Annotated in this window: 58 protein-coding genes and 1 pseudogene (1 of these 59 running past the window's edge); 41 read left to right on the top strand and 18 right to left on the bottom strand. The window is 33.4% G+C overall.

Going from position 1 to position 57,671, the window contains the following annotated elements; all coding sequences use genetic code 11:
- Both B2R82_RS01570 and B2R82_RS01565 read left to right on the top strand, forming a co-directional pair.
- On the top strand, window positions 1–619 hold the 3' portion of the coding sequence (locus tag B2R82_RS01570; protein ID WP_286923203.1) for a protein kinase domain-containing protein. The gene continues 323 nt to the left of window position 1, outside the view; 619 of the gene's 942 nt are visible here — the last part of the coding sequence; the start codon falls outside the window, past its left edge; its stop codon occupies window positions 617–619.
- On the top strand, window positions 619–1,824 hold the full coding sequence (locus B2R82_RS01565; RefSeq protein ID WP_286923202.1) for a hypothetical protein: 1,206 nt from the start codon (window positions 619–621) through the stop codon (window positions 1,822–1,824). The genes B2R82_RS01570 and B2R82_RS01565 overlap by 1 nt, the downstream gene beginning before the upstream one ends.
- A 47-nt stretch (window positions 1,825–1,871) precedes the next feature.
- On the opposite strand, the gene B2R82_RS01560 is transcribed toward B2R82_RS01565, so the two are convergent.
- Both B2R82_RS01560 and B2R82_RS01555 read right to left on the bottom strand, forming a co-directional pair.
- A complete protein-coding gene (locus tag B2R82_RS01560; protein WP_286923201.1) occupies window positions 1,872–2,552 on the bottom strand; it encodes a hypothetical protein in 681 nt (226 codons plus the stop codon).
- A gap of 467 nt (window positions 2,553–3,019) precedes the next feature.
- Window positions 3,020–3,244 carry a helix-turn-helix domain-containing protein gene (locus tag B2R82_RS01555; protein ID WP_286923200.1) on the bottom strand — a complete coding sequence of 75 codons (225 nt, stop codon included), beginning with the start codon at window positions 3,242–3,244 and terminating at the stop codon, window positions 3,020–3,022.
- Between the two features lie 160 nt (window positions 3,245–3,404).
- Between B2R82_RS01555 and B2R82_RS01550 the strand changes: the two genes are divergently transcribed.
- The 10 genes and pseudogenes from B2R82_RS01550 to B2R82_RS01505 all read left to right on the top strand — a co-directional run bounded on the left by B2R82_RS01550 (window position 3,405) and on the right by B2R82_RS01505 (window position 12,693).
- The gene (locus B2R82_RS01550) at window positions 3,405–3,803 is read left to right on the top strand and encodes a hypothetical protein (protein ID WP_286923199.1); all 399 of its coding nucleotides are present in this window, start codon (window positions 3,405–3,407) and stop codon (window positions 3,801–3,803) included.
- Window positions 3,804–3,951: 148 nt separating this feature from the next.
- Entirely contained in the window at window positions 3,952–4,119 is a 168-nt protein-coding gene (locus tag B2R82_RS01545; protein WP_205445382.1) for a hypothetical protein, read from the top strand.
- An 880-nt stretch (window positions 4,120–4,999) separates the two neighbouring features.
- Entirely contained in the window at window positions 5,000–5,872 is an 873-nt protein-coding gene (locus B2R82_RS01540) for a rolling circle replication-associated protein (RefSeq protein WP_286923198.1), read from the top strand.
- A 278-nt stretch (window positions 5,873–6,150) separates the two neighbouring features.
- Complete coding sequence (locus B2R82_RS01535) at window positions 6,151–6,927, top strand: recombinase family protein (protein ID WP_286923197.1); 777 nt, start codon at window positions 6,151–6,153, stop codon at window positions 6,925–6,927.
- 28 nt (window positions 6,928–6,955) lie between these two features.
- On the top strand, window positions 6,956–7,081 hold the full coding sequence (locus B2R82_RS01530) for a hypothetical protein (RefSeq protein ID WP_286923196.1): 126 nt from the start codon (window positions 6,956–6,958) through the stop codon (window positions 7,079–7,081).
- Between the two features lie 15 nt (window positions 7,082–7,096).
- Entirely contained in the window at window positions 7,097–8,659 is a 1,563-nt protein-coding gene (locus B2R82_RS01525; RefSeq protein ID WP_286923195.1) for a recombinase family protein, read from the top strand.
- 526 nt (window positions 8,660–9,185) lie between these two features.
- On the top strand, window positions 9,186–9,983 hold the full coding sequence (locus B2R82_RS01520) for a hypothetical protein (RefSeq protein WP_286923194.1): 798 nt from the start codon (window positions 9,186–9,188) through the stop codon (window positions 9,981–9,983).
- Between the two features lie 172 nt (window positions 9,984–10,155).
- Window positions 10,156–10,344: pseudogene (locus B2R82_RS01515) on the top strand (JAB domain-containing protein); the annotation flags it as partial.
- Window positions 10,345–10,427: 83 nt separating this feature from the next.
- Window positions 10,428–10,574: a hypothetical protein gene (locus B2R82_RS01510; RefSeq protein ID WP_286923193.1), complete on the top strand. Its 147-nt coding sequence runs from the start codon at window positions 10,428–10,430 to the stop codon at window positions 10,572–10,574.
- A gap of 910 nt (window positions 10,575–11,484) precedes the next feature.
- The gene (locus B2R82_RS01505) at window positions 11,485–12,693 is read left to right on the top strand and encodes an acyltransferase family protein (RefSeq protein WP_286923192.1); all 1,209 of its coding nucleotides are present in this window, start codon (window positions 11,485–11,487) and stop codon (window positions 12,691–12,693) included.
- A 98-nt stretch (window positions 12,694–12,791) separates the two neighbouring features.
- Here the strand turns inward: B2R82_RS01505 and B2R82_RS01500 are convergent, their stop codons facing one another.
- From B2R82_RS01500 to B2R82_RS01490, 3 genes are all read right to left on the bottom strand, one after another.
- The gene (locus B2R82_RS01500; RefSeq protein ID WP_283870034.1) at window positions 12,792–13,370 is read right to left on the bottom strand and encodes a TetR/AcrR family transcriptional regulator; all 579 of its coding nucleotides are present in this window, start codon (window positions 13,368–13,370) and stop codon (window positions 12,792–12,794) included.
- Between the two features lie 538 nt (window positions 13,371–13,908).
- Complete coding sequence (locus B2R82_RS01495) at window positions 13,909–14,364, bottom strand: hypothetical protein (protein WP_286923191.1); 456 nt, start codon at window positions 14,362–14,364, stop codon at window positions 13,909–13,911.
- Between the two features lie 545 nt (window positions 14,365–14,909).
- Window positions 14,910–15,395, bottom strand: a complete 486-nt coding sequence (locus tag B2R82_RS01490; RefSeq protein ID WP_286923190.1) for a hypothetical protein — start codon at window positions 15,393–15,395, stop codon at window positions 14,910–14,912.
- Between the two features lie 448 nt (window positions 15,396–15,843).
- On the opposite strand from B2R82_RS01490, the gene B2R82_RS01485 reads away from it, so the two are divergent.
- From B2R82_RS01485 to B2R82_RS01445, 9 genes are all read left to right on the top strand, one after another.
- Entirely contained in the window at window positions 15,844–16,863 is a 1,020-nt protein-coding gene (locus tag B2R82_RS01485) for an alpha/beta fold hydrolase (RefSeq protein ID WP_376781225.1), read from the top strand.
- 574 nt (window positions 16,864–17,437) lie between these two features.
- Entirely contained in the window at window positions 17,438–17,926 is a 489-nt protein-coding gene (locus B2R82_RS01480) for a nitrous oxide reductase accessory protein NosL (protein ID WP_283870176.1), read from the top strand.
- A 38-nt stretch (window positions 17,927–17,964) separates the two neighbouring features.
- On the top strand, window positions 17,965–19,371 hold the full coding sequence (locus B2R82_RS01475; RefSeq protein ID WP_286923188.1) for a nitrous oxide reductase accessory protein NosL: 1,407 nt from the start codon (window positions 17,965–17,967) through the stop codon (window positions 19,369–19,371).
- 883 nt (window positions 19,372–20,254) lie between these two features.
- Window positions 20,255–21,082, top strand: coding sequence for a helix-turn-helix transcriptional regulator (locus tag B2R82_RS01470; RefSeq protein ID WP_286923187.1), 828 nt, complete (start codon window positions 20,255–20,257; stop codon window positions 21,080–21,082).
- Window positions 21,083–21,168: 86 nt separating this feature from the next.
- Window positions 21,169–22,137 (top strand): iron-siderophore ABC transporter substrate-binding protein, encoded by a 969-nt coding sequence (locus tag B2R82_RS01465; protein WP_286923186.1) that lies wholly within the window; start codon window positions 21,169–21,171, stop codon window positions 22,135–22,137.
- 46 nt (window positions 22,138–22,183) lie between these two features.
- Complete coding sequence (locus tag B2R82_RS01460; protein WP_286923185.1) at window positions 22,184–22,522, top strand: cupin domain-containing protein; 339 nt, start codon at window positions 22,184–22,186, stop codon at window positions 22,520–22,522.
- Window positions 22,523–22,920: 398 nt separating this feature from the next.
- Window positions 22,921–24,171, top strand: coding sequence for a vWA domain-containing protein (locus tag B2R82_RS01455; protein ID WP_286923184.1), 1,251 nt, complete (start codon window positions 22,921–22,923; stop codon window positions 24,169–24,171).
- A gap of 100 nt (window positions 24,172–24,271) precedes the next feature.
- Window positions 24,272–26,140 carry a leucine-rich repeat domain-containing protein gene (locus B2R82_RS01450; RefSeq protein ID WP_286923183.1) on the top strand — a complete coding sequence of 623 codons (1,869 nt, stop codon included), beginning with the start codon at window positions 24,272–24,274 and terminating at the stop codon, window positions 26,138–26,140.
- A 288-nt stretch (window positions 26,141–26,428) separates the two neighbouring features.
- On the top strand, window positions 26,429–26,620 hold the full coding sequence (locus tag B2R82_RS01445; RefSeq protein WP_286923182.1) for a hypothetical protein: 192 nt from the start codon (window positions 26,429–26,431) through the stop codon (window positions 26,618–26,620).
- A gap of 84 nt (window positions 26,621–26,704) precedes the next feature.
- Here B2R82_RS01445 and B2R82_RS01440 read toward each other — a convergent pair whose 3' ends face one another.
- Window positions 26,705–28,276 (bottom strand): hypothetical protein, encoded by a 1,572-nt coding sequence (locus tag B2R82_RS01440; RefSeq protein ID WP_286923181.1) that lies wholly within the window; start codon window positions 28,274–28,276, stop codon window positions 26,705–26,707.
- Complete coding sequence (locus B2R82_RS01435; RefSeq protein ID WP_286923180.1) at window positions 28,269–28,823, bottom strand: sigma-70 family RNA polymerase sigma factor; 555 nt, start codon at window positions 28,821–28,823, stop codon at window positions 28,269–28,271. The genes B2R82_RS01440 and B2R82_RS01435 overlap by 8 nt, the downstream gene beginning before the upstream one ends.
- Before the next feature lie 161 nt (window positions 28,824–28,984).
- On the opposite strand from B2R82_RS01435, the gene B2R82_RS01430 reads away from it, so the two are divergent.
- The 3 genes from B2R82_RS01430 (at window position 28,985) to B2R82_RS01420 (ending at window position 30,520) form a co-directional block, all read left to right on the top strand.
- Window positions 28,985–29,479 (top strand): RNA polymerase sigma factor, encoded by a 495-nt coding sequence (locus tag B2R82_RS01430; RefSeq protein ID WP_286923179.1) that lies wholly within the window; start codon window positions 28,985–28,987, stop codon window positions 29,477–29,479.
- Window positions 29,466–30,131: a zf-HC2 domain-containing protein gene (locus B2R82_RS01425; protein ID WP_286923178.1), complete on the top strand. Its 666-nt coding sequence runs from the start codon at window positions 29,466–29,468 to the stop codon at window positions 30,129–30,131. Before B2R82_RS01430 ends, B2R82_RS01425 begins: the two co-directional genes overlap by 14 nt.
- Before the next feature lie 110 nt (window positions 30,132–30,241).
- On the top strand, window positions 30,242–30,520 hold the full coding sequence (locus B2R82_RS01420; protein ID WP_283870165.1) for a hypothetical protein: 279 nt from the start codon (window positions 30,242–30,244) through the stop codon (window positions 30,518–30,520).
- An 84-nt stretch (window positions 30,521–30,604) separates the two neighbouring features.
- On the opposite strand, the gene B2R82_RS01415 is transcribed toward B2R82_RS01420, so the two are convergent.
- Window positions 30,605–31,096: a hypothetical protein gene (locus tag B2R82_RS01415; RefSeq protein ID WP_286923176.1), complete on the bottom strand. Its 492-nt coding sequence runs from the start codon at window positions 31,094–31,096 to the stop codon at window positions 30,605–30,607.
- 143 nt (window positions 31,097–31,239) lie between these two features.
- Between B2R82_RS01415 and B2R82_RS01410 the strand changes: the two genes are divergently transcribed.
- From B2R82_RS01410 to B2R82_RS01400, 3 genes are all read left to right on the top strand, one after another.
- On the top strand, window positions 31,240–31,392 hold the full coding sequence (locus tag B2R82_RS01410; RefSeq protein WP_286923175.1) for a hypothetical protein: 153 nt from the start codon (window positions 31,240–31,242) through the stop codon (window positions 31,390–31,392).
- A 448-nt stretch (window positions 31,393–31,840) separates the two neighbouring features.
- Complete coding sequence (locus B2R82_RS01405) at window positions 31,841–33,322, top strand: malate:quinone oxidoreductase (RefSeq protein ID WP_283870163.1); 1,482 nt, start codon at window positions 31,841–31,843, stop codon at window positions 33,320–33,322.
- A gap of 203 nt (window positions 33,323–33,525) precedes the next feature.
- The gene (locus tag B2R82_RS01400) at window positions 33,526–34,104 is read left to right on the top strand and encodes a Crp/Fnr family transcriptional regulator (RefSeq protein ID WP_286923174.1); all 579 of its coding nucleotides are present in this window, start codon (window positions 33,526–33,528) and stop codon (window positions 34,102–34,104) included.
- Here the strand turns inward: B2R82_RS01400 and B2R82_RS01395 are convergent.
- On the bottom strand, window positions 34,101–34,817 hold the full coding sequence (locus tag B2R82_RS01395; protein ID WP_286923173.1) for a DUF4386 domain-containing protein: 717 nt from the start codon (window positions 34,815–34,817) through the stop codon (window positions 34,101–34,103). The two genes, B2R82_RS01400 and B2R82_RS01395, sit on opposite strands and share 4 nt — an antisense overlap.
- 189 nt (window positions 34,818–35,006) lie before the next feature.
- On the opposite strand from B2R82_RS01395, the gene B2R82_RS01390 reads away from it, so the two are divergent.
- The gene (locus tag B2R82_RS01390) at window positions 35,007–36,083 is read left to right on the top strand and encodes an ankyrin repeat domain-containing protein (protein WP_286923172.1); all 1,077 of its coding nucleotides are present in this window, start codon (window positions 35,007–35,009) and stop codon (window positions 36,081–36,083) included.
- Window positions 36,084–36,142: 59 nt separating this feature from the next.
- On the opposite strand, the gene B2R82_RS01385 is transcribed toward B2R82_RS01390, so the two are convergent.
- A complete protein-coding gene (locus B2R82_RS01385; protein ID WP_286923171.1) occupies window positions 36,143–36,424 on the bottom strand; it encodes a hypothetical protein in 282 nt (93 codons plus the stop codon).
- On the bottom strand, window positions 36,421–37,080 hold the full coding sequence (locus tag B2R82_RS01380; protein ID WP_286923170.1) for a hypothetical protein: 660 nt from the start codon (window positions 37,078–37,080) through the stop codon (window positions 36,421–36,423). Before B2R82_RS01380 ends, B2R82_RS01385 begins: the two co-directional genes overlap by 4 nt.
- A gap of 321 nt (window positions 37,081–37,401) precedes the next feature.
- Between B2R82_RS01380 and B2R82_RS01375 the strand changes: the two genes are divergently transcribed.
- From B2R82_RS01375 to B2R82_RS01350, 6 genes are all read left to right on the top strand, one after another.
- Window positions 37,402–37,860, top strand: coding sequence for a VOC family protein (locus B2R82_RS01375; RefSeq protein WP_286923169.1), 459 nt, complete (start codon window positions 37,402–37,404; stop codon window positions 37,858–37,860).
- A gap of 30 nt (window positions 37,861–37,890) precedes the next feature.
- Window positions 37,891–38,643, top strand: coding sequence for an SDR family NAD(P)-dependent oxidoreductase (locus B2R82_RS01370; RefSeq protein ID WP_286923168.1), 753 nt, complete (start codon window positions 37,891–37,893; stop codon window positions 38,641–38,643).
- A gap of 44 nt (window positions 38,644–38,687) precedes the next feature.
- Window positions 38,688–39,446 carry an SDR family NAD(P)-dependent oxidoreductase gene (locus tag B2R82_RS01365; protein WP_286923167.1) on the top strand — a complete coding sequence of 253 codons (759 nt, stop codon included), beginning with the start codon at window positions 38,688–38,690 and terminating at the stop codon, window positions 39,444–39,446.
- Between the two features lie 69 nt (window positions 39,447–39,515).
- Window positions 39,516–40,565 (top strand): TRAP transporter substrate-binding protein, encoded by a 1,050-nt coding sequence (locus tag B2R82_RS01360; RefSeq protein WP_286923166.1) that lies wholly within the window; start codon window positions 39,516–39,518, stop codon window positions 40,563–40,565.
- An 83-nt stretch (window positions 40,566–40,648) separates the two neighbouring features.
- Entirely contained in the window at window positions 40,649–41,131 is a 483-nt protein-coding gene (locus B2R82_RS01355) for a TRAP transporter small permease (RefSeq protein WP_286923165.1), read from the top strand.
- A complete protein-coding gene (locus B2R82_RS01350; protein ID WP_286923163.1) occupies window positions 41,131–42,423 on the top strand; it encodes a TRAP transporter large permease in 1,293 nt (430 codons plus the stop codon). Before B2R82_RS01355 ends, B2R82_RS01350 begins: the two co-directional genes overlap by 1 nt.
- Window positions 42,424–42,553: 130 nt before the next feature.
- On the opposite strand, the gene B2R82_RS01345 is transcribed toward B2R82_RS01350, so the two are convergent.
- Window positions 42,554–44,215, bottom strand: coding sequence for a sigma-54 interaction domain-containing protein (locus tag B2R82_RS01345; protein WP_286923162.1), 1,662 nt, complete (start codon window positions 44,213–44,215; stop codon window positions 42,554–42,556).
- Window positions 44,216–44,382: 167 nt separating this feature from the next.
- Here B2R82_RS01345 and B2R82_RS01340 point away from each other — a divergent pair, with 167 nt between their 5' ends.
- Genes B2R82_RS01340 through aroE form a run of 7 tightly spaced genes read left to right on the top strand, consistent with a single transcriptional unit; the run spans window position 44,383 to window position 52,067 of the window.
- Window positions 44,383–45,372 carry a thiamine pyrophosphate-dependent dehydrogenase E1 component subunit alpha gene (locus B2R82_RS01340; protein WP_376781224.1) on the top strand — a complete coding sequence of 330 codons (990 nt, stop codon included), beginning with the start codon at window positions 44,383–44,385 and terminating at the stop codon, window positions 45,370–45,372.
- A gap of 19 nt (window positions 45,373–45,391) precedes the next feature.
- A complete protein-coding gene (locus B2R82_RS01335) occupies window positions 45,392–46,372 on the top strand; it encodes an alpha-ketoacid dehydrogenase subunit beta (RefSeq protein WP_286923161.1) in 981 nt (326 codons plus the stop codon).
- 12 nt (window positions 46,373–46,384) lie between these two features.
- Entirely contained in the window at window positions 46,385–47,671 is a 1,287-nt protein-coding gene (locus B2R82_RS01330; protein WP_286923160.1) for a dihydrolipoamide acetyltransferase family protein, read from the top strand.
- Between the two features lie 14 nt (window positions 47,672–47,685).
- Complete coding sequence (lpdA, locus tag B2R82_RS01325; RefSeq protein ID WP_286923159.1) at window positions 47,686–49,065, top strand: dihydrolipoyl dehydrogenase; 1,380 nt, start codon at window positions 47,686–47,688, stop codon at window positions 49,063–49,065.
- A gap of 1 nt (window position 49,066) precedes the next feature.
- The gene (locus B2R82_RS01320; RefSeq protein WP_286923157.1) at window positions 49,067–49,819 is read left to right on the top strand and encodes an SDR family NAD(P)-dependent oxidoreductase; all 753 of its coding nucleotides are present in this window, start codon (window positions 49,067–49,069) and stop codon (window positions 49,817–49,819) included.
- Window positions 49,816–51,234 (top strand): aldehyde dehydrogenase family protein, encoded by a 1,419-nt coding sequence (locus B2R82_RS01315; protein ID WP_286923156.1) that lies wholly within the window; start codon window positions 49,816–49,818, stop codon window positions 51,232–51,234. The genes B2R82_RS01320 and B2R82_RS01315 overlap by 4 nt, the downstream gene beginning before the upstream one ends.
- An 11-nt stretch (window positions 51,235–51,245) precedes the next feature.
- A complete protein-coding gene (gene aroE / locus B2R82_RS01310; protein ID WP_286923155.1) occupies window positions 51,246–52,067 on the top strand; it encodes a shikimate dehydrogenase in 822 nt (273 codons plus the stop codon).
- A 79-nt stretch (window positions 52,068–52,146) separates the two neighbouring features.
- Here aroE and rpoN read toward each other — a convergent pair whose 3' ends face one another.
- From rpoN to B2R82_RS01280, 6 genes are all read right to left on the bottom strand, one after another.
- Window positions 52,147–53,394 carry an RNA polymerase factor sigma-54 gene (gene rpoN / locus B2R82_RS01305; RefSeq protein WP_286923154.1) on the bottom strand — a complete coding sequence of 416 codons (1,248 nt, stop codon included), beginning with the start codon at window positions 53,392–53,394 and terminating at the stop codon, window positions 52,147–52,149.
- 237 nt (window positions 53,395–53,631) lie between these two features.
- The gene (locus tag B2R82_RS01300; protein ID WP_286923153.1) at window positions 53,632–54,045 is read right to left on the bottom strand and encodes a MarR family winged helix-turn-helix transcriptional regulator; all 414 of its coding nucleotides are present in this window, start codon (window positions 54,043–54,045) and stop codon (window positions 53,632–53,634) included.
- 639 nt (window positions 54,046–54,684) lie between these two features.
- Window positions 54,685–55,344, bottom strand: coding sequence for a hypothetical protein (locus B2R82_RS01295; protein ID WP_286923152.1), 660 nt, complete (start codon window positions 55,342–55,344; stop codon window positions 54,685–54,687).
- A 2-nt stretch (window positions 55,345–55,346) separates the two neighbouring features.
- A complete protein-coding gene (locus B2R82_RS01290; protein WP_286923151.1) occupies window positions 55,347–55,754 on the bottom strand; it encodes a permease prefix domain 1-containing protein in 408 nt (135 codons plus the stop codon).
- Window positions 55,751–56,080 carry a PadR family transcriptional regulator gene (locus tag B2R82_RS01285; protein WP_054771633.1) on the bottom strand — a complete coding sequence of 110 codons (330 nt, stop codon included), beginning with the start codon at window positions 56,078–56,080 and terminating at the stop codon, window positions 55,751–55,753. The genes B2R82_RS01290 and B2R82_RS01285 overlap by 4 nt, the downstream gene beginning before the upstream one ends.
- A 176-nt stretch (window positions 56,081–56,256) precedes the next feature.
- Window positions 56,257–57,447 (bottom strand): M14 family metallopeptidase, encoded by a 1,191-nt coding sequence (locus B2R82_RS01280; protein ID WP_286923150.1) that lies wholly within the window; start codon window positions 57,445–57,447, stop codon window positions 56,257–56,259.
- Between the last annotated feature and the right edge of the window lie 224 nt (window positions 57,448–57,671).

Genomic DNA, 57,671 nt, shown 5'->3' with positions numbered 1-57,671 from the left:
AGAACATCAAATGTTAATAAGGGAGGATTACCGTTTTATTTATTATTTTGAAACAAGATTTGAGGGAGATACATTAAATAGTAGTGAGTTATATCGTAGTTCCCAAAATATTGATGCAGTTATTACATTTTTATTCCAAATGGTTAATCAAGTTAAAGTAATGCATGATAGTGGATACGTACACAGGGATTTAACTCCAAGGAATATTATATATTATAAAGGTAATTTTAAAATAATAGATGCTGGATTGGTAAAATCAAATGAAGAGGAGAAGCTTACTGGTACAAGAATGGCAATAGGAACCCCTTATTATATGGCTCCTGAGCAGGAAAAAAGAACTTCCAATTATACTTGGGACTTTAGAACAGATTTATTTCCATTGGGATTAATTGCAATAGAAATATTTCTACCAGAAACTCGGTCGATGGGGATAAACCAAATTAGAGACATGTATCACATATTCCAGCTATGGAAAGATAAAGATTCTAGTTCTAGGTCTTTAATGCTATTTAGTAAAGTAATATCTAGATTGGCAACACCACAAAGGCATCGAAGATGGTCAAATTTAGATGAATTATTATGTCAATTAGAAAATCTAATGGGTCAGGAGGAAGAATAATGATTTTTGCACAACATGGTCCTGCTTGGAAGCCAAAGATAGATAGATTTTATGCTAACAAGTTAATAGACGGAGTAATTTGGGATCCAAGAGAGGAAACTATAAGTCGAATTAAGGATGTAAGGGAAGATAATGAAGCATATTCTTCTGGTAAAAATATAGTAGATTTAAAAGTGTATTATAAACAATTTTCTGGATCGATACCAAAAAAATTGAATGACCTTCCTTACTTTCCTGAGCAAGATATAGATAGAAATTTTTTAAGAAACACAAGCAATATCGAAAATTTAGTAGAGAGTTCAATTGATTTTCAATTAGATTTTAATGTAAATGCATTAATGGCTCCGTCTCTATATTTATATAGTTTTAATGATCGAATAGTTGATAAACTTTTCGATATGTGGGAGATTTTTAGCGAGGAAGTATCTGACAGAGGAATAGAAGCTGAGAAATACGTTTCAATTATTTTTAGCGAAAGTGCTCTTGAAAATAAGTCATATATTGCTGACTTTTTAGACGATTTTAGTGATATATCTCATAAATTCCATGGTATATATATTACTATTGATCGGGAGAATAATAATAAACATAGGCATGATTTTAATCCAACTCGACTACAAAATATGCTTCAATTTATCTATGATTTAAAAAATCTTGGTTTAAAGGTTATCATTGGTTATGTGGGGATAGAGAGTATCCTATATTTTGCAGTTGGAGCTGAGGCAATTGGTACAGGCTGGTTTTACTCATTAAGAAACTTTAATAAGGAACAAAAAGGTTTAGAACCAGTTGACGGTATGGGAAGGCAAAAGAAAAGATATACTTCTATGAAGATGCTTTTTGAATTAGCAATAGAGGACGAAATATTTAGTATTCCTGAGAAATATAAAGAGGAAATGTATGGTAGGATTCTGTGTGATTGTGAGTTAGATGACAAAATTAACTCAGGAAATATTGAAAGTATAAACTTAAATGAAATTTATCAACAATATTTTGAGGCTTTGAAGAAAGTGGTTGAAGAAATTGTAGAAAAAGGAAGTATAGATGAAAAGTTAAGGATAGTGAATGAAATAGTTGATAAAGCAGATTCTAATATAAAACGATACAATGAACTGAATCCATTACAAAAGATTAATGGTAGGCATATAGAGAATTATAAAAATGCCTTAAATGGGTTTCAAGAAGATAACTTTATTTTTTTATAAACAGTACAAACAATAAAGAAGCTATTCCAGTTAGTAATAGCTTCTTTTTATTGAGCTGAAATAGAAAAGGTAGAAGTTTCTATTTGATACTTAGCAATACTAGAAATTAACGAAGGATTAATTGTAAATTTCAAAGTTTCTTTTTTAGGATTGAATAGGTATTCAATTTTATTATCAGAAACACCAATCAGGCCAACATTATAGGTTTGAAAATAATTTATTTTATTTTGTTTTAATTTGTATGCTAATTCAATTGGTAATACAACATAAGAATAAGATGAGAATTTTTTATTAATGGAAGCTTGAAGTATAGCTTTTTTCCATTTTTGTAATTTTGCTTCATAAGATATGAATTGTAGCATAGGGAATTCAAATTCTTCTGAGATAATGTACCGATTTGAATTAATTTCTGTAACAATGTTTGCTTTAATTAACTTAGATAATATAGAGCTTAACGTTTTCTCTCCATAATCCGTACATTTTTGTAGATAGGTGAAGGTACGAATTGCTTTTTTATGTAAAAAGGCTAATACCTTAGCAAATTGGTATGTTGAAAGTAAATTGGCTTGATCATAACTGAGTAAGTTAGAATCGTTAATAAATACCTGAACCATATCTACATTTCCGAATCGCGCATTAAACTCTGTTAGGATTTTTTCATTTTTGTTTAATTCGGCTTCTTTTAGTTGTATAAATTTATTTTGTAAGCATAATTCGCTTGTAAACATTTAAAACACCTCTCATTAATCTTATATCATATTTTATAATTATGTGTAACTATATTTGATTTAATAAAAGGAAATTTATTGAATATTTATCGGTGTTTAAATACACCCATTGATATTTAATTGCTCATAAATTAAAATCATTTTATTTTAAGTATATGATTGTTAAAGATATTCCATGCAATTCTTCAAACTATAAACAAATTAGAGGATTATTAAAATGATAGCAATCTAATGATTAAGAAAGTATTGGAGAAAGTTATGAGTAGAGAGAGCCTTTCAATAAAAAATATAAACGTAAATAACTTTTTGTTTTGAATGACATCTTGCTACAGTTAGGAAGTAAAAAAAGGGCAATTGAGGTCTAAAATAAAATCTTACATTGTAATACTTGAAGAAAAAATACAAGGAGTAAATAATTTAAACATTAGAGTATATTAAAAAAAGTCGCCCTATGTATGGAGCGACTTTTACTTGTCTTTGACTTCTATCAGGTCAATGATGTCTCTAATATCATCTAACTCTAAAGTATCTGCGATTTTTTCTATATGACTAAAGTTTATATTTTGCCTTTTTTGATTAGCTAGTTCGCTTAAAGCAGCATGGCGTATATCAGTTAATCGAGATAATTCCCTTAATGAAATTCCTCTTTGATTGACTAGTTCATGAATCTTCACTTTGACTTTTCTTGTCATAGCTCTCCCTACAATCGATTGATATTGACTATTAAGGAAAACTTACCATATACTAAATAATATAGTGGTACGCTTAAGCGTACCGATTTTTATATGTTTTTTTATAAAGAAAGACGAATAATCAAAAAGTAGGAGGAATATATTAATTAGTGAGCTAAAAATGGATGATGTATTGGTAAAGAGGAAGCCTATATGGAAAAGTAAGGTTATATGGGCTCTCGGAATTATCGTAGTATTATTTTTAGCCTATTATTTAGGTAGCTCTCCAAATGTACCAGAAGGTATTGGAGAAAATTATTATAGTAATGCTCTATGGGCATTCCATGAACTAAACGTAGCGTTTGAAAACGGTGAATTTCCGAGTAATGAGGTTATAAAATCTATCTCTGATAATGCAAGAGAAGTAGAAACTAATTCGGCCAATTACACCGATAAGGAAAAATATGTAAGTGAGCAATTTATAAAAATGGTTCTAGGAGTAGGTGAAGGTTTGGAAGAGCAAGTATATGAAGCTCGTTCTAATCTCGCTAACATGTTGGAAATAGAAGAAACGTATTAGAAATAGGTGGGGGCTTATTTTAATAATATATAGAGAGTTCTCTCGATAAAAAATATATACAGCTCTCGAAATCTTTAATAACTAAGAAACTTATTTATTAGCGAGGAGAAAAAAAGTCTCATAAATACGATAGAAAGAAGTGGAAAATATGAAGAACGCTTATGACGAACTATCTAACGAACGAGAAGGATATGTGATGAAAAATGAAGAGAGCGGTGTGGAGATAACTTGTACTGAAAAATTTGTGAAGGCATGGGAAGAAAGAGGTTTTGTGATTATTAAAAAAGGTCTTGTTAAATTAGTTAATGAAAAATAAGCAAATTTCCAATGGCTATAAAGCCCCTTAGGTGATAACTGGTTGCTAAACTTCCAGAAACCATCTAAGGGGCTTTTGACGTAATAATTATGGTAGTTTAGCTGGGGAAGATATAAAATGGCAAATGCCTTGTTTAAAAAGCCTTTAACCATTTGAAACTAGGGATTGAGTTTGTTTTTAAATTACCAGGTTCCTTCGAAAGGAAAAAGATAGATAACGGCACTTAGTAGTTAAAGATTTTTATGTGCATTTTTATGTGTGATCGTGCTGTTAAGGATTCCTGTATTTCCCACACCTCGTTCTAAATCTATGTGGAAATATGAAACTATATGTCGCTTTAAGGTGATAAAGCCCCACACGCCCACTTGTGTACTTTAGCGCTTTAACGCTTTAGATAAAATATAGGTGGATATTAAGAAGTAGAATGAAATTTACATCTGAATACTCCTACTGAAATTTGAATGAACAGAAAAAAGCTAGAGCATATAAATGGATATAAAGAAACAGAGACACAGAAAATTGAAAAGGATTTAGTTGAAAGAAAGTGAAAAAATAGCACTTCAGCGAAGCTGAAGTTTCTACTTCTTAATATTTATGGGTGATTCATGCCCTCATTGAAGGGACGTTTTCCATAATGAAATAATCAAGAGATAAACTAATCTCACTCCTCGCTATGCTCGGAGGACTTCGCTTCGCTCCGTCCCCTGTTTATTTCCGCTCCTACTCCTTATAATCCGATGATAGATACACCATCCCGTTCCTTGAATGTGAAAAAACCGCCGTATGCATTTAACTTTTGTTTCCATGAGAATTTGCGGAGTACATTTCATCTCTCTTGGTTTATTTATGTTGAACCCCAAAAAAACGGGGGGACTATGGGTTGAGAGGATGGGATAATATGGAATATTATGATAGTGAAATGAAACGTATAGGTGATTATATCAAAGTGAAGCGTTATGGAAAAAAGATTAGGAAGAGAGATACCTCTAAGAAAACAAAGGCTGAACGACAAGTAGAAATTATGAAGGTAGAGAGGGATTCTGGACTTTCCACCATTGAGAAAATGATAAAAATAGCTATTTTGAAAAATAACGGTATTAAAGAAAGGAAATATAGTAAGAAAGAGAAAAGAGAGCCTAAAGCTCGGAAACTTACTATGAAGGAAAAGGAAACTTTCGGTGATTTAATGGATATGAACTTTAAGCTAGGCGATAAATATGTGACTCTGACTTATGCAAAGGAAAATGTGTCGCTAGAGCAAGCCAGCCGGGATTTTGACAATTGGATAAAACGTATGCGTGATAAGTATTCTGATTTTAAATATCTAGCTGTGCGTTCCTTTCAAAACCGTGGTACAGTTCATTTCCATGTGCTGATTAATTTACCTGATATACCTACAGGAGAATTAAGAACTGGTGTATTTCAAGATATATGGGGGCATGGAATAGTCAATGTAAAGAATATTTATTCCCCTCAAATTATTGATAAATATGCGAGATTAAAAAATTATTTAATAAAAAATTTGATTGAGTTTAAAGCAGATGAACGTTCTTTTGGAAAACGTCTTTATTTACAAAGCAGTAACCTAGAGAAGCCAAAGATTATCAAAGGTGATTATACTGAAATAATGGAGAATTTAAAGAACCTTGAAGGGAATTTAAAAAAGGTAGACGGATATAAGATTACTATTGATTTTCTAAACTATATTCAGTCCACTACCTTTAAGATTATGTGGTTTAAAAATGAAAATTAGACCTTTTGCAATCCTTTAAAACATTAAGTTCTATAGATTTGTCATAATAGTTACTTATAGCTGTGTTCTAGCGTATAAAAGGCAGTCACTTTATTCCTTTAAAAATTAAAACCAATATCCCAAAAATGCAAGTGCCCTTAGTAAGATTCATCGAAACTTAGGGTTGTAATTTTACATCAGTACGTAATATGCTTGCCTAGTAATAAATTACCAAATAAAGGTAAAGTGTTTAAATCGTTACGATAATTAGAATTTCCGTTACGGTGGGAGGAAAAATGGTGAATGTAATAGGGTATATACGAGTTTCTACCTTAGGACAAGTAAAAGATGGTTATAGCCTAACTTATCAAAAAGATGAAATAAAATTATTTTGTGAAAAGCAAGGGTGGAATTTACTAGAGTGCTTTATCGATGCTGGTATAAGTGGAGCAAAAATAGATGAAGAAGCCTTAGAGGTAGAAAGGGAAGGCTTTCAAGATATGTTAACTGAAATTTCTACTTCTAAGGTAGATTTCGTAATTGTGCTAAACACTAACCGGTTATGGCGGTCTGATATTGTTAAAGTTTTAGTTCATCGGGAGTTAAAAAAATTTAGAGTGGATGTTAAAAGTATTGAACAGCCGAATTATAGCATTTATAAGAAAGACCCAAACGATTTTTTAGTGAACGGTTTAATAGAGTTACTGGACGAGTATCAACGTATGGAGATAACTATGAAACTGGCACGAGGACGAAATATGAAAGCAAAGCAAGGGAAATATGCAGGGGGAAAACCCATATATGGTTATACGGCTAAAAAGGGACAAAAATTTCTGAGGGTTAATGAAGAGGAAGCCAAAACGGTAAGACGATTATTTGAGTTAAAGGGGAATTTCCGAAGCTGGTCTTTGTCTCAATTGGCTTCTCAGCTAAATAATGAAGGTTATTCGACGCAGCAAGGTAAAAGGTTTACGAAAGTTCAGGTGAAACGAATATTAGACCGTAAAGATTTCTATGAGGGAATGTATTGCTACGGTGAAATAAAAACTAAAGGTGTACACGAACCGATTCTATAAAAATTTTACATCAAGGGGAGAGAGACGAGTGGAAGCGGGAGAAAATAATAATTACAAGGAACGAAAACTGATTATTCCTTCTGTTGGGGAAATAAAAAGAAATGAGCTAATTAACATATTGGCTAGCATAATAAAAAATTATGTAAATAAGTAAAGGAAGGCAAAGTATATGACCAAACATCATATGAAAGTAGCTATATACACGAGAGTTTCTACAGAGGAGCAAGCCAAGGAAGGGTACTCTTTGGGAGCTCAAGAGGATGCTTTGAAGAAATATGCTGAAAGTAATAACTTGGAGGTTTATGATGTCTATTCTGATGATGGTTATTCGGGTAAAAGTTATGAGCGTCCTGAAATTCAGCGTTTATTTAAGCATTTATATGACGGCAAGTTTCAAGCAATCCTTGTTAAAACTGTAGATAGGATTTCCAGAAGACTTAGTGATATTTCCAAATTGCAAGATGAGGTATTAGTGCCTAACAATTGCCGTTTATTGGTGAGCGATAATAATTTAGATAGCTCAACTCTTGACGGAAAAATGTTCATAAATCTGATTGGTACTTTTGCTGAATATGAGCGTGGAATGATTATAAGTCGGGTAAAAGCTGGTATGGAAAAAAGAGCAGAACAAGGCTATTGGAACGGTGGAATTGTACTAGGCTATAATAATATAAATAAGCAGCTAGTTATTAATACCGAGGAAGCAAATCTCGTTAAAAGAATATTTGAGTTAAGGGCAGAAGGTAAGGGATATAAATATATTGCTAAAACCGTAAATGAGGAAGGTTATAGATCAAAAAAGGGAAATCTCTTTAGTATCGGTACGATCAAGACAATATTAGAGAATGAAGTTTATATAGGTAAGTGTAGATGGGGGAAGAGAAAGGACTGGAATACTAAAAGGCGGAATGGAGTTACTAAAGATTATGTTTTAGTCGAGGGAAAGCATGAAGCAATAATTTCCCTCGATTTATGGGCTAAAGCCCAAGCAATTAATAATACTAATAAAGAGAGTGTATCAAAAAATAGAAATTTTCATGGCGATTTTATTCTTTCGGGAATTCTCCGTTGTCCTGCTTGTGGTTCAGGAACTGTAATGAATAAGTCGAAAAAAAGGGATGGGAGCGGTTATCATTTATACTATATGTGTCAAGCATTTGCCAGTAAAGGGTTAAAAGCTTGTAAATCAAATTTAATTGGTAAAGAAAGTATCGAAAAGAAGGTACTCCAAAGGGTTAAAGAGCTATTAAACGATATAACGATAGTTGAAGATGTGCTTGAGAGGATTGAAAGTCAAAAACTACTTGAAAAAAGCTCAATGAAAAATACTTTATTGTTGAGTAGTAAAAATTTGGAGAAGAAAAAAGCCTTATTAAATAAGCTTAATAGTGACTATTCCTCTGAAAAGCTTGGAGCGAGGGTTTATAATATGCAAGCCGAATCAATCCTAAAGGATATAGATGATATGGAGGAAAGAAAGAGGCGGGTTGAAAGGGAATATGAAGATTTACAAAGCGAATCAACTATTACTAAAGAGACGATTTACCAAGCCCTTGAACATTTCGATAGCCTATACAAAACCGCTACCTTTGAACAAAGAAAGTTACTTTTAAGAGCGTTAATTAAAAAAATTGAAGTTGAGCCAAACCGAAAGGATATAAAGTGTATAACTTTTTGGTTTGATTACGATGACGCTTTACTACTTAGTAAGACAGGGAGAACCTTATCATAAGTAGGTGCGGTTTTTTTAAAGAATCACCTAGAACGTTGATTTAACAATGTTTTAGGTGTTTTTAATTGAAAAAATATTAAAATTAGCTCTAGAGTATTACGATGAAACCAATCAATATCAAGCCCCAAATTGCTTTACTTTTTACCATTTTCCAATAGTTTATTGCTTTTATTTGGAATAAGTATGTATAATTTGTGTGTAATGTTATTCCAAAATATGAAAATAATTCATAGTTTAGGAAATAAATATTATTATGGAACAATTTAAAAGAATATAAGGGAAGGTGAATTTATGAAGCATTTTTCTATAGCTTTATTAACTTTATTTTTGAGTTTAATTGTTTTTTTCATTCTAGGAGCATTTGGTTTAACAGATTATATTGATGGCTTAATCATGTCTATAGGTTTAATTATAGTTATTTTACTATCTGTAATTATTAGTCTATTAGTAAAAATTAACCAAAATATCAAAAAGATGTTTAAATAGGTTAAAAATATGTTATCGTGAACAAAAGGGAGGTTTTACCATGATAAAAAAATTTGGTTTTATAGTTGTACTATGTTCATCGTTTTTATTTTTTAATCCTCTTGTAAAGGGTGCTGAAATTCAAGAGTTAACAGCAGATGAACTAGATTATCTTTACAATGAATTAGGATTTACAGAGGCAAAAATTAATGCATTACCTGCTAGTCATCTAAAAGATTTCGTTGCAGGAAAAGCAGAAGTAGTTGGTAGTTTTAATGAAGTTTATTCATTTGACGAAAAAGGATTTACTACACTAGCTGATATTCCAAAAGGAGATTTAAGTTTTATCGGAGATGTTCTTAAAATAAATACAAGTGATGTATCTGGTTACAATAAGTTTTATGCTTATGCAAACTTCCGTTGGTTGACTCACCCTGCATTTAATCTAACTGATAAAATTACAATCGGATTCCCTTCTAGTTTAGGTGTATATTTCAAAACTTCAAATGGGGATATTGTCGGTCATTATTCATCTACTTCTATGTACAATAAATTAACAGGTGGTTCTACACTGTTAGCATCTTCAGCAAAACCTGATAAATGGCAAACTGGTGCAGGAGTTGCAAGCGCACATGATTTACGTACAACATTAAATGCAAATCAATTTAATGAAGGTACAATTTCTCAATATTTTTATATTCAATCTGGTCTTTCAGGTACTGCGAATGCTCAATTAGAATATGGACACAACAGAATTACAGGTACTGTAGGAATATCTGTAGGCTCGGGTGTTGGGTTTAGCATAACTCCTTCATCGACAACTGATATTAGATCTTACGCTGCTTCATTCAAGTATTAATATTAAAAAAACGACACAATAGTCTTTTGACTATTGTGTCGTTTTTTTACTTGTAAGCCATATGATAGTGAAAATAAATACAAAGAACTATTGGCTATTTTTAATTGTTTTTACTATTATGTAATAATTCAAGTAGTCCAAAATTATGACACAGCTATGCAACGCAAGTAATGCGGCTTCCATCATCTGCTGTCATCCGCATCCATCAGGCGACCCTACACCAAGCCAAGAGGATATTGAAGTCACAAAACGCTTAGTTGAAGCAGGCTTAATCATTGGAGTGGAGATGCTTGACCATATTGTACTAGGTGATAATTGCTATGTATCAATGAAAGAGAAAGGATATATTGAAAATGTATAAAATTTCAAGTGATAAATAGGCTCTAACATCTGAAATGGATGTTAGGGCTTTTTCTGTTCATAAAAATAAGGAGGATATTGAAAATGATAGCAATCCAACGTTTAACAGAGGTATTGGAGCAAAAATTAGGAAAGGAAATATCAATTCATGAAGTAGGTTATGAAACAATAGTTTCACACATGAGGAAATTGATGAGGAGCTTGTACCGCTTTATGCTGTTGCCTATGTAACAGAGCCAATTATTTGCCACAGTGCTAATTACACAGATGAAGAAGGGAACTACTATACATTAATGCTAATTGAAACAGGTGGTGAGAATCCATAATGAAGTTTGGCTAGTAAACGATAAATTAGTTCCGAGTTTTAATTCTTAAAAGGTAAATAACTCTTTGTTCAAATATAGAGTTTTCATCTAATTTTATGCAATTTAGAAATTTTAATAGGGGTTTTAGAGAAGGGTCTATGTGAGAAAACACAATTAGACCAATTTCGAAGACTTTAGCATAAGTAAGTACTGTTTTATTGTTTAAATATAAACGAGCCTATCCAAGATTAATAACTCTTGAATAGGCTTTTCTTTAAATAACAATAAAAGCGAGCATCGACCTGTTCAGTTGATGTCTACATCCCACGTAGGCGGTCAATGGCTCTTTTCACTTTGACGGGCTACGTGGGATGTGGAATAATCCATTCGGGATGTTGCCCAAGAAGAAAACTTAAGCGAGATGTGTCCAAAAACTTGATGTAGCTCCACTTTTCCTCATACAAAAATTTGATATGATGAACTTGTATCATTGTAAGCATCCTTTCCATTCCTCCTAATCGACTTTTTTGCCAATTAGAAGGTTAGTAGATTTGAAGGGTACGGACAATGATATTTTTTTACGTTTTAAAGGACCTATAACTGCTAGAATTTCCAGTTACATTCTGTCCCTTTTTATTTTGCACTAAACATTTTATATTAAAGTGAAATTCCACGTAATTAACCATATATAAATTGACCCTTAGTCATAAATAATAATTATAAAATAAATATTCTAAAATTTAATCAATAAAATAGTAAGATAAATATTGACCGTGAGTATAAAAAATATTATAAATAGTTTAGTGGCTATTTCCAAAAAAAAGGGGAAATGTAAGTTGTCTAATACACGTATTCATTTTATGGATTTTTTAAAAGTGTTTCTTTCTTGCACTGTAATCGTCCACCATGCAGGTCAACCTTATGGCGGGGCAAATGGTTTTTGGTATGTACGAGATTTGGGTGTCGATTCTGACTTGGGCGTTTTTTTTGGGATAAACTCTGCCTTTAATATGAGTCTTTATTTTTTTCTTTCTGCTTATTTTATCCCTCTTGCGTATAAACACAAAGGGAATATAGGTTTTTTGAAAGATCGGTTGAAGAGAATTGGTATACCTTTATTGTTTGGATTTATAGTAATAATTCCTTTAATAATGTACTTTTATTATAATGAATTTCGTGGTTACCCTAACCTATCGTTATATGAATACTATAGAAATATTTATCTAGGATTTGGTGAAAAACCATTAAATTGGACAGGGCCATCTTGGCCAGACCTAAATTTTGGCCATCTTTGGTTTATTGAACATCTTCTTATTTATTCACTGATATATCTATTATTAATGAATCTTTTTAAAAATATTAATTTACCAAAAATTTCAATTTCTCCAACACATAAACATATTTTTATATTTGTTATTATCGTATCGTTAATCACTTTTTTAGTTCGAACAAGTTATTCGATTGATGAATGGATTGGTGTACTAGGTTTTATCCAAATGGAGTATGCACACTTTCCTCAATATTTAGCATTTGTAGTTTTGGGAATAACAGCTGCTAATAGTAACTGGATTTATCATATCCCTAAAGGTGTTGGTAATTTATGGTTATTTATAGGGGTTTTATTAATTGCTTTAAATGTCATTGGGTTTGTACCACATTCAAGGGGTGGATGGGATAGTAGTTCACTTATTTATGCAATCTATGAGACCTTTTTATGTACAGGACTTTCAATTGGTTTAATTGAATTATTTCAACGTAAATTAAATAGAAAATCAAAATGGATGGAGACGCTAGCTAAAAATTCCTTTTGTGTTTACATTATTCATATTCCGGTTTTAATTGGAATTCAATATATTTTAATTAGTGTACCTGTTTCAGGCTATATAAAATTCGTATTAGCATCACTATTGGGGATTGTCTTTAGCCATTTAATATCGTATTTTATTATTCGAAAATTACCGGTTATTAGTCTATTATTCTCTGGTACAAATCATAGACGTTCTCAAAGTTTAGTCGATAAATTTAATAAGAAGAGTATATATTAGTTCTCTGCTTGTCTCCAATTCTCTCTTTGACAACATTCCTGCGAGTTTTTATAACCCAGGCTATTCTCGCAGGATTACTTTGGAAATCAACAGGATCTTTATGAAGATATTCCTTTAAAGAATACATCAAAACTCATCATAAGTTGTGTAATAAGATCATCTTCGCCTCCACCAAGACACCAGTGGGTTAATACACCAATAAACATTTGAATAGTTAAGTCTGCCAGTGTTTCAGGGGATAATTTTTGTGTAAATTCCCCCGTTTCTTGTCCATGCTTAAAAATTGGAATCAATAAAGCACGAAGATTATTCATATTATCTATGTGATTATTTAAATTATTAGCACTTGAGAGAGTTGCCATTAAAGTTGCTCTTCTTAATGACCTTGTATAGTTTAAATTATGTACGATATTAATTAACGAAGAGAGTAGTTTAGGTACTACTGGACTTGTGATATTCATTAATTTTTCAGCTTCTGAATAGATTGAAATTCTTTCAAAATCCTCTATGACTGCCTCTTTTGTCGGAAAATAATTAAAAAAAGTACCCTTAGAAACTCCAGCTAATTTCACAATATCTTCAACCTTTGTCGACTCATATCCGTTTTCCGAAAATAATTTGAAAGCAGCGTTTGTTATAGCTAATTTAGTTTGTCTTTTCTTTTCTTCCCTTCCCAACTTTATTCACTCCATTTCTTACAATAACGTTATTATTAATTCTACTATAAATAACTGTTTAAAAAGTAATTATTGTTTTAATAATACGTATCAAGAAAAACAGACAGCTATTATTGATATGCTCCCAATTAGGTAGACAGATGAAATAAAAAAATTCATCTGTCTACCTAATTGGTGGCCTTTTTGTATGGCCTTTTATAAACATCCCAAAGAATTAATGTTATCTATTGTTCATTTTTATATCAAGACACTAGCGTCGCATTGAAATAGCTTAGGTTTCAATTTGAGTCTGAATTTTCTGTAATTATATTTCCCCATAAAAAAATCCTTTATAAAGGTTTGGCGGTAGTAACCAATCCAAATCCAACATAAGGGACAAACACATGGATAAGATACCAATTGAACTAATAATATAAAAAGAAGATGATAACAAATAAAAAGAATCCATTTTGATCAATCTTTTTCCTAAATGGATTCTTATCTTGAATATTTAAATTTAAGGTTTATAAAAAAGTTTGATTATTTCTTCTTGTATTCTTCAACAAGGTTTTAGTATTTTTTCAAGTACAATAGGACCCGTTTTCTTTGTCGTTGTATTGACTGTTCGGACTTTGATACGAGTAGGTCTTATTACAGGAGAAACTTCATCTAAATTCCCAGCCCAAATAGTTTCTCCATATTTAGTTAAAGGGGACAATGAGAAAATCCAACTTATTTCCTTCGGAATATATGCTAATACTTCATAACCATCATAATCCCCAAAACTAGATGGTTTTGGTAAATGAAGTGCGTGAACACTGAGACTTGTTCGTTCATCATTAAACTTTCTTTCAATATTATAGATCAGTGCTACTCCTCTGGCATTTTTAGGTACGTTTTTTGTTGGTTCAAGTATTGCTGAACAAGATGGAAACTCTTCAATTTTATTCTCAGAGTGTGTCTGTGAAGGAAGAATTACTAAAACGAAGATAAGGCTAAAAAGCAATTTTTTCATTTCTGATTCTCCTTAAATTTGTTTAGTATCATTATTCCCCAAAACTCCATATTTATTGTATATTTCTATCGTCCCTTGTTGCACTAAACTGCTCCGTTAGTTTAACAAGAAAAAAGAACTGCATACGCAACTCAATGATCTTCAAGTAAAGCGCCCTGTTAGTTAAAGAAGGAAATCAAATTTCGCTAAAAAACAAGAAGAATATGCAGGCTATTAAAGAAAAGATTCCAGTCCCTAAAGCAATAGTTCCATTAGCAACGTTATATTTATTTTTCTTTCTCAGCTTAAACATGAAAAGTAGTCCCGTGGTCGTTAAAATAAGGAAAATTATAAAAAAACCGATAGGCACAATATACATTTAATTAATTCCTCCATTTTTAAGCTTTTTGCTCAAATAAACTGTCCCATTAGTTTAAGTGTAATCCTTCATAGTACCAATTCAATTAAATATAAATATTTATTTACTATCTTCAACAATCTGGCCATTTAATGAAAATGAGCGTTAATCCTTATTACAGAATCGCGCCCGATTGTTGAACAGTAATTTACTCTATGTAGTCAATTAACTTTGCTGGAACTTGCTCAAAAATATAAACTTCAGGGTTATTAAAAGGCTTATTATTTAAATAATCTTCGAGAGTGTTCATACTTGCCCAATAATTTTTCATTAAATCTTCCCTTGAAGGTAATCCCTCAATAATACGCCCTTTGCCACCATCATACATGTCCTCAATATAAGCAAATAAATCACTTGATATATCTCGGTTAAAAACTAAAATTTTATCACTAAACACTGGAAACCGATAGTGAGGACTTTCGTCGACTTCCAAATCTACTCCGAAAGCAACTTCAAAATCAATCCATTTTGGTAAATTTGCTGGTCTGAAACGCTCCGTTAAATCTGGAAATAAATTAGCACTCTTGGAATACCACTTAGTTGATGTCTTGTAATTTAATCCTTCCTTTAATACGATTTGGGGACTTATATTTTCGAAGATATCATTGTGAATAACCATATGATATAAAAACAAACGAGTTCCTCCTTTCCTTAAATAAAGGTTCCTAAAAAATCCTCAATTAAACTACGCTCTAATTTCATACGTTCAAAACGAATAGAAGTTCAAGTACTGTTTACAAACTAATTTCTCGTGAAAAAAATTCAATTACCTGCAAATGAACTAAATGCCCTTTAACCATTTTTTCTGCCTTCTTGTTCAACAGACCTGCGTTGATAGTTTACTCATGGGTGACTTTTACTTGTTTTTGACTTCTTTCAGGTTTGTACTAGGTTATAATAATATAAATAAGCAGCGAGTAAGTGCGGTTTTTAGAAACAACTCATGTAATAAATCAATTATAGCTTAAATACCTTTGACTATTCTGAAGTTTGGGGGATAGTAATGAGTAAATATATGGCTATGCCGTTAGGAGAGAAATAGAATGTGAAAGAGGTTAACTAAAATATTCAGGTTTAGTTTAATAATTACATTGCTAATTGTTTTACTCGGTCTATTTTTTCCTACATGGACGCCTCATATTAAAGGGGAGCAAAGCATAAGTACGCTGGAGCAGGTTGAAATTAACGGAACAGGACATGAAATTATGATTCGAGGAATAGATTCAAGTAATCCGATTCTCATTTTTGTTCATGGTGGTCCAGGGTGCTCTGAAATTCCATACGTAAGAAAATACCAAAAAGACCTTGAAAAGCAATTTACTATTGTACATTATGATCAGCGTGGCAGTGGAAAATCCTATCATTTTTTCGAAGACTATTCAAACTTAACCACTGACTTGCTGGTTGAAGATTTATTGTCATTAACTGATTACATTTTGGAGAGGTTTAACCAAGAAAAGGTTTTATTAGTTGGACATTCGTTTGGCACTTATATTGGAATGAAAGCTATCGATAAATCACCTGAGAAATATTATGGGTATATAGGTATTGGGCAAGTAGCAGATGTAGTTCAAAGTGAGTTGGACAGTTTAGAATTTACACTGGAACAGGCAAAACAAGAAGGAAATTCAGATGATATAGAGAAACTAATGTTACTTCAACCGTTGATTGAAAAGGGAGAAGTTCGGACGCCAAGAAATCTTGTACGTAAATATGGAGGTGCAGCAAGACTTATTGATGATAATACAGATTATCTAACAGGATTTCTTTTTAACCCTGAATATAATGGGCTAGATATAATTCGTTATCTAAGAGGGATTCATGTTACACAAGAAGTGTTGTTGAACGAAGGGGCAAAGCATACTATTACGGAGATTGTAAATCAAGTGGATTTGCCTATTTTTTTTGTAATGGGGAAATTCGATTATATGACGTCTGTAAATGCTGCAAAAAATTATTATGGTAGTATGGAAGCCCCTGTGAAAGAGTTTGTTATTTTTGAAGAGTCAGCTCATTATCCACAGTTCGAAGAGAAAGAAAAGTTTACTTTATGGTTAAATAAAACCTTCGATAAGCTTCAGAATGGAGCTGTTGAATTTTGATAACGACTTTCAAGAAGTATATAAATTTTAAAATGGTTATATAGTAATTTTAGTGGTATTTAAGAAAGCTAAATTTAATCCTTGCAAACCTCACTAATATCCATCACGAAGAACCTCACCATAAGTAGCAGAGGGTTTTGACTCATATTCCACACACTAATAGCGTATGCTTTTTCTTTTACAAGTTGTTCCGTTGCAAATGCGGAAACAACGTTCACTATTGTGTAAGGAAGCTCATATTTTCCTATGACTTTTACTTGAAATACATTAGGTTCCATTTTGGTGGAAAATTGTAAAATAAATTTAATAGGCGGATAACACAAAGCGAAAATTCCTAACGTAATTTGTCTCGACAAAAATTACGATTCGGGAGTTTTCGCTTTTAAACTATAGTAAATTGTAAAAATCTTTAATTGCTATAAGGCAATCAATCTCAGCTTATGATGATGAGCCATGTTTATAATTCATCTTACCGATTCCTGTTTTTGATAAATTTTTCAATTATTTCACAGTTACTTTCAACTTATTTCACATCTGTGCCGTATTATTGGAAATTGAAAGGAGATTGTAAACATTGAAAAAACTATTCGTATTAGGATTTATATTGTTAAGTATTATTTCTGTAGATCTTATAGGTAATAAACACAAAATGAATGCCGAGGCAGCTCAATCAAGTTTAGAAAAAGATGTACCTGATAATACAAATTGTGCATTTTGTAATATGGTTGTGTACCAAAAAAAAGATAAAATGGGTGTTTTTTCTGCACAAGCAATTAAAAAGAAAGGTAAAGTGGTTTATTACGATGACATCGGTTGCCTTTTATACGATGAGGTGAAAAATAAAACAACCAATAAAAAGTATGTTCGTGATTACAAAACATTAAAGTGGGTTCAAGCTGAAAAGGCGACGTATGTTAAAACATCGCTAGTTTCACCAATGGACGATGGTTATATATATTTTGCTAAAGCAGCTGATGCGAAGGATTATATTGCTAAACATTCAGGTACAGAAATTGTCCCATTTAAAACTGTTCAAAAAGAGAGTGTTCAGAAATATCAATAGATATAGTTAAAAACACATTTAGAAAGGAAATATAAAAAATGAAAAAATATTTACAGTTTGGATTTCTTATATTTGTAATTTTAGTAGCATTTTTGAATAGTAATCAAAATTCAATTGTATTTGCAGCCACTACAGATGTCCAAGCTATTAAAAATGGAGAAGTAGTTTATTATAAGAATGTATTTTCATTGTTATATGATGAATTAAATGAAGGGGTTACATTTACAAAAAAAGTACAGGATTATAGTACAAAAAAATGGGTTGCGTTAGATTCAGTAACGATTGTTAAAACTAATGCTTCAAAAAATATTTATTTTTCAAAAGAAGCAGATGCAGATAAATATATTAAAGCTTATAAAACAAAAAACAACATAACCTTAAAAAAGGTTAATTTAAATACAATTGAGACTAGTGCCCAGGAAAAATATAAAAAAGAAGCACCAAGTATTGTATTAAATGCGAGCACAACCGAGCCAACAAATACAAATGTAACAGTTAATGTAGATATTACAGATAATAAGAAAGTGACCTTGAAAAAATGGGCAATTGGTACAAAGCCAGCAAATAAATTTTCAACTGCAGGGACAACCTTAACAGATAACTCATTTACAGTAAGTAAAAATGGAACATACACAGTTTATGCTTTAGACAATAATGGTAATAAAAGAACTAAATCAATTACAATATCAAATATTGATAAAACGGCACCAGGAATAACACTTTCAATACCTGAAAGTGATACAACAGCAGTAAGTAAAAAAATACAAGTTTCAACTACTGATGATACTGGGATTCAAGATCTAAAATGGGCATATGGAGATAAAGGTGTAGAATACTTCGTTGATAAAGGTTCAAGAAAAGCGCCATTACAAAATGCGAATCAAAAAGATAAAATTATCGCACTAAAAAATGGTGTGTATACAATTTATGCTGAGGACAAAGCGGGGAATAAATCCGTAAAAACAATTACTATCGACGGAATCTCAGAATTTACAGAAGTAACACAAACGGGTGTACACTGTGAAGTATGTCGTATGGATCTTCATAACACTGACCCAAATAAAGTGTATTCTGCCAAAGCGATTGACCAAGAAGGAAATACTCATTATTTTTGTAGAATTGGATGTATGTATCATCAAGAACATGCAAATGGTATAGCATTTACTAATAAATATGTTCGTGATTATAGTGCCACAGCGCCACGCTTAAATAACTGGATTGCAGTTGAAAATGCAGTAACTGTAAAATTTAATAATGATGAAACAGCCAAAGGAATCATGGGCTGGAAATTGTTCCACTTTACAGATTTACCAAGTGCAGCAAACTACCTAAGTGTGAGCAAAGAAAAAGTAGTAGCTGAAAAATTAGAAAATATCATTGAATATGCGAAAACGAATAATAAGGGAATGAATTATCAATACGAGGTTGATAAAGCAGCACAGTAATTTTGAATATTTACAATTTGATATTGGCATTGGTTAAAGATAGAAGCAAATCCTTATTTAGAGCGTATTCTATTCTATACGGAGAGGTACAGTTTATTTATGAATAAAAATCATGACTTATCTCAGAGGAAGAGCATCAAACCAGAAGAGTTGATAGATATATCTGTATCCTCAAGAGAAATGAGGTCGTGGCTTAATCGATAAAGACAGGGGTTAACGATTTATAGTGTTACGGAAACCTCATTATTTCAGCTCGTTCAAAAAGACATTGGTGCTACAATTCACCCTAGCAACTTATTGAAAACTTCCAATTGCTAGGTATTCGATCCATACCAATTGAAAATGCGCCAACGAGAGAGCTTGATATCTTTTATCGTAACGACAAATATTTAAGTAAAGCAGCTGAAGGTTTCATGAAAAGAGTTATAGAACGATTCATCGGCATGTTATTTATGTCAGTGGAAATAGATAAACTTTAGTCGATAATCTTTATAACTTACAATGTATGCATTACAAGAAAGATTTTTTATCAAAAGAAAAATAAAATATAATTACAACATATTTAAACCACACTTCCAAGTGAAATTCCCTTCAATTGTTAGACATGGTATTCCATTAGCCAGAAATTTGGGTATGAGTTCGATATTGTATCGGATTCATGCCTTTTAATTTTCCCTTAATTCTTCATTTTGTATTGTTATACATGCATAACCATAAACAGCTTGTAATTTTTCATTAAACCAGTAGTTCTGATTCGTCTATATTGACAATGATAATCATTATCGATAAGGTGAAAATAGACAAGAGTCCTTATGCCTTATCTTTCCGTATTCTATCAGCAGATTTTTGATTGATTCACTATTATTGAAATGAGGTATGCAATGTGAAAGTCGACGTTCAACAGCTAGCAGAGCATTTAGCACATACTCCTTTTCAAGTAGAAGGAGTATATAGATATTCTAAAAGTTCAGGTGTTCCCTACGCTGATTATACAGATTCCTTTCCTGGATTTGTATTTCCAATCGCAGGAAAGATACAATTTCAATTTAATGGCACGCCTTATATCTTTTCACCAGGAAAAGTTGTGCATGGGGGTGCAAATATGAAGCTAGATCAAGAAAATTTCGGTAGTATCAATTGGGAATATATTCTTGTTCAATATAGGATATGTAAGTTAGAACTAGAAGAGTCAAGCTTTTCTCATCAGCATTTTGAATTATTAACAGGACAATCTCCTCGTCTAATCGAATTAATTATGCGTATTTGGCACGTCTATAATCAGCGCGGAGGCATTTCAATGTTTCAGACCGAAATGCTTTTTCGTGATGTATTGAATGAAGCCTTATTATGTGTTGCTAATAGGCAAAATAGCTGTGAATCACATGCTCTATTCGAACGGATATCTAATTATATTCATGAAAATTATTATCAAAGCCTTACAATAGCCTCTCTTGCAGAACAAAATAATGTTAATCGAAATCGACTTTCTTATGTATTTAGAAGATATGCAGGGATGGGACCTGCAGAATACTTATTAAAATATCGTATAAACATGGCGCAAGAAATGCTACTTACAAGTGATGCGCCTGTGCAAGAAATTGCCCAAACGGTTGGAATTGCTGACCCCTTTTATTTTAGTAGAGTGTTCAAGAAACAATTAGGTATTTCCCCCAGTGAACACCGAGAGAAGTTCATCAATAATCCATGTTAATTTCAACAAGCATCTATTCTATTCAAAAAATACCTTTACTATACTAATGGCATACCAAAGAAAATAAAATGGTGGAGGAATTTCGTATGCTAAAGATTAAAGGTCTGCTAATCTCCATGCTACTATTCGCAGGCATACTAGCTGGTTGTAATGAAACGCCTGCTAAAAATAAAGATTCAACTACAGAAGCAATTAATGTAGATGCAAAGGATTGGCCTAGAACATTTAAGGATGCCTTAGGTAAAGAAATTGTTATTGAGGAAAAACCAGAAAAAATAGTTTCACTATGGTATTTTTACCCTGAAATATTAGTTGCATTAGGTGAGCCACCTGCTGCCACTACTGAAAAAGAGTATTTATCTTCTTTAGCTTATTTACAGGGAAAATTGGATTCAGTAGAAGAATTAGGCGATAAATTGTCTCCTAGTATTGAAAAAATTTTATCTACCAAGCCTGATTATATTTTAGCAACAGAACATCATGAAAAATTGTATGATTCACTAGAAAAAGTGGCACCAGTCATTACATTAAATTTCAAGGACATCTATGAAAATTGGCAATATGGACTTCGTACAGTAGCCGAGATTCTTGGAAAAGAAGACGAAGCAGAAAATGTAATTGATAAAATGATGAAAGAAATTACAACTGGACGTGAAGCATTAAAGTCGATTCAAGGGGAGTCAATAGCACTTATATTGTCTTGGGATGGAAAAACTTTTAATGTTCTAGGTGAAGAAAACCCTGTTTATACACTTGCTTTTGATAAAGAAATGGGACTGGGGCTTACACCAGATGATACATTTAAAGGTACTAATAATGAATTTACTTCGTTTGAAGGAATTTCAACTGTTCAAGCAGATCATATTTTCCTTATAGGTGACATTACGAAGAAGGAAGAACTAATGAATGACTTAAAACAAAGTAATGTATGGAATAATCTGAATGCCGTAAAGAAAGGTAATATCTATTCAATGGATAGTTCTGCTATTACTGGTGGTCCATTAGCCATCGAATACGCTTTACAAAATATAACAAATGCCTTACATAAATTCTAAAAGTCGAAAAGGCATCATAAAGATCAAAAAATAAGGAGAGATGAATATGCATTATCAAGCTATTAATCTGAATGAGGAGTTATCTCAAATCAACGAGCTTTGGTCACCGAAAGTCGTTGGTGAAATAAATGATTTTCTATTTAAGTTGATTAAGATTGATGGGGATTTTATCTGGCACAACCATGAGGGAGCGGATAAGGTATTCATTGTAATCGAAGGAGAAATGTTCATGGCTTTTCGTGATGGTCAGGTGAAAATTTCCAAGGGGGAGATGTTTATTGTTCCAGGAGGAGTCGATCAAAAGCCTTTCGCTGAAAAGGAATGTCATATCATGTTGGTGGAGCCTAAAGGTGCAATAAACACTGGCAGTACTGAGTCTGAATAAATCTACTTGGATTAGTGTGTGTGATTCACGTAATAATGGCTCATCTTATGGTGTATGTATATCAAACTTGTTGGAAAATTGGAATTAAGGAAGTATTGTAGTTGTTTTTTAGATGTAATTCACTTAGATATATTGTGGTGAATCTAACATAAAAAAGTGCTCTTTTGTACAAGAGAACGGTCATCTATCCATTTTTTGGGTAGATGGCTTTTGTTCGTTTGGGCCGATTTATGTAGGTGAATTAGCACTCGAACATTTTCTATTTTAAATGTTATAATTTTCTTAAATATAAATATATTTCTGTGCTAGATTCATCTATTCTAAAGTCACTAACTATACGGAAAAATAAAAATTCTACGTATTTTCTGTTCTATTTAATTGTATAAAGGGGTTTTGATATGGCTAACATTGTTTCTTTACAAAAAGGTGGTAATACGGTTCTTTCAGAGAGTGGTATTGTCACAGTGGAAGTACAATGGAACTCTACATCTGTCTTAGATGTTAGTTCTTTTTTGGTAGCTGCTGATGGCAAAGTTCCATCAGATGATTACATGATATTTTATAACCAAGAAACAGATCCAGAGCGAAGTGTTTGGTTGAAAGCGAATGATATGAATAAAGTGGTTTTTACTATTCAGCTAGAGAAGCTTTCACCGACTATACAGCAGTGTTTCTTTACAGCGACATTGGAAGGAAACTCAACATTTGATTCAGTTCAAGGGTTAAGTATCATAGTAAAGGGAACACATGGGGAAGTTTGTTATCAAATCGATGATGCTACTGAAGAAAAAGCATTAGTTCTTGCAGAAGTATATCGACACCAATCAAAATTTAAATTTCGAGCGATTGGCAGAGGATTTAATGGCGGGTTAAAGCCATTAGCTGAATCGTACGGTGTAGAGATTGAAGAGCCTGAAGTACCTGAAACTTCATCTGTTCCTCACAGTGAACCTGTTCAAGAAGTTAATTTAACAAAAATTGATTTACTGAAAAGAAAAGTTTCAATTTCATTAGAAAAGAAGAAAATCGCATTAGAGAAATCACGTGTAGCAGTTGTTTTTGATGCATCGGGGTCTATGACACATCTATACAGAAATGGGACCATTCAACGTGCTTTTGAACGTGTGTTGGCCGTTGCTGCCTGTATGGACGATAATGGCGAATTAGATGTTTGGTTCTTTGGGTCTAAATTTATGAAAACGAGAAGTGTAACAGAAAGAGATTTTGAGGATTATATTAAACAAACGTATCCTATACCCAAAACGTTCGGTGGTCTAGGTATAGGAAATAATGAGCCACCTGTTATGAAGGATATTATCCATCACTATGTTAAAAATGAACCTAGAAAAGACATACCAGCATATATAATATTTTTCAGTGATGGTGGAATTTATAAAGATAAAGAGATTGCAAAAATATTAGTGGATGCCTCTAAACAAAATCTTTTCTGGCAGTTTATTGGGCTAGGAAATGCGAATTATGGGGTTCTTCAAAAATTAGATGATTTACCAGGACGATTTATTGATAATGCTGATTTTTTTGCTTTAGATGATTTAGATAAAATATCAGATGAAGAATTATATAACCGTCTCCTAAATGAGTTCCCAATATGGCTGAAGGAAGCGAGGGAAAAGGGAATTTTATATTGAACCGGTATAGGTTAACCAAAACATATTTGTGGGATGAGAATTGAGCTGGCTAAGGACAATTTATTGGCTATACAAAAAAGGTTGACTAGGGGGGAAGCCAATGGGACTTATTAAATTAAATTGTCCAAATTGTAATGGAAAAATAGAATATAAAGAAGGGCAGCCATTCAAATGCCCTTTTTGTGAAACTGAATTAATGTTGAAGGAGAATAATGTCTATTATGTTGACCAGACGATCAATAATTATTATGGAACACCTCCTCCAAAAACAAACACACGTCCAAATTTAAAAGCGCTTCTAATTATACCAATCGTATTGATTTGTGCATTCTTAGGGTATTTTCTTTTGAATAATAATCAAACAGAATATGGTAACCATGATAAAATACCTGTTCGATCAATGCCGGAAAGCGAAGTTCTTTTGTTCTTTTTAAAAGATATTTTTAATAAAGGTGAAGCGATGCCCACTAAAGAAGAATTGGCAAGTATTCGCTATTTAACTACCTATTATACTGATTATCAGTGGCATTTTGATTACAGCTTTGATGATCCTTTTACGAATAAGCAGGCTGAAATTTCTACCTATATCATTATGGATAAGGTATTAAATACACAAAAAATCGAACAAAAAGACTTTGAAGCCTTTACAGGACTGACTGTATTGAAGTTCATGAATAATTATGAGATATCGCAGAGTGAAAAAGTAAGCTTCCGACATCTGAAAAACTTAAAAAGCTATACAGGCAGCTTTAATGAATCATTTAGTAGAATTGCCGACTATTTTAGTGATAAGTCTAGCGTTGTAGAGCTCTCTGTCCAAATTCGAAGTAATGATGAACTTGCATTATTATTAAAGTTTCCCAATCTTCGATCACTTGAGATTTCTTATTTGAATGAGACGGTTACAGACTTCCATCTGCTGAATCAACTATCATTAAAATCATTGTCTTTAAGTTCTACCAATGATTTAAAGTGGTTGGCTTCATTAACAGGTTTGGAGTCATTAGCAATAGATATGAGTGAGGCGACAGATTTTAGCTCGTTCTATTCACTAAATCAACTACAAGAATTGAAGCTTACATCTGTAAGAAATTTAAAAACGATTGATTTTATACAAAATATGCCCAACCTGCAATCCCTTGATCTTGAAAATATGGATATTACGAATTTAGAACGCCTTAGAGATAAATCGTCATTGACTAAATTACGTTTATCTTCTCTTTATAAATTAGAATTACTTGATATTGTGAACAGCCTGACTTCACTGACTGATTTATCGATAATTGGTTATAGTGGCGATGTATCATCGATTGTAGCTCCTCATTTAAAAAAAGCGGAATTAACAAGTTCTTTCATACCTAAGTTAGAGGCACCTACTTTAAAAAACTTAACGGTTTATATTAGAGGATCGGAGTCGTATTTTAATGGAGCAGAATTATTAAAATACCCACAGCTAGAACAGCTTACCGCGATGGAGAGTGGAGATTTTAAAGGTATTAGTGCATTAAACCGTCTACCAAATCTACAAACGTTAAATTTTAATGAGACATATTTTTTCGATGAAACGAGGGAGTTATTTAATTTACAGCATGTAAAAACGTTAAATTGTAATGAGTGTACGTTTCAATTTAATAGTAATAATCCTTTTAACAACAACATACTGGAACATTTAACATTGAATGATGGATCCTTCCGAATAGGTAATGGTGACTGGTTGCATGAAGTTGATAAGGTTATGCCTTATTTTGCTGGTTTTTCAGCACTTCGTTCATTCACAATGCAGGATAGTTCACTACAATCGATAAGTTTTATGGAAAATTGGCAACAAATTGAGATGCTTCATTTGGAAAATAATGCTATTACAAATATAGAACCTTTAGTGAACCTACCTAATTTGAAAAGGCTATACATTTTAGGGAATCAAGTGCAAAACAAGTCAGTTCTTGACAAGGGAATTTTGATTTATTAAGAAGTTCTTGGAAGCGATAGCTAATGAGATTCGTTCCTATATGCTTTAGAAACCATAAAGCTGATACGGCTTTATATTGTGCCAAAGCAAGAAGGACGTAATCGAGAACATGTTTATAAAGAGCCTATTAAGCCTGAAATGTAACAGCATTTCAGGCTTTAATATATTGATGATAAATCTTCGTTGTTTATAAATAAAAATGCATTTGCTAGTGCAAACTTTAGATGAAAAGTCGCCAAACAAATGATCATGACTTTTCAAAAAATCAATGAAGGATGGTAGTCAAATATGAAAACAAAGCAAACCAATACAACGCAATACGCAAAGAAATTACAAGCAAACCAAAACCGTCAGCAGCAGGAGGAATTTGGTTCCGAGTTTGAAATCGATGCAGCTTCAGCACAAGTGAACAACTTTGCCGAAGCACAAGGAAAAACAGATATCAAACAGCCAGTAAGTGAGCGTACGGCATGGCATTAATTTTCATTTGACAACTATTCAAAACATTGAGATGGAGAACTAAGGTTTTGGCCTTAGTTCTTCATATTGATGAGGAAAAAATTATTATTGTTTTTTGTGGTCATTATTAGATTTAAAAGATTTTAATAATTCCTTAGTATCTTGAAGAGAAATGTCCTGGCTAACAACCTCATATTTATAATCACCTTTCATGCCTATAAAATGAGCGCCTAAAAGATCTGTTATTTCATAACCTGACCACTCAATGCCGTTTAAAGTAAATTTTTCAAGTTGCTCTCCCTTTTCCCTATTAAAATCACTTAAAGTTCGTATTACGGAATCTTTATGATAGGCACGTACATAGATAACCTGACTTTCATTTTCGAAAATATAAGTAAGATATGCTTGTTTATAAGTTTTATATTTTTCATAGCCAGCTGAGAATAATGAAAGCTTGGAATGCGTAAATTCATACAGGAATGGTATGTCCTTCCGAAGTAGATCTAATACATCCTCGGTATCTTCCTTAATATCGTCTGCATAGTCTACAACTTCTATATCTACTTCTCTTGGGTCAATATTTACTTTTTTCCGCGTATTTATAGGTAGGTGATAGCCATCTAAGTTTGGCACAAATGTCTGCGGATCAATCGGTATATTTACATCCAAACGTTCAGGATGAAGATAACTAGTAAGTTTACCATCCTTATCATACGTTTCATATTTCATTAGGATTCCAGTATCTTTGTCCACCCAAAAGCGAAATGTATCAGTTGTTCCTTTCATTTTCATTCTCTCTACAACTTGTTCATCTATTTTCCCGAATAAAACAATAGTATTATGGCCTAACAATTCTTCATTTTGTTTTTCAATCTCCCAATGCTCCATAGTTCTTAAATAACTAGAGGTTATTTCATAGGGGAACAAAGATATGCCTGAAGCGGCAATTTGTGGTCGTTCCCTAAACTTGGTGTTTTCTTTATCTACATCTTTCAGCTTAATACTAAATGCTTCCTCTGGAGTAACCACTTCACGTATTGGTTCCGATTGATAATCTTGTACTTGGTATGTTTTATTTAAACTTTCTTTAGACCAAAGCTTTTCATTATTATAAATATATTCTTGAATACTTTCCTTAAACCCCATCACCTTTTCATCAAATAGAGTTGTTACTTTCTCGTATCCACCAATTTCATTTTTTAAACTTAATTTATACTCAATAATAGATGTACTGACAGAGTCATCATAAAATAGTGAATACTCCTCAAATTTCCCAGATGCAGTGTGAAAATAATCCACAGTATTTAAAAGCTTTGCAACAACATCCTTCTTTGTCATCTCTTTATAAGATTCTTTTTGTTCAGGAGGTGTATATAGGTGTGGATCGATTTTAGGCTCTTGGAGAATGGCCTCATTATTTTTATTTAAACCTGTGATTTTTTCTTCCCTTGATAGAATTTTCAACTCGTTTATAATGAAATAGCTTGTTCCTAAGAAAAATAGAAGGGTTATGACGGTAGGTAAAAAATAATTTAGCTTGTGTTTTACATGAAACGACTTCTTGTTTCTTTTGTGTATAGTCTGACGAACATTTTCTTGATTCTTCTCATTAAAATTGATGTCCTTTAAAACAGTTTCATTCATTGTCTGTACAATTTTTTTAAATACGTCATCCATTAATTTTGCCCCCTTCAAGTGACTTTTTTAACAAAAGGCGAGCTCTATGCAGTCTGGATTTAATCGTTTGTAACCTTACATCTAATAAAGTCGATATTTGGTTATATGACATTTCTTCGTAATAATATAAAATAATAACCTCTCTATATTTCACTGGTAAGGAAAGAATCTTTTCAGCAATTAGTTGCTTATTCTCTAGTCCAACCAACTCCATTTCAGGTGATTTATTAGTACTTTTTGTTTTTGAGAAAAATTCTGTAAGTATAATATGTCTAAAAGACCAACTTCTTAATTTGTCTTTACATAAGTTCACTGTAATACGATATAACCATGTTTTATAAGAAGATTCATTTCGAAAGCTGTCTAAGTTCTCGTAGCACTTTATAAAAACCTCTTGGGCAATATCCTCTGATAATTGCTTCTGCTTCATATAGGTAAAAGCTAAACGAGCAACTTGATCTCCGTATTCCTTCATTAACCATTCAAGCCTCTCCTCTCTACTTAAATTGCTTTCAATTTCTACTGGCTTTCTTTCTTGTTCAAGCATCCTCCACACCCTTTCAAATATTAGACGGAGTAGGTACATTTTGGTTGTAAAAATATTTTCTATTCATTAGTTCATGTGCACGGGGCAGGATTTTTTATAGGTAAAATTTTTTGTAACATTATTAAATATCGGAAGTTATTTCAGTGAGGAGGTGAAAAGACATGGAGTTTGAGGAAATCTATCACAAATATTTTCAGGACGTTTATTTATATCTCAAATCATTGAGTCATAACGATAGTATAGCTGAAGAAATTACCCAGGAAACTTTTTTTAAAGCATTAAAGAATATTGAAAGCTTTGATGGTTCCAGAGATATTCGAGCTTGGCTCTTTATCATAGCTAAAAATACGTACTTCTCTTATTACAAAAAGAGGAAGAGGCATATGGATTGTGATTTAAGTGAGGAATCAGAAATAGGCGTCCATATTGTGAAGCATTTAATGAATGAAGAAGATGCATTTGCAGTTCATCAATTTCTTCATTCAATGAAGGAACCATACAAAGAGGTCTTTTCACTACGAACCTTTGGGGAGCTTTCCTTTGATAAAATAGGGAGGCTTTTTGGTAAAAGTGCAGGATGGGCTAGGGTGACCTTTTACAGGGCTAAAAAACAAATACTAGAATATATGGAGGCGATGAATCATGAAAGAGATTAAATGCACAATTATTCAAGATATTCTACCTCTTTATATTGATGGGGTAGTTAGTCAGGATACAAAAGAAATGGTTGAGGAGCATTTAAAGCATTGTGAAAAGTGTCAGCACGAGCACCAGCAAATGAAGCATGAAATTTATATTCCTGAAGAGAATAAAGCGTCTCTATTTAAAACGATTAATAAAAAATGGCGCAAGAAAAAGATAATCATTTCATGTATCTCAGCTATCATCACCACTTTAATTTTATTAGGTGTATTTGAATACGTGTTTCATTATGAGACGATAATTCCATATTCAAAGGATATCGTGAAAATTGAAAATAACGAAGATAAAATATTATTTGCCCATTACTATGGTAAAAGCTATGCAAGTGTTAACGTCACACATCCTATGCTCCTTGAAGTAGATGGCGAAAAAAAGAATATAAGCTTTATTTATTATAATAAAACAATTGCAGATTCGCCTACTCGCCAGCTAATTAATAATGGAAAAGCACGTAAAGAGCAGGATTTTATTTTTGTATTCCCTGAAGCTGAAGAAATAGATGCTGTGTATTATGCGGAATATGACGTTAAAAAAATAGCAGCTAATAAGGATTCCTGGAATAATATTTTAAAAGATGCTGTTTTAATTTGGAAGAAGGTGGAATAAAAATTCCGTTGTAAGAATTCACTTTATTTCTTCCTGAATATTTTCTAACCTTTTTAAAAATACTAGGACTAGGTAACTAATCGAATGGTTAGGAAAGGGAGAGGTAAAAATTGGCGAAGCACTCAGATACAAGCTGGAAACAGGATCATCCAAGTACCTTATTTAGCAACTCTGTCCAAAAGGCAGAACGTTTGTTAAAGCATGCAAAATCACACCCCGAGGAAATTGCGATTGAACATGCATTTGATCAACTAGACCATGCAGAAAATGCGTACATGAATGCACAGCAATATGGTGAGCATTTGGATACTGTCCAGCAAAATAAAGAGTACCTAGAGCAAATTAAACAGCAGTTACACGACATGAAAGATAATGTAAAAAAGCAGTAGAGCATTTGAACCTTCATCTGCGGACAGATTAAAAATGGCTTAAGCTCTATGAACAATAGACTTAAGCCATTTCCTATTCGGCATTCAACACCAAACAATTATCTCATTTGGTGTGGTTTGAGCCGGAATACTTCTTGTTGTAACACCATAAATGACAATTAGGTTTCGATTGGCTGGATTTCTTGAAAAAGGTTGCCCATTTTTAAGCAAGATAACCGTAGATGGAGAGAGATTTAATTGTAGTAGGCCATCATTGCTCAATAAGTGATTATCAAAAAAATCCACTTTTACATTTTGGTAATTACTTTCCTTTACAATAATGAGTGCTCGATATTGTGGCGGGTATATCATAGGTACAGGAGCGTCCCCATCATAGTAGCCTGTAATCCAATCACCAGGTCTCACTATTTCCTGGTTAACAAAGTAAGTGGAAGGAGAAACGACAAAATTTACAACGCCACCAGCACCATCTTCTACAGTCAACAGTTTATAGCAGCCCTCAGTATCCTTATTTTGTCCCACAGGAAAATCATTTATTTGAGTAACAATTCCACGGAAAGATTTAAAATTTACCATAACCATTCCTTTCGAATTAACAATTGTATTAGCTTATGTAACAATCTTTATATAGATGACAATTCGAAAAAATCTATTTATCTATATAAGCTTGTCCTTTATTATAGGAAAAGAATGTTCTAATCAAAATAGGGGGAAAGCTTATGAAGCGGATTTCTAAAAATAATAAAAAACCAATTTTATTAGGTAGCATTATTATAATTGTCATCGCTGGTTTACTCGATCTCAAATACGAGGGGTTATTTTTCCGTATATTACCTGAATCAATACAACAACATTTATCTAATTTTTTTTAACAAGTAAAGATAGACATAAAATAAAAAACACTAGTAAATTTTGAGAAAATTCGCTATATTTAGATGTGGAGTGGGGCTAGTACAAAAACAAGACTGGTTCCCTATTTTTATGTTATTATATAGATATAATAATCAACTTGATTCATTTATATGAAAGCGCTAACCATTTTTAGGCCAATTATTCCAAAATACATGAATTTCAATGGTTACTTTTAATTATGTGTTTGTCCATTTTTCGCTTGAATTATGAAGGAAATGGCTCGAAATATGCCGTTAAATCTCATATAAATAGTTGATATTTTAATCTTCAAGTAATTGTGATAAACTGCAATAAGGTAATAATTGATACAGAAAAGGTGTGCTCCTAGGTCGCTCCATGGCTTGCTTTGACATCTAAGCGGAGTGCTTACATCCTTTCTGCAAATCTTAATATATAAGGAAGGTAAAAATGAGTAACAGACAAATTAAATCAGATGTTATCTTAATTGGTGCCGGAATCATGAGTGCGACTTTGGGGACACTGCTCAAAGAATTAGCACCAGATTGGAAAATTACAGTGTTTGAGAAGCTCGATAAAGCTGGCGAAGAAAGTTCTCATGAATTAAACAATGCGGGAACTGGGCATGCTGCACTATGTGAGCTTAACTACACTTCAGAGAAAAAAGACGGATCAATCGATATCAGCAAAGCGATTAACGTTAATGAGCAGTTCCATGTTTCAAAACAGTTTTGGTCTCATCTTGTAAACAATAAACTAATCAATAACCCACAAGACTTCATTATGCCTTTACCACATATGAGCTTAGTACAAGGAAAAGACAATGTTGAGTTCCTAAAAAAACGTCATGAAACAATGACGAAAAATCCTTTATTCCAAGGTATGGAATTTTCTGATGATCCAGAAAAACTAAAGGAATGGATTCCTCTTATCATGCAAGACCGTACTGCAGACGAAGCTATTGCTGCAACAAAAATTGACACTGGTACTGACGTTAACTTTGGTGCTTTAACACGTATGTTATTTGATCACTTAAAAACAATGGATGTAGATATTAACTATAATCACAGTGTTGAAAGTTTAAAACAAGCAAGCGATGGAACATGGGAAGTACGTGTACATGATTTAGATGGATGTAAAATGGAATATCATTCAGCAAAATTTGTCTTCCTTGGCGCTGGTGGAGGAAGCCTAGAATTGCTACAAAAATCAGGTATTCCTGAAGGAAAACATATTGGTGGATTCCCAATTAGTGGTTTATTCTTACAATGTAATAATCCAGAAGTAGCTGAAAAGCATCATGCAAAAGTGTACGGAAAAGCAAAAGTTGGTGCTCCACCAATGTCAGTTCCACATCTTGATACACGTTATATTGATAACAAAAAATCATTATTATTTGGACCATTTGCAGGGTTCTCACCTAAGTTCTTAAAAACAGGTTCAAATATGGACTTATTTGCTTCTGTAAAACCGCATAATATCACAACTCTATTAGCGGCAGGCGTTAAAGAGATGGGATTAACAAAATATTTAATCCAACAGCTTATGCTTTCAAAAGAGCAGCGCATGGATGAGTTACGTGAATTCATTCCAAATGCGAAGAGCGATGATTGGGATATTATTGTTGCTGGACAACGTGTACAAGTAATTAAAGACACAGAAGCTGGCGGAAAAGGAACGCTTCAATTCGGTACAGAAGTTGTAAGCGCTTCTGATGGATCAATTGCAGCTTTACTTGGAGCTTCACCAGGTGCTTCTACGGCTGTTCACGTTATGCTTGAGGTAATCAATAAATGTTTCCCTCAACATATCAAAGAATGGGAGCCAAAAATTAAAGAAATGATTCCATCTTATGGCTTGTCATTAGCACAAAATCCAGAGCTTCTGAAAGAGATTAATGAAACAACTAATAAAGCACTTGCTTTAAAATAAATACTAAATGTGGAGACGGCAGATGTTAGCATTTAAGCAACATTTGGACAACCGTTTCCATAGCATAGAATCTTCAATCAAATAAAGGATTGGGGATTCTATTTTTTTATCCGTTAGTATCAATTAATTCTATTATATTAGAATATGCTGTAAATAATGACAAATTTACAAATATTTAATACAAAATTTGAGTGGGGAGCAGTATGGAAAAAATACTAATAAAGTATATGAAGAAGTATTCAGCACTTAGTGCAAAACAGCGGCAGGCCATTATTGATGAAATAGAAACTGAAGAATTTAAAAAAGGAACAATTATCCTTAGACAAGGAGATGTTCCTACTAAATGTTACTTTGTTTTAAAAGGTTGTATTCGACAGTTTTCTGTAGATGAAGCAGGGAAGGAAATTACCTCCAACTTTTATACAGAGGAAATGGCTATTTCAAATTTTAATCATCATAAGCAAGATAAAGAATCCTCCTACACTTTTGCTTGTCTTGAAGATTGCATACTAGTTGTAGGAGATATTGTTACTGAAAGTATGATGTACAATAAATATATACAATTAGAGGCTATGACACGTAAGATGATTGAGCATAGCTTTGGTGAAATACAGGATGAATTAGCATCATTCATTGCATCAACTCCAGAAGAACGCTACAAATCCTTATTACAGAAACGACCCAATTTAGTTAATCGTGTACCACAGCATCAGCTGGCGAGTTATCTTGGTATGACACCAGAGTCATTAAGTAGAATTAAGAAGCGAGTAAATAAATATTAGGAAAATGTTATAGCAGTATTAGAAACCTTTCTGCCTCTAATTAGCAACCATATACCAAAGCCCAACTCTCCTAAAATCATTGGGATATTAAAGATAAGTTTAAGCACAGAAATGACTGCATTCTCTTGTGAGAAAACCGTTATAAGAAGATTAATGCTTATATAGCCTATTGCGCCCAGTAACAATAAGATACTAATAACCTTTGGAATACAGGATGCTTTAACAGCCATATAGCCTATCATCAGAAGATGTAATCCAAAAACAATTAAGCCGATAGCCCAAATGCTTTCAAAGGCTTCAAGAAACAACATGATATGTGCTGGAAGTTGTTCTGTATAAATTGTGCCATTAGAAAGAAGCGATGCAAAAATCAAATTTAGAATGGCCATTCCCAATATAGCCGTATAAATAAGGCGGAACCATGCTGCGAGCAATGCAAGGCTCTTATTAATAGGTTCTAGAAAAATATAGAATGCCCAGGCTACGATAATATCGGTAATAAGGATGATAGTCCAACCTAAGATTTCTGCTTTGAAAAGCATATTGGATGATTGCAAGTTAGTAAAAGTGGTGCTCGCATCTTCATATAGTACTAGGCTTTCATGAACAAAACCATAGGAAAAAAATGCGGCAAGTGCCATGGTGACAAGAGCTATTCCTCCGATTAAAGCTGACTTTTGTTGATTGGAATGTCCATGTATTGTTTTATTCATACTAAACCCTCCCTTAAATGTTTTTTTTATTTTAAATGAATGAAGATGTTGGAGCATTGACTTAAATCAAGGAATAATAATGAACCTTTCAATTACAACGAATACTTCCCATTGTCCTGTTAGCCTTATAGATCGTTGTTTTCGCTAAAGTTGTTATCTATACTTTTCATAAAGAAAGGAATGGGATAGATGATTAATCTAAAAAATATCGGTAAATTTCATGAACTACCAGAAATGGCAATGCATATATACAACGGAAATGTGCCAGCTTTATTACTTGCCATTGAAGGGGGCTGGGATATTGAAGAGGACATTATATTGAGTCAACATATCTCATTAAGTCCATTAGATTTGTCGCTAAGGTTACAGAGACTGAATGTGATAAGGCTGTTAGTAGAGCACGGTGTCAATTTGAATGTTAAAAGTAATCCAGCCTTTTTGGTAGCTGTTCGTTACTGTAAAGAAGATATAGTGCGTTATATTGTAAAGCATGGAGCGAAGCTTGACACGCTTAATCAGGTCGGGTCTGGTGCCTATTCACAGGCCTACTATGGTAATAAAAATAATATTCCACTCATTCATGAGTTAGGTCTGGATATAAGACAGTACGGTGGTCCAGTATTGCGTCAAGCTGTGTCAAATCATGACATGAAGACAGTTACATATTTACTCAATCAAGGGGTGGACATTAACTATAATAAGCCAGATATGGTTTATCCTTATCAAGCAACCCCATTAACGGTGGCAACACGAATGGAGAATCTAACAATGGTGAAATACTTGGTTGAGCGTGGCGCAAACGTTACTTTAGCAGAAAAGGATGGCGAGCGCCCATATACGATTGCGGTGGGCCTTAAAAATACTATTTTGGCTGACTATTTGAAAGCATTGGAGCCAGCCATGCTTCATGATTTAGAGAACAAAAAATATGAGGTAAAGAAATATAAGTTGAATGATGAACTGATTAGCTTTCTTACAGGAGAAGAGCTACGACTAGAGCTAGATACCAATGATTACGACATCAGATATATCGACTTTTTCACCCTGACAGACACCTTTGAAATAAAGGTTGGCCGTCAAAAGCTACTACGTTTGTCTGCATATGTAGACAATTATTCTGATTTACAAATCGTATGGAATTCAAAGAAAAAGCAAATTGGCTGCTATGATGTGGAGCATCAAGAATATGCTGATTTGTGTAGCTTTAAAGAATTTGTTGTAAATCCTGAAACATTCGTAATCAATTTTCTTGAAGGAGAGTTGTAGATTTATAAATTCTTAGAAGCACATCTTTTATTATCAAATAAAAGATGTGCTTCTATATTTTAAAATTTAAGCTTTGATAAACAAAATTGGATAGAGCGTTTGACATAGATTGAACAAAAGAAAAGCAGCAGAGCTACGAGAAGGGCTAGGGGAATACTGTAAGCGACTGGAAGGTCAACACCACTCCAAAGGCTCATCTTGATTTGCTCAAGTCCAACTGTTCGTAAGAGACCACCTACTATTGATAATAATGCACTTAAAATCAAGCCAGCATAGAGGATTACTAATACAAGGAGGGCTAATGAGCAAAAAAAGCTTTGTATAATTTTTATGATTGTCATTCTTTTTCCCTCCGTATAATTTTTTGCACTTTTGAATTTGGCGCAATGGAATAGCTTTCCGTATAATAAAGCGTTTTGACTTTACAATTCCTTCCTACGTTGACAACGTCTCCATCCACTATTTCTGCGTTCGTATACGACAGACGTACAACTTTCCCCTTTAGACAATTACAATTTAACTTTTTCTTTAATAATGGAAGAATGGTAATCTTATCCTTCTCTATCCAAATATCATCAGCATGTAGTTCTTTAATCTCACTTTCACCAGACAATTTTAAAGCAAAACTTTTAGCATTTATTTTTGCTGCTTTCACTATACCAATTACATCTACAGATTCTGCCTCTAAACTTTGTTCAATGGTTAACTTTCCAGAGCTATTTAGCTTTATTACTTTTCCATTGTTCAGCTTAAAGCTACCAGCACTCGTAATTTCGTTTATTTCACAATAATCCTTTAATCTGCATGATCCTGAACTGTTTAAAATCTGTGCTGTTACACGGGATTGAAAAGAACTATGTCCATGTGTTGAGATTTTTTTCAGTCGTATTTCTTGATGTAAAGCAACAGCTCCCCGAATATTTAATTGCTCACAGTCTGTAGCTAAGTCTTTAATATTGCCATTAGTAAGGGTTACAGTGCGGAGTTTTTGAATCAAAAATATTCACCTCATTTTAATTTGATTAATATATATTTTAATTATTGAAATATATATTAATTAAAATATATGTACCTCCCTTTTGTCAAGAACCAATAATTCACCTAAATCTACGCTAATGAGTTCTTATAAATTTTCTAGGAAATACAAATTGGAAAGCCCTAAAATGAAATGATGTTAAAAATCATCAAGTGATGATTTTTTGCAAATATTTTTATGGGACATCTGTGTTATTAATCTAAATTTACTAACTATTCATCGCGGTTTAAAATTGGCACGATTTTTGCATGATATAAAAGTGAAGCGAAAGGGGGGATAAATGTGAAGGGGAAAGTCACAGGTTTTATCCATAGTGGAATCACAGTAAAGGATTTAGAGATTTCTTTAGATTTTTATGTAAATAAGTTAGGTTTAGAATTAATTTCGAGACAAATTTCAAGTAAAGAATATATTTCAGACATAGTTGAACTTGTCAATTTACAAGAGGTCAAAATTGCATTTATTAGAATTCCAGGAGGGAATGAAATAGAGTTACTTGAGTATGTAGGCATGGAAAGATATCCAGGCAATGTTCGTCCATGCGATTATGGATCGGGACATATTTGTCTAAAGGTTGAAGGAATAGAAGAAATGTACGAGTATCTAAAATTGTCTGGAGTTCAATTTAGATCTAAAAAAATTGTAGAAATTACATTAGGTGCAAATAAGGGATCAAAAGCTATTTATATGTATGATCCAGATGGATATATTATTGAGCTGATGGAAAAGAGTACAAATTAATGAAAGCGAATTCAGTAGAGGGTGGAATCTATGCAAAGTTTACAAGGTAAAAAAGCAATACTTACAGGTGGCGTTCAAGGTCTCGGGTTAGCGATGGTAAAGGGACTTTGTGAATATGGTGTTGAGGTTTGCATTATTGATTACTCCAATGATGTAGAGAAGATTGCTAAAGATATGCAGAATGAAGGATTTACTGTATACGGGGTACGGGCTGACCTATCGAACTTAGAGAAAATTCCTGAAGTATTCCATATAGCAGTCCAACTATTAGGTGGGGAGTTAGATATTCTTGTAAATAATGCCGGAATCCATAAACCGATGCCTGCGATTGATTTACCAATTGAGGACTTCCAAAAAATCATTGACGTTAATGTTACTGCAATATTCGAATTAAGTAGACTGGCATATCATGAAATGTTGAAAAAGGGCGCTGGGAAAATAGTTAATATTGCATCTGTATTAGCTGTACAGGGTGGTTATAATGCATCTGCCTATTCTGCAAGTAAAGGAGCGGTTGCCCAACTGACAAAATCATTATCCAATGAATGGGCTAAAAAGGGTATTAATGTAAATGCAATTGCTCCTGGATATTATAATACAGCATTAAATCAATTTATTCTTGAAGATGAGTCAAGATATCAATCACTAATTAGCCGTATACCTGCTGGACGCTTTGGCGAGCCGAATGAATTAGCAGGTGCTTTACAATTTTTATGCTCAGATAAATCAAACTATATCAATGGGATCCTCTTACCGGTAGACGGTGGGTTTTTAGGAAGATAAAAATTGGGTGGTTAAACGATAATCCCAAGAAAGTGAGCAATAATATGGAGTTGAATTTAGCTAGAAAAAATGTATTGATTATTGGTGGTTCAAAAGGTATTGGACTGGAAATAGCAAAAAGATTTATAGAAGAAAATGCAAACGTTTCAATTGTTGGTCGTTCTATAGAGCATTTGAATGAAGCAAAACTGCAGTTAAAAAATGTAACAACCTATCAATCTGATATTACGAATAATTATGAGCGTGAAGGTCTAATTGAAAAATACATATTAGATCATGATCATATCGATATATTGATAAATAATGCTGGGGGAAGTAATGGCTCTAGTATATTAGAAACGCCCATGGAGAATTTCTATGAAGCATTTGAATTAAATTACTTTTCGAGTGTACATCTTAGCAAATTGGTTCTTAAACATATGAAGAAACAAGGAAGCGGCAATATTATTAATATTTCTTCTATTTATGGTAGGGAAAGTGGAGGCAAGGCAACCTACAATAATGCAAAAGCAGCATTAATAAGTTTCACGAAAGCGTTAGCACACGAAGTCATTAAATACGGTGTAAGGGTTAATAGCATTGCGCCTGGTAGCGTTTATCATGAAAGTGGCGTTTGGGGAAGGTTAACAAGAGAGGATCCTTATAAAATTGAAGAGTTTGTAAAGAATGATATTCCAGCAGGTCGCTTTGGTAAACCAGAAGAAATTGCAGATGTAGTCGTTTATTTATCGTCTGAAAAAGCTTCTTGGATTATTGGTGCAACCATCAATGTAGATGGTGGGCAATCTAAAATGAATTTTTAAACCTGTAGAATTGGACAATAATTGTCAAATCAATTGAACTAATTTTGTGAAAAATAGGAGGCTTATACAATGAAAAATAAAAAAGTACTAAAGAAATTAATGTTTTCAATAATGGCATTGTCGTTAATATTTTTAGCAGCGTGTTCAAGCAATGGTGGAAAAGAATCAGCATCGAATGGTAAAGCAATTACGATAAAAATGGCAAACCAAGTCGATGCCAATAACTTTTTAAATTTAGGATATGAAAATTTTAAAGATACCATTGAAGAGAGAAGCAATGGCGATGTAAAAGTTGAAATTTATAATGGTGGTACATTAACTACTTCTGATGAAACAACAGCAGAATTATTACAAAACGGTACGATTCAATTGTCAACAACATCTGCATACGGTATTGCGAATTCAATTGGTGCAAATGCTTTTAATATTTTCGATGTACCTTTTTTATTTGATAGCCGTGAACAGTTTTACACTTTCCTAGAGGGAGAATATGGTGACTTATTAAAGAAAGAGGTTGCTGATAAATCCAATATGTATCTGCTTGGATTCATTGATTTAGGCTACTATAGCATTTTAAACGGTAAAACATCTGTTAAGGCACCATCAGATTTAAAAGGTTTAAAGATTAGAAGCTCATCAGCGAATTTACATTTAAGTACATTGAAGTCAATGAAAGCAAATCCAACACCAATGGCATATAGTGAAGTGTTTACAGGGTTACAGCAAGGGACGATCGATGGTGTTTCTACAACAACACCTTTAATTTACGGAGATCGCTTTTATGAAGTAAATAACCATTTTACAGCGACAAATCACATTTTATTATTACATGGTGTGCTAGTAAATAAGGATTTCTATGATGGTTTAAGCGAAGATATGAAAAAAACGTTAGATGAATCTGTAGCTTCATATACAAAACATGCAATAGACCTTGTAACCAAAGCTGAAAAAGATGCTATCGAAGGCTTAAAAGATAAAGGTGTAGATGTAGTTGAATTATCTGAAGAAGAGAGAAAGAAATTTAAAGATGCAACAATAAACGTTGCCAAAGAGAACATGGATGCAATTGGTCAGGAAAATTATGATTTAGCTATTAAATTACTAGGGGAATTGAAATAATTTCCTGAGAAATAAAATTCAACATATTGCCCTTGTAATGAAACATATTGAAATTACAAGGGTACAAAGGGAGGGGACAAGCAATGGAGAAGCCTATGAAGAAACCAATTGAAGCTTATGCTAGCTTTGCAATTCTATTAATTATGACATTAGTTATGTTTGCAGCTGTGGTTTCAAGATATGTTTTTAACTCCTCAATTGTTTGGGCAGAAGAACTATCAAGATATTTGTTTGTTTGGTTTGTTTTTATTAGTGCAAGCTATGCTGTCATTACGAAAGCACATATTAGAGTAGAAGCATTGAATATGATTATCCCCAAAAAAATTCGTCCATATGTGAACTTGATAGGTAGTTTTATATGGATGCTGTTCAGTTTATATATTTCGTATTTGGGCTTTCAATATGCATTTAATTTATATAAACAAAGCGCAACCTCAGCAGCACTTAATTTACCAATGGGGGTAGTCTATTTAGGGATTCCAATTGGGTATTTTTTAATGGCTATAAGAATTTTTGTAGTGGAGATATTAGATGTTTTTGTAAAGAGAAAAGAGGGTGAGAAATAATGTTAGGGGCCATTGGAATTCTCACAATTGTATTTATTCTATGTCTATTAATAAATATACCAATTGCAATTTCTTTAGCTATTTCTGCGTTAACTGTTGTTCTAATTGAAGGAACAATACCTATTTCATTTCTTATTCAAGCGACATTTACATCGAATGATTCGTTCTCATTATTAGCTGTACCATTTTTCATTTTAGCGGGAGAATTAATGAGTACAGGGGGGATTTCTAGAAGACTTATTGATTTCTTCAAATCAATGGTGGGATCCTGGACAGGAAGCTTAGGTTTAATTACAATACTTGCAAGTTTGATTTTTGCAGCAATCTCTGGATCAGGTGCAGCAACGGTTGCCAGTATCGGCGGAATTATGATACCACACATGATTAACAGTGGTTATAAGAAACCATATGCCGCAGCATTAACAGCAAGTGCAGGTGCCCTTGGTCCTATCATACCACCAAGTATTGTCTTTATTTTCTACGGGATCATGGCAGGGGTATCAATTAGTGATTTGTTTATCGCTGGTATTGTCCCAGGTTTATTAATTGCAGTGATATTAGTCATCATTAACTATATTGTATGTAAAAAAGAAGGCTATGTGGACCAACAACCAGAGGAAGAAAAAATAGGCTTTTGGCGATCATTAAATGAAGCAAAGTTCGGATTATTAGCCCCTATTATTATTTTAGGTGGGATTTATGGTGGTATTGTCACGCCTACAGAAGCAGCGGTAGTTGCTGTTGTTTACAGTTTAATCGTAAGTATATTCATATATAAAGAATTACGATTCAGTGATTTAATGGATGTATTTTTAAACGCTGCCGTTACATCTGGATCTGTTATGATTTTTGTTGGTACTGCAACGTTCTTCGGTAAAATTTTAACATTAGAGCAAGTGCCACAATATATAGCAAATGGTATTTCAGACTTTACAACAAATCCGATTATCATTTTAGTGTTAATTAACCTTTTCTTATTAGTTGTAGGAATGTTTATTGAAACTGTTGCAGCATTATTAATATTCGTCCCATTACTATTACCAATCGTTATACCTTTAGGAGTAGATCCATTACATTTTGGGATGATCGTATGCTTTAACTTGACGTTAGGCCTATTAACACCACCATTGGGATTAAATCTGTTTATTGGGGCAAAAGTGGCAAATATACGTTTTGAAGAAACCTTTAAACATCTAACACCTATTTTAGTAGCGTTACTAATATTACTAGGCATCATTACATTTGTGCCTCAATTAACGTTATTTTTACCACACTTATTATCTGGCAAATAATGTTATTTTACCTCTAAAAAAGAAAAAGTCGATTTGCCACAAAAAATGTGATTCAAATCGACTTTTTTAACTTTTCAAATCTAAAAAAGAAGATTTCTACTATAATGAAAAACAGGAGATCAACTTTTTATTAAGAATGGTTCTCTATTTTATATTTTTGTAGTTTTCTTACAAGTGTAGACTGATCAATTTTTAATGCGGTTGCTGCTTTTCTTATACTAGGATAAATTTTAATTGCTTCTCGAATAATACTTTCCTCAAACGATTCAACTTGATCCTTTAAAGGTAAATGGTGAGTAATTAAAGTATTGCTATTTGATACTTGAATGCTGCTATCGCTGTTTAAGTTTAATTCCCTTTGTAGATCATCCATCGTAATCTCTGAATGTTGACTCATCAAAACAACTCGTTCTACGATGTTCTGTAACTCTCTGACATTCCCTGGCCATTTATAGTTCGCAAACGTTTCAAGCACTTCAGATGAAAAAGAACGGTTTAATCCATATTTAATGTTTAAATTATTCGTAAAATGATAAATAAGAGGAATGATATCCTCTACTCTTTGCTCAAGCGGTGGAATTTTGATTGGAATAATATTAAGTCGATAATATAAATCCTCTCTAAATTTCATCTCTTCAATCATATCCGATAAATTCCTGTTTGTTGCAGCAATGACACGGACATCTACTTGAATAGGTGTTGTACCGCCAATTCTCACAACTTCCCGCTCTTGAAGTATACGTAATAGTTTTACTTGAAGCTGTAATGGCATTTCTCCAATTTCATCTAAAAAGATTGTCCCATTATTAGCGGCCTCAAATAATCCAGCCTTGCCTTTTTTGGTAGCACCCGTAAAAGAACCCGATTCATACCCAAATAATTCCGATTCAAGAAGAGATTCAGGGATTGCACCACAATTAATTTTAATCAAAGGTCCGTCCTTGCGAATACTATTTCGGTGTATTAAATCTACTATTTTTTCTTTACCTACACCAGACGGCCCTTGAATTAATACGCCCGAATCAATTTGTGCAACTCTTAAAGCACGGTCAATAACATCTTTCATTTGTGTAGAATGTGCAATAATTGAATATTTCGGATCACTAATCCCTTTTAATTGTTGTAATTCTTCATGGATTCTTTGATTTTTGATTTCTAATTGTTGAATTTCTGTCTCTAAATTATTTAGCTGGGTTAAGTCACGAACATTATTCACAATTTTAATGATTTCGCCTTGCTTGTTTCTGATTGGAACGGCTGAAACTAAAACGCTTTTCCCTGTTTTAATCTTCTGACTTATTGTAATAGCACGATTCCCCTTGATAGCCTTCAATGATGCAGAAACATCAATAATTCCTTTGTCAACTAATGATTGTAGGTTTTTTCCTATACAAAATTCAGTTGAAAGCTCTGTAATTCTTTCATAAGCAGGATTCTGATACATAATCTTCCCTTTGGCATCAGAAATAACAATACCGTCAAACGATGAATTAATAACTTCATCAAGTTCTTTTTTTAAATTATCCAATTTATCAATTTCCTGGTTTAAGCTAACGGATTCTGTTAGAGGTAATAAAAAAATTGTTAGCTTAGAAAAATCCTCAACATTGTTTAAAACATTTATTTCCAAGTTAGAATTCAACATACAAAAATATTTATAACCATTAGAAATTTGTTTTTTTATATCATCAAAAAACTTTTCATAAGTCTTGGCAGTTTCATTACATACTAGAACATCTCTATTTTGATCCCACTCTATAACCCCAAGTATTTTTAATTGATTGTAAAACATTCATACTCCCCCTTAAGTAGACATGATGTAATAATTCATCACTTGGGCACAATTATACATCATTTTTTCTCTAGTTCGATGAGAAAATACTGGGTTTTTGCATCAATAAAAGTTGGCATGCTTTTTGCATTAATAATTAATGTAAATATTTTTAGGAGGTTCTAAATATGTCAAATGAATTATTATTTCAGGAATTAGGCTTAGACAATCAGGATTTAAAGAAAATGTTGTATGACATGATTCTCATCAGAAAGTTCGAAGAGACATTGAAACAACTCTATCAACAAGGAAAAATTCATGGAACTATGCATCTATGTATTGGTCAAGAGGCTACAGCGGTAGGTGCTTGTTTCCCACTAAATAACGAAGATAAGATTACAAGCACACATCGCGGCCATGGACATAGTATTGCTAAAGGAACAGATGTTAATAAGATGGTCGCAGAGCTACTTGGAAAGGTAACAGGCCATTGTAAGGGTAAAGGTGGTTCAATGCATATCGCTGATATGACAGTTGGGAATCTTGGGGCGAACGGTATTGTAGCAGCTGGTCTCCCGCTTGGTGTCGGCGCTGCTTTAACATCTAAAATGAAGGAATTAGGCTATGTAGTACTATGCTTCTTCGGAGATGGTGCAACAAACGAAGGGGCGTTCCACGAATCCCTGAATCTTGCTTCAATTTGGAAGCTTCCTATAATTTTCTTCTGTGAAAATAATCTATATGGAATGTCAGGTTCTATTAAGGAAATGACAAATATAGAGTCCATTGCTGTCAGAGGATCGAGCTACGGAATTCCTAGCGAAACGATTAACGGTAATAACATTTTAGAGGTTATTAAAGCGACACAAGCTGCAGTCGAACGTGCGAAGCAGGGTATGGGTCCTACTTTAATTGAAGCGGAAACTTACCGATGGGAAGGACATTCAAGAAGTGATGCTCGAAAATATAGAACGCGCGAAGAGGAGAAGGAATGGAAGAAAGCTAAGGATCCAATCGAAGCTTTTAAGGAAATTCTAGTTTCTAATAATGTCATAAATGAAAACGAATTCATAGAGTTAAACGAAAAAGCTCAAAACCAGATGAAAGAAGCGGTTGAATATGCTGAAAATAGTGATGATCCAAGTTTAGATACTTTAATGACAGATATTTATGCCTAGGGGAAAAGGAGAAATCAAGATGAGAGAAATTAGTTATTCAGAAGCTATTAAAGAAGCAATGACTCAGGTAATGCGTGAGGATAATGACGTATTTATTATGGGCGAGGACATCGGAGTATATGGTGGTGCTTTTGGTGTCACAAGTGGAATGATTGATGAATTTGGTCCTGAACGAGTTCGCATTACTCCTATTTCAGAAGCAGCAATTAGTGGCTGTGCGGTAGGTTCAGCAATGACAGGCATGCGCCCAATTTTAGAAATTCAATTTTCGGATTTTGTTGTAATTGCTATGGATAATATCGTAAATCAAGCGGCGAAAATGCGCTATATGTTTGGAGGGAAAGCAAAGGTTCCTATGGTAGTTAGATTACCAGCTGGCTCCGGTGCAGGATTTGCAGCACAACATTCACAGAGCTTAGAAGCCTGGATGACACATATACCAGGCCTAAAAGTTGTACAACCTTCCAATGCTTACGATGCTAAGGGGTTACTAAAAGCTGCAATAAAAGATGACAATCCAGTTCTAGTCTATGAGCATAAAATGCTTTATAACCTAAAAGGAGATGTGCCTGAAGAATCTTATGAAATTCCTCTTGGAGTCGCAGATATTAAACGAGAGGGGAAGGACATTACTATTATTGCTACAGGTATGATGGTAAATCATGCGGTAGAAGCTGCACAAAAGCTAGAACAAGAGGGAATTGATGTGGAGGTAATTGACCCAAGGACACTTGTTCCGTTAGATGAAAAAGCAATTTTGGAATCTGTCAAGAAAACTGGAAGAGTACTAGTCGTTTATGAGGCAGTGAAAAGAGGCGGATTTGGTACAGAAATTGTTAGTTTAATCGCAGAGAGTGATGCCTTTGATTACTTAGATGCACCGATTTTACGATTAGGTGGAATAGAGGCACCAATACCATACAACCCAAAACTTGAAAAGGCTGCAATCCCTCAAGTATCAGATATTTATCAAAAATGTTTAGAATTAATGAACAAATAGAGGTGAACTAAAATGGCAAGAGAAGTGGTAATGCCCAAATTAGGAGCAACGATGGAGGAGGGCATCATTGTTAGTTGGCTAGTAAATGATGGTGAGTTTATCGAGGAAGGCGATCCCATTGCTGAAATTCAAACAGATAAAATTGTTCTAGAAGTAGAAGCTGAATCTTCAGGACATCTATTAAAAAAATTATATGATGCAGGTAGTACGGTAAAAGTACATGAAGTTATTGCCTATATGGGTGAAGAAAATGAGGCAATAGAGCAAACTGAAAACTTCTCAGAATCAAAAGAAAATAAATTGGAAGAAGTCAATGAGCAAGAAAAAGTGCGAAAAACACCTGCTGCCAACAAGCTTGCAAAAGATAATGGGGTTGACCTTTCTCTTGTATCTGGGACAGGTCCAAACAGTCGCGTACAAAAACAGGATGTCGAAAATTACTTACAACAAGATACATCTAAAATCACGCCATTGGCACAAAAGATGGTTCAGGATCTAAAGATAGATGATAAAGATTTAATTGGCTCAGGACAGCACGGTAAAATAACGAAAAAGGATGTCTTGTCTGCTGTTACTAAGACAACATCAGCACAAGAGAGAGAATCTTCACAGCTCAAAAAAGTACCGTTAAAAGGCATGAGAAAAGTCATTGCAGAGCGAATGAGCGAAAGCTATTACACCGCACCACATGTAACATTGACAACAGAAATCAATATGACGGAATGTGTAATTCTGCGTAAACAATTACTACCTGTCATTGAGAAAGAAACAGGGTATCGATTATCCTATAATGATTTAATTGTTAAAGCAGTTGCACATACATTATCTAAAAATAAAGCATTAAATATTTCATTACAGAATAACGAAATTCATTTTTATGAAGAGGTCAATATTGGATTTGCTGTTTCTCTAGATGAAGGTTTAGTAGTACCAGTAATTGAAAATACAGATCAAATAGGCTTAGCGGAGATTGTAAAAAGAAGTAAAGAAATAGTTGCAAACATAAAGAATGGAAAATTAAGTCCAGAGTATTTTGAAAACGGTACTTTTACGATTAGTAATTTAGGTATGTATGCTGTGGATTCATTTACACCGATTATTAATCAGCCACAGTCAGCGATTTTAGGTGTAGGAAGAATTGTGGAAAAGCCAGTTGTAAAAAATGGCGAGGTAGTTATAAATTCAATGATGCAATTATCATTATCGTTTGATCATCGAATAATTGACGGAGCACCGGCAGCTCAGTTTATGACAGACTTGAAAGAAAATCTAGAAAATCCATTTAGAATGCTTGTTTAAGTTGAGGTGAGAATATGACAACATTTGATGTAATCATAATTGGCGGAGGCCCTGGCGGATATGTTGCTGCGTTGAGGGGAGCTAGTGAAGGACTAAGGGTTGCGCTTATAGAGGCTGAACAGCTTGGTGGAACTTGCCTGAATCAAGGCTGTATCCCATCAAAAACCTATCTAAAAAATGCAGAAATACTAGAGGAAATTGAGCAAGGAAAGCAACGTGGGATTTTAGTAAAAGACGTGGAATTTTCCATGGAGGGTATGGTTACCTACAAAAATTCCGTTCTTAAAAATTTAAGAATGGGTATTCAATCTTTATTAAAAGCTAGAAAAGTAGAAGTATTTAATGGAGTAGGATTAATAAAAAATTCTCAAGAGGTTGAAGTCATTTCAAATAATGAAAAGACTATTCTTTCAACAAAAAATATTATTATTGCAACAGGAAGCCGTCCACTTATTCCGAAAGTAGAAGGCTTAGAGAATGTGCAATATCATACAACAGATACAATTTTTGATCTTAAAACATTACCGAAGTCTCTAACGATTGTTGGTGGTGGGGTAATAGGCGTAGAGCTAGCAGATGTATTTAGCAGTTTAGGATCGAAAGTGACGATTATTGAATATAGCAACAGAATTATTGCTATGGAGGATGAGGAAGCCTCAAAAGCTTTACACAAAAAGCTTCACGACAAAGGAATTAATATTTTAACAGACCACCTTGTGACAAGTGTAAGTGAAGAAAATGGATGTAAGATGCTAGTGGTTGAGAAGAAATCGGGCGAGAAAGTTGTCATTTCTTCAGAAGAGCTACTTATCGCAGTAGGGCGGACACCTAACGATTCTGCGACCAAGCACATAGATCTAGCATATAATGGAGCATTTATTAAAGTTAATGACTATTTACAAACCAATATTTCAACTATTTATGCGGTCGGAGATGTAATAGGTGGATACCAGCTTGCTCACGTTGCAAGTGCAGAAGGGTTAACTGTTATTGAGAATATTTTAGGCAATCAAAAGAAAATGGATTATTCTATCGTGCCAAGATGCATTTATACAAATTTACAAATTGCAAGTATTGGCCAATCAGAAAATGACTTGAAAAGTAAGGGTGTTGATTACACAGTTACTAAATATAATCTTTTTGGAAATGGAAAAGCTCAGACTTTAGGAAAAAAAGATGGCTTTGTCAAAGTATTTACAGATTCTAAATATGGTGAAATTTATGGTATGTGTATGGTAGGTCCGTATGTAACAGAATTAATTGGACAAGGATCGGCGTATATGAGTCTTGAAGGTACCGTGTATGAAATGGCTGAAATGATTCAACCACACCCTTCTCTGTCTGAAATATTTATGGAAGTAGCTAATTTAAGTATTGGTAAAGGGGTTCATTAACATGACAGACTTCACTGAACTTTTTAATCTAAAAGGAAAAAAAATAATTGTAACTGGTGGGGCCCAAGGAATTGGACACGAATTTGTTAAGGCCTTTAAGCAGGCTGGAGCTGAAATTGTTGTTTTAGATATTTCTGATAATGTAGCGTCACTTAGCTCTTTAAATGTTGGCTATATTAAATGCGACTTAATGGAAGTCGAGAAAATAAAACTATATTTTAAACAAGCTTTAGAGCTATTAGATGGAAAATTAGATGTTCTTATTAACTGCGCTGGTATTATTAAGCGTAGTCCAGCGGTGGATGTACCATTAGATACATGGCAAAAAATATTTAACTTAAATGTCCTATCTTTATTTGAATTAAGTCGATTGGCTGCAGCTGAAATGAAAAAATTTGGACAGGGTAAAATTATTAATCTAAGCTCCATCGTATCCATTGTTGGAGCGTACAATTCTTCACCTTATTCAGCGAGTAAGGGTGCAGTACTACAATTAACAAAATCATTATCTAATGAATGGGCTCAATATGGGATTCAAGTAAATGCCATTGCCCCAGGGTATATTTTAACAGATATGAATTCCGATATTTTACAGGATCCAGTACGTAAAAAAGAATTTGAGGATCGGATTCCATCTAAAAAATGGGGTGATCCTCAAGATATTGTAGGGACAGCAATGTTTTTGGCTACCAAAGCATCTGATTATGTTACAGGTATTTTAATCCCAGTCGATGGAGGTGTTTTATCACGATGAGAAAAAATTTATATATTGATGGACAATGGAGAGAAAGTGAAATATATAGTGATTTAAAGTCACCTTATTCACAACAAACGATTGCAAATATCGCCCAGGCTTCAACTGAGCAGGTGGAAGAGGCAATCGATGCAGCACAGGAAGCATTTAAAGTAATGAGAAACCTAACAGCGTATGAGCGCTCAAATATATTAGAACAGTTGGTAAATCTATTAATTGCTAATAAAGAAAAAGCTGCAGAGATTATTTCATTAGAATCTGCGAAGCCTTTGAAATTTGCAATAGGCGAAGTAGAACGAACGATAGAAACTTATAAATTTGCGGCAGAAGAGGCAAAACGAATTTACGGTGAAGTTCTACCAATCAATGCTGCCAAAAATGGTGTAAATAAAATTGGATTAACAATTCGTGAACCATTAGGAGTGGTGGCAGCTATTACGCCCTTCAATTTCCCGATGAATTTAGTTGCACATAAATTAGGGCCAGCAATTGCGGCGGGTAATACAGTTGTTCTAAAACCAGCTTCCCAAACACCGTTATCATCCATATTTTTAGCGGAATTATTAAGTCAAACAGATTTACCTAAAGGCGCATTTAATTTGATAACTGGAAGTGGAAGAACAGTTGGAGATGTTTTAGTAGAAAGTGAAAAAGTAAAGATGGTTACGTTTACTGGAAGTCCAGGTGTTGGATTAGGTATAAAACAACGTGCTGGACTAAAGAAAGTCTCCTTGGAACTAGGATCGAATGCAGGATTAATCATCGATCAACATACAGATATTGATATGATAACTGACAAATGTGTGGTTGGGGCATTTTCAAATCAAGGGCAAATTTGCATTTCATTACAACGAATTTATGTGCATGAAAGTGTAGCAGAAGAATTTTTGCAAAAGTTTAAAGAAAAGGCTGAGAAATTGGTAATGGGAGATCCGTTGAATATAACGACTGATATTTCGACGCTGATTAGTTTAGAGGACAATAATCGTGCTCTAAGCTGGATTGATGAGGCAATAGCAGACGGAGCAAAATTAATTAGTGGAGGCCAAATAGAGGCAAATATTTTAAAGCCTACTATTTTAGCTGAAGTACCTTCGACTTCAAAAGTATCATGCCAAGAGGTCTTTGCGCCAATTGTGACAGTAAATAAAATTAGTGCTGTTCAAGAAGCGATTGATGCAATAAATGATTCTCGGTTTGGATTACAAGCTGGTATTTTTACAAATGATATTCAAAACGCTTCAAAAGCCATGCATCTTTTAGAAGTAGGTGGAGTAGTTATCAATGACATACCAACATTTAGAGTAGACCATATGCCATATGGAGGTGTGAAAGAAAGTGGTAACTGCCGAGAGGGTGTAAAATATGCTATAGAGGAAATGACAGAGTTAAAGCTAGTTATTTGGAATCAATAACAATAGAGAGGGTGATATTTATTCAAGTCTATGGTATTTTGGGAAACCCCTTAGAGCACTCGCTTTCGCCTTTACTGCAAAATGAAACCTATAAAGAGAATAATATTCAAGCCTCGTTTCAAAAATTTGAAGTGGAGGATGATGGATTAAAAAATTTTATGATGCATTTAAAATCCAGCCGTGAAGGAGGATTAATTGTTACAATTCCTTATAAGGAGAAGGTGCTTCCATATATAGATGAATTAGATATAACTGCTAAAAATACTGGTGTTGTTAATATTATTCAAGCAGTGAACGGCAAGCTTATTGGATATAATTTTGATGGTCAAGCCTGGTTAGCAGGGCTTTTACAAGAGTTTAGCCTATCAGATTTGAACGGATTGAAAATTCTTTTGATTGGATTTGGAGGAGTTGCTAAATCCATCTATTTTGAGCTCCTGCAATTTGAAGATGTTGAAATTGATATAACAAACCGTACCGTAAATAAGGTGAAAAATACGATAGATAAGCCGAATGTCAGGGTCATATCCTACGAAGAAGCTGAACAGCAAACAGTTAAATACGATATTATCATTCAAACTACCCCTATAGGTATGTGGCCCCATACAGATGCCATGCCTCTAAATATTGTACAGCTAAAAGAAAATGCAGTTGTTTCGGATGTCATCTATAATCCCCAATATACAGCATTTCTTAAGCAAGCTAAAAATTTAGGAGCCCGTATACAAAACGGTATGACCATGCTAGTTATGCAAAATCACAAGGCAATAAAAATGTGGTTTGAGAAAGATGTAAATTACAAGCAGATGGAAAACTTAACAAGAAAAAAATGACGATCATTAAAAAAATTCCCCTTTAATATATCAAAAGGTGAAGAAGAGCTTAGCTATTCTCTTCACCTTTCTTTGCATTCTACAATTCCTTTCGTTTAGAGGATGAAGGGATATTTAATTCATCTCGGTATTTAGCGATAGTTCTTCTAGATAGCTCAACCTCTTCCTGGCTGCAAATGAGCTCCAGTATTTTGTTGTCGGATAATGGTTTTTTCTTGTTTTCATTTTTCACAAGTTCAAGAATTTGTGTTTTTATTTTTTCTTTAGAGATATCTTCCCCAGAATGAGTGGTTACCTTAGATGAAAATAAATTTTTCATTAAGAAAGTTCCCCAGGGAGCCTGAATATATTTGTTCATCGTTGCTCTACTAACAGTAGATTCGTGACGATTAATAGCTACGGATATATCCTTAAGAGTCATTGGTTTTATAAATTGTAGTCCATTTTTAAGGGCTTCCAATTGCTCTTGTATTAAGTACTCCATTATAGCAATCATTGTCTCTCTTCGTTGTTCAAGGGATTGAGATAACCAGTTGTAATCCTTTTCCCATTTATTCATTTGTTTCCGGTCTTCTGCTGATAAGTACATCGACTCTATTTTCGTCATAGTAATAGAAGGGGAGAACCAATTACTTAAAGCGTAAGTAATGAAATCATCTTTAATATCAATTATGATATCGGGACGAACAACTTCAGACATACTAGAATAATCAGGTATAAAAGGCTTTGGGTTTAATGATTTTATAATATTTATAGTATATTTCAATTCTTCTTCATCTATTTGTAAACATTTTTTTATATCATTCCATTTGCGATTAGCTAATTTTTCTAAATGATATTGAATAATTTCCTTTGCAAATAATTCATCCGGATAGAAAGCATCTAGTTGTAATAGTAGGCAATGCTTTAAATTTGTAGCCCCCACGCCTACATAATCTAAATTTTTCAGAAGCTGTAAAGCGTGATTGTATTGTGACTGTGAAAATAACTGAGTTGCATTTGGTAAATAGCCAAACTCATTTAAGTTTAGAATAAGCTGTTGAAGAATCTGATAGTCTTCAGATGAATGATTAGTTAAACGAATTTCACTTAAAAGGTGATCTACATTTGATATCCTGTACTCCGTATTGTTTTCGGGTAGATTCATATATTTGCTTGTATGATAACCTTCCTTAAAGTGAAAGCTATCTTTCACTTCAATTAAGGGGTTTGAAAGTGATTGTTCTATAAGAAATGTTTCAAGCTCATCTGAAGGCATTTGTAATAGCTCTATTGCTTGTCTCAGTTGTTTTGTCATAGCTAATTTTAAATCTAATTTTTGATTCACTTCTAAACGCATGAACTCACCTCTTATATTCCATTATAATATTTATCTTAAATCGAATCAGAATATTTTTAATAGTATTTATATTAAGAAGGGTATGAATAATAATAATTTTTTAGTAGTTTATATGATATAAATCAGTTGTGCAAGTGAATAATGAACCAATGAGATAATGTGAATTTCATGAATGACCTTACATATTTTCTGGGCAATAAAAAAGGACTTCATCTTTATGAAATCCTAAAATATTTTTTTCATTAACTGATTAACATCACTCAAAACCTTAGCCATATCAGTAAGTTTTTCTTGAGAGAACTTTAAAAATAAATTTTGAACCTTAGTTTCACCATAATTCGTTAATACAATTTTCACAACACGTCGGTCCCCACTTTCTCTAACACGATGTATTAATTCTAATTTTTCCAGCTTATCGCACATTGATGTAACGGCACCAGGAGTCACACTGAAGAAATCAGCAATTTCGGTTGCTTTCATACCGGAATTTATTTTTAGCTGGAGCAAAAGAATTAGTTGATTTTGAGATAAGGATTCCCCTTCAGATAGAAGATTGACAAACATTTTCGACTTTTGCTGTATTTCCAGCATTTCTCTCATAATGACTTCTACATAAGGTAATTGATCGTTTTTTGACATAGTATCACAGCCTGTTAAATTATTTAATAATTAAATTATATAGTAAGTATATAATACGAGCTAACATTAGTGAATAATCGACCTTAATTAAATAAGGTAGTAAAATGGGCAGAAACTATCGGGGAGGAGGTAAATGATGGGGAAGCACTTTTATTATCTATGATGGTAGTATTTCCAGTGGCAAGCTTGCAATGTCTTTATATACAATGACTATTACGTTGCTAATTTTTACAATAACAAATTCGGCAACCTTTGCTTCTCTCGTCATGCTTATTTATGTAATAGGGAAAATTGTAAGTTCCTTTATCTTTCCATTCGTAACTGAAAAAATCCCTTTAAAGAAAATTTTAAGTTTTTCACTGCTTGCGCAATTTGCATTTATTTTATATTTTATATCCTCAATAGCTACGGCCTTTACAATTAGAAGAGAGTCTAAAAACTACGATGTACGATGCAATCACTGCTATGAATGATGTTAACTGAAAAAAGGACAAATCTAAAGAGCGTGCTTCGGTATTATTCAAAACATGCTCTCGTTCAAATTGAATTTATTTGATTCGACCATCCATTCATTAAATTCAATAAATTCCTTTTTTATTGCTCTATATAGGATAAACTTCCATTTCGATGTTAAACTGTTTAGATTCTCTTAGTAAAATTTGTTGAATTGTACATTTTCCTTTTATAAACATAAAAATACATGCTTAGGGGCCACCACAAGACTACAAAAATTGGGTAGATTGCCCATATAACTCTTGGTGTAGAGACAATATTTACTGTAATAAAAAAGATACTAATAAGCATTGAAGCAGTAACAGAGAATGCTACAAATGTTTTTCTTTGTGCATGATATAAAGCTAAGGGCCACCATGTGACTAAAAATGCCGGATAAATCGCCCAAGGATATGGGTGGGATAAAATAATATTTAAAATGGAATAATAAATGATAGTAGTTGCAAAGCCTACTAGCGCAATTTTTAAGGTTTTTGCTTTTTCATCCAAGTACATAAGAATTGGCCACCAGATGATTGGATAAATCGCATAGATAAACCATAAATGCTCAGGTGAATATAAATAATTTTCAATGATAAGAAATGCAATAATTATGGCACTGCAAATAACTGAATATTGTTTATACATTTTTTTAATCATAAAAAATAAAGTAATTGGCCATAGCAATAGTAATAAACAGGGATAAATAAACCATGCTGTTTGTGGTGATGTTGTATAATTGACAATTCCTAAAAATATCATGGTCATTAAACTACCAGCAATGGAAAAATTAATTAAATTCTTCATGTTTATTCACTCCATTTCTTCCGTGACCAAACAAAGTACATTGCGAGTGGCCACCATAAAATAGCGAAAATGGGATAAATCGCCCAGATTATATGGGGAGTATAATAAATGTTTATAAAGATAAAAAACGCAATAATTAAGCCACTACCCCATAGAGAAAATTCCAAATTTAATCTCGACATGTTTTTCTTTTCGGGCTCTTTTACACCTAATTCCTGTTTTAAATCCTCAATATCCCCAAACTCCACGATTGCTTTATTAATAGCATCCTCTTCCTCTTTGCCTTGATCCATTAAGTAAAATACTTTTTCTTCAAGATTTTGAATGATTTCCTGTTTGATCATTTCCGTTTCGTGGTTACGAGGAAAGTCCTTAAAAAGCTCATCAATATGATTTTTAATTTTTTTCATTCTAAGCCCTCCATAAATAAGTCGATAATTTCCTTAACTTCCGACCACTCTTTCACTAGCTCATTTAAATAAGCTTTTCCTAATGGGGTAATTCGGTAATATTTTCGTTTGCCACCGTGGGAGACATCCCCAAAGTAGGCTTCAATAACTTCCTTTTTTTCAAGACGTTGAAAAACGGCGTATAAAGTTGCCTCTTTAATTTGAAAACGATTATTTGTGCGGAGACTTATTTCCTGAGAAATCTCATAGCCATAACGATCTTTCTCTAAAATGAGTCTTAAAATAATGGAATCCAAGTGTCCGCGGATGATATCACTTCGAACCATACGTCACCTACTTCAATATATTGCTCTATCTGTTAGAGTAATATTAGCAAACATTACTCTACCTGTCAAAGTAATTTTAAACATAAAAAATCCCCTTTTATGCAGGGGATTTTTGAGGAGTATAAGCAATGTAACATTAATTAGTGACGCTTTCTTCATTCTGATAATTCAGGGATTTACATATATAATGCAGCAAGGAAGATTCCTAATGCTTCTTCGTAGATGTCGTTAAATTGGTTGATTGGTAGAGGGTTAATCCCACTTCCCAGCTCAACGGTGAAGCCTGGTCTACGCCAATCCTGAATAAACCAATCCTTATAGCCTGCATAGCTTCCAGCTGAATTGATGGGCTCATAGCCACTAACTCGACTAAATTCAGTAACAAGAATTTTAGACTCAGGAGGCTCCAAGTTTTCAAAGCCCCAATAAATCACTCTTCCCTGTGTATGAAAGGCAAGAACTCTTGCAAAATCTCGCTTCTTTGTTAAATCAGCCATAGCAATGGCCTCTGGCTCTGATAAAGGTCGTTCTCCACCATAATCCCTCGGCCCAGGTGTTTTAGGATTACGAGCACTTTCTAGCTCCCATTTCGCAGGGAACTGATCATTTAAATCAATGCCATGTATATTGGCTTTCCAACCTGAGAAATTGTTGCTCCCATTGTTCCAATTGATTAGTTGATTTCTTAATGCTTCGTCTTCAGGTGGCCCTTGTATTACTAAATTGACACCATCAGGATTGACCATCGGAACTATAGAAAGGGATGTTTGTTGATAAAGTGGAAGTGTAGAGATACCCCGTATCGTATTTTGATTGGTGAGTGAAAGTAGGTAGTCATTTAAAAATGTTAAAATAATGGGAGTTGTGATCCATTCATTTGCATGGAAGGAGCCGTTATAATGAATCCGTTTTAATCCGTTACCAATTTGAATCTCTGGAATTTCATGTCCTAACACAGAATGGCCGATTGTTGAGCTTTGTAGAAAAGGATAAGCATCAAGGAGTTTGTTTAGATCATTCATCATGATGCTATAGTCGTACCTTTGCTGTCCATTGATAATCCTCCAAGTAATTTGTTGAGGAATTCGAATGGTTTGACCTATTTGAAGGGCATTTGGGTTAAGATCAGGATTAGCAAGTAAAAGGGCTGTTAGTGGGATATTTCTATTTTGAGCAATTTGCCAAAATGAATCTCCCTGCCTTAATTGATAGTCGTTAGTAATATACCCAGGAATTCGAATACGCTGTCCAACCCTTAAAAATTGGGGGTTTATATTTCGATTCGAATCTATAATTAATTGGAGGGGGATTTTAAATACTTCGCTATAACGCCAAAGTGAATCACCAGGTCTTACGAAAATGTCCACAAATATTCTCTCCTTAGTCAAAATACTTCAATATAAAATGTATATGAAAAATGACACGATTTATTAATAGAAGAAAGCGAAATTCACATCATTTTTGTGATGAAGAGTCTTCCTTATATACATACCCCTTTGTACATCATGATAACATTATATGAAGAAGGAGCAAAAAAGAGGGGATTCTTGGTTATTTTTAATAATACAATTCACTAGCGTCGCATTAAAAT

Origin of the sequence: Lysinibacillus sp. UBA6686, assembly GCF_002455205.1 — a bacterium.
Classification (GTDB): Bacteria; Bacillota; Bacilli; order Bacillales_A; family Planococcaceae; genus Lysinibacillus; species Lysinibacillus pakistanensis.
The sequence above is the reverse complement of the archived record's forward strand: the minus strand, read 5'-3'. Positions and strand labels throughout refer to the sequence as shown.

What these genes read in the sequence shown, in the direction of transcription:
- B2R82_RS01565 (WP_286923202.1), top strand. Translation starts at nt 619, where the DNA reads ATGATTTTTGCACAACATGGTCCTGCTTGGAAGCCAAAGATAGATAGA.
- B2R82_RS01430 (WP_286923179.1), top strand. Translation starts at nt 28,985, where the DNA reads ATGGAGTTTGAGGAAATCTATCACAAATATTTTCAGGACGTTTATTTA.
- B2R82_RS01320 (WP_286923157.1), top strand. Translation starts at nt 49,067, where the DNA reads ATGACAGACTTCACTGAACTTTTTAATCTAAAAGGAAAAAAAATAATT.
- B2R82_RS01350 (WP_286923163.1), top strand. Translation starts at nt 41,131, where the DNA reads ATGTTAGGGGCCATTGGAATTCTCACAATTGTATTTATTCTATGTCTA.
- B2R82_RS01460 (WP_286923185.1), top strand. Translation starts at nt 22,184, where the DNA reads ATGCATTATCAAGCTATTAATCTGAATGAGGAGTTATCTCAAATCAAC.
- B2R82_RS01455 (WP_286923184.1), top strand. Translation starts at nt 22,921, where the DNA reads ATGGCTAACATTGTTTCTTTACAAAAAGGTGGTAATACGGTTCTTTCA.
- B2R82_RS01525 (WP_286923195.1), top strand. Translation starts at nt 7,097, where the DNA reads ATGACCAAACATCATATGAAAGTAGCTATATACACGAGAGTTTCTACA.
- B2R82_RS01395 (WP_286923173.1), bottom strand. Translation starts at nt 34,817, where the DNA reads ATGAATAAAACAATACATGGACATTCCAATCAACAAAAGTCAGCTTTA.
- B2R82_RS01285 (WP_054771633.1), bottom strand. Translation starts at nt 56,080, where the DNA reads ATGGTTCGAAGTGATATCATCCGCGGACACTTGGATTCCATTATTTTA.
- B2R82_RS01425 (WP_286923178.1), top strand. Translation starts at nt 29,466, where the DNA reads ATGAAAGAGATTAAATGCACAATTATTCAAGATATTCTACCTCTTTAT.
- B2R82_RS01355 (WP_286923165.1), top strand. Translation starts at nt 40,649, where the DNA reads ATGGAGAAGCCTATGAAGAAACCAATTGAAGCTTATGCTAGCTTTGCA.
- B2R82_RS01335 (WP_286923161.1), top strand. Translation starts at nt 45,392, where the DNA reads ATGAGAGAAATTAGTTATTCAGAAGCTATTAAAGAAGCAATGACTCAG.
- B2R82_RS01550 (WP_286923199.1), top strand. Translation starts at nt 3,405, where the DNA reads ATGGATGATGTATTGGTAAAGAGGAAGCCTATATGGAAAAGTAAGGTT.
- B2R82_RS01405 (WP_283870163.1), top strand. Translation starts at nt 31,841, where the DNA reads ATGAGTAACAGACAAATTAAATCAGATGTTATCTTAATTGGTGCCGGA.
- B2R82_RS01510 (WP_286923193.1), top strand. Translation starts at nt 10,428, where the DNA reads ATGATAGCAATCCAACGTTTAACAGAGGTATTGGAGCAAAAATTAGGA.
- B2R82_RS01330 (WP_286923160.1), top strand. Translation starts at nt 46,385, where the DNA reads ATGGCAAGAGAAGTGGTAATGCCCAAATTAGGAGCAACGATGGAGGAG.
- B2R82_RS01450 (WP_286923183.1), top strand. Translation starts at nt 24,272, where the DNA reads ATGGGACTTATTAAATTAAATTGTCCAAATTGTAATGGAAAAATAGAA.
- B2R82_RS01555 (WP_286923200.1), bottom strand. Translation starts at nt 3,244, where the DNA reads ATGACAAGAAAAGTCAAAGTGAAGATTCATGAACTAGTCAATCAAAGA.
- B2R82_RS01345 (WP_286923162.1), bottom strand. Translation starts at nt 44,215, where the DNA reads ATGTTTTACAATCAATTAAAAATACTTGGGGTTATAGAGTGGGATCAA.
- B2R82_RS01465 (WP_286923186.1), top strand. Translation starts at nt 21,169, where the DNA reads ATGCTAAAGATTAAAGGTCTGCTAATCTCCATGCTACTATTCGCAGGC.
- B2R82_RS01365 (WP_286923167.1), top strand. Translation starts at nt 38,688, where the DNA reads ATGGAGTTGAATTTAGCTAGAAAAAATGTATTGATTATTGGTGGTTCA.
- B2R82_RS01410 (WP_286923175.1), top strand. Translation starts at nt 31,240, where the DNA reads ATGAAGCGGATTTCTAAAAATAATAAAAAACCAATTTTATTAGGTAGC.
- B2R82_RS01445 (WP_286923182.1), top strand. Translation starts at nt 26,429, where the DNA reads ATGAAAACAAAGCAAACCAATACAACGCAATACGCAAAGAAATTACAA.
- B2R82_RS01475 (WP_286923188.1), top strand. Translation starts at nt 17,965, where the DNA reads ATGAAAAAATATTTACAGTTTGGATTTCTTATATTTGTAATTTTAGTA.
- B2R82_RS01560 (WP_286923201.1), bottom strand. Translation starts at nt 2,552, where the DNA reads ATGTTTACAAGCGAATTATGCTTACAAAATAAATTTATACAACTAAAA.
- B2R82_RS01360 (WP_286923166.1), top strand. Translation starts at nt 39,516, where the DNA reads ATGAAAAATAAAAAAGTACTAAAGAAATTAATGTTTTCAATAATGGCA.
- B2R82_RS01435 (WP_286923180.1), bottom strand. Translation starts at nt 28,823, where the DNA reads ATGCTTGAACAAGAAAGAAAGCCAGTAGAAATTGAAAGCAATTTAAGT.
- B2R82_RS01300 (WP_286923153.1), bottom strand. Translation starts at nt 54,045, where the DNA reads ATGTCAAAAAACGATCAATTACCTTATGTAGAAGTCATTATGAGAGAA.
- B2R82_RS01315 (WP_286923156.1), top strand. Translation starts at nt 49,816, where the DNA reads ATGAGAAAAAATTTATATATTGATGGACAATGGAGAGAAAGTGAAATA.
- lpdA (WP_286923159.1), top strand. Translation starts at nt 47,686, where the DNA reads ATGACAACATTTGATGTAATCATAATTGGCGGAGGCCCTGGCGGATAT.
- B2R82_RS01545 (WP_205445382.1), top strand. Translation starts at nt 3,952, where the DNA reads ATGAAGAACGCTTATGACGAACTATCTAACGAACGAGAAGGATATGTG.
- B2R82_RS01370 (WP_286923168.1), top strand. Translation starts at nt 37,891, where the DNA reads ATGCAAAGTTTACAAGGTAAAAAAGCAATACTTACAGGTGGCGTTCAA.
- B2R82_RS01520 (WP_286923194.1), top strand. Translation starts at nt 9,186, where the DNA reads ATGATAAAAAAATTTGGTTTTATAGTTGTACTATGTTCATCGTTTTTA.
- B2R82_RS01415 (WP_286923176.1), bottom strand. Translation starts at nt 31,096, where the DNA reads ATGGTAAATTTTAAATCTTTCCGTGGAATTGTTACTCAAATAAATGAT.
- B2R82_RS01290 (WP_286923151.1), bottom strand. Translation starts at nt 55,754, where the DNA reads ATGAAAAAAATTAAAAATCATATTGATGAGCTTTTTAAGGACTTTCCT.
- B2R82_RS01400 (WP_286923174.1), top strand. Translation starts at nt 33,526, where the DNA reads ATGGAAAAAATACTAATAAAGTATATGAAGAAGTATTCAGCACTTAGT.
- B2R82_RS01390 (WP_286923172.1), top strand. Translation starts at nt 35,007, where the DNA reads ATGATTAATCTAAAAAATATCGGTAAATTTCATGAACTACCAGAAATG.
- B2R82_RS01440 (WP_286923181.1), bottom strand. Translation starts at nt 28,276, where the DNA reads ATGGATGACGTATTTAAAAAAATTGTACAGACAATGAATGAAACTGTT.
- B2R82_RS01295 (WP_286923152.1), bottom strand. Translation starts at nt 55,344, where the DNA reads ATGAAGAATTTAATTAATTTTTCCATTGCTGGTAGTTTAATGACCATG.
- B2R82_RS01340 (WP_376781224.1), top strand. Translation starts at nt 44,383, where the DNA reads ATGTCAAATGAATTATTATTTCAGGAATTAGGCTTAGACAATCAGGAT.
- B2R82_RS01385 (WP_286923171.1), bottom strand. Translation starts at nt 36,424, where the DNA reads ATGACAATCATAAAAATTATACAAAGCTTTTTTTGCTCATTAGCCCTC.
- B2R82_RS01495 (WP_286923191.1), bottom strand. Translation starts at nt 14,364, where the DNA reads ATGAAAAAATTGCTTTTTAGCCTTATCTTCGTTTTAGTAATTCTTCCT.